This is a genomic window from Neptuniibacter sp. 1_MG-2023 (genome assembly GCF_030547185.1).
In the GTDB taxonomy this organism is placed as follows: Bacteria; Pseudomonadota; Gammaproteobacteria; order Pseudomonadales; family Balneatricaceae; genus Neptuniibacter.
Genome location: NZ_JAUOQR010000006.1, coordinates 57672 through 115342 on the forward strand (window position 1 = coordinate 57672; position 57671 = coordinate 115342).

A 57671-nucleotide genomic window follows, 5' to 3' on the forward strand; every position below is an offset into this window, starting at 1 on the left:
CACCAACCATGCTAATCAGATCATCTGTTTCTAATGGCGAGTTAGCAAAACCCGTAATAGGAATATCAATATTATTTTCAAACAACAGCTGCAAAGAATGTAACTTATCCCGTGATTGTGTAATTGCCGCCGCTGTATTCAAGCAGTAAACACCCATAGAGGCGAATTGGCGCGTTAGTGCACAACCATAAAAAGTCATGCTCGGCCTAATACGTGGAATAACCGCATCTAAATCATCAAGTACTCGTCCACCACGGTAGTGAACTTCTGGCTCTTCAGCATCCATCTTCATATAACAGTGTTTAATATTTAAAAACACCATTTCATGACCAAGCTGCTCGCCCGCTTCAATAATACGACGGTTACTATACAAGTTAGGATTACTTGCCAACAAACCGATCTTCAAACCACCCACTGATGGCTTTTTGGTTTGATAAAGATCTTTAAGCTCAGCATCAGACAAACCACCTAGCAGCATACGCCCTTCAGGATCAACAAGAATTCGACCCGACATAGCTTCACGACCAAGCAGCATGCGATAACCCATTGCGTCGCGATTTGTTAAAGTAACCTCAACTTCCCAACTAGAATCAGCGATACCTAGTGTTGTCTTGATCACATATCGGGTTTCAGAAGTACCGCTTGAGCTTTTAACTTTTCGGCGATCGTAAACCGGTGCCTCACAAGAAACCAGTGTTTTACGGTTATCTTGTATAGGACAGATATTAAAACGAACCCATGGCACTCCACCCCGTTTAAAAGGTTGAATATTAAATGCATGTAATGACGATGTTTTTGCACCGGAGTCAACACGCGCCTTTACTGCCGGCAACGCCAAGTCGGGAAAACGACACCACTCTTCAGCACCAACTAATAGTTTACTAAGTCCCATACTAATACCCGAAAAGTACCATAAAAAAATTTGCGCCATTGAAACTTGAACAAGCTCAAGGTGCAAGCAATAAATGCAATATTAAGCAGCCGATTCCCATTCAGGGAGATCATCTTTAAATAAACCTAACAATGTTTGAATCCCCGCCATTTGCGCGGCATCTTTATGCGTCACCAATAACGTAGGCACTTGGCTATATTCAGGTGCTAAAATCTCCATATTCAGATCATTAGCATACCGAGATTCTTCAACCACTTTACGCGGGACTAACGTAAAACCTAAACCAACGGCCACACAGCCTAAAATACCCTCTTGCGTCCCCATACTCATGACTTCAGTATCTATACGGCCATTGTCTTTTAACCAACTAACCGCCCTTTCACGATAAGCACAGCCTTCACGAAAAAGGATCAATGAATCGGAAACATCTATATTTTTCGCTGACACTAATACTAACTCTTCAACCAACACCTGCTTACAGATTAGATGTTGATGCTCAATAGGACCACCTACAAATGCACAATCCAAGCGATAATTGAGAATATCTTGAACAAGCTCACTACTAGTTTCTGTTTTAATCCTAGGTATTAACTTAGGATGAGCTTTGCGAAGCGACTGGAGAAGTCCCGGCATTCTCGTCGCAGCGAAAGACTCCATTGAACCGATTCGAATCTCACCCACCGATTCTCCCACCTGCTTTACCGCCATGCAGGCTTGCTGCTCAAGGTGAAGTAATTTATTAGCATATTCAAGTAAGGTATGGCCTGCAGGCGTTAGCTCTAACCCTCGCCCTTTACGATAAAACAGTTCAGAGCCAAGCTCTTCTTCAAGGCGTTTAATTCTTGCGGTGATATTAGATTGAACAGTATGTAGTAGACGTGAAGCCGCTAACACTCCACCCTGTTCTGCAACAGTTTTAAATGTATTTAATGAGACCAACTCCATTCCAACTTCCACCCTTCTCTAATATTGAATAAAAGATTCTTATTTATTCATTTGTAGTGATAGTTTAAGCGAGTTAATCTCTCTTATACCAGTTATTTATGAACCCAAATTATGACGACTCAATTACAAAAATATAAAGTCCTTATTGCCGGTATTTTTAGCCTAATGCTAATGCTAGGCGTTGCTCGATTCTCCTACACACCGATGCTGCCAATAATGCAAGCTCAGGCTGGCATTGGGGATGCCGTTGGTGGCTGGTTAGCTACTTTTAATTACATGGGCTATATGACCGGTGCTTTTATCGCAGCATCAATAAGTGACTTAGTCTTGAAAGATAAACTCTATAGATGGGGACTCATTGTTGCCATTCTAACAACCGCAGGTATGGCTGTTACTGATAATGTCATCATCTGGGGAATTATGCGCTTTTTTGCAGGGCTAACGAGTGCCGCAGGTCTATTAATAGGTTCAGGTTTAATCTTAAACTGGCTGATTAGACATAACTTCCGCAGTGAACTGGGTATTCATTTTTCAGGCATGGGATTGGGCATTATTTTCTGCTCTGCGGTTGTCGCATTAATGGATATAAAACTTAACTGGCAAGAGCTTTGGTGGTTATTCGCAGGTTTGGGCGTACTCTTAGCAATCCCTGCGTGGGCTTGGCTACCACGTCCAGATACCTCTGGCACCACTATCTCAGGTGCTCAAATGGTGGATAATCCACCCAGCAAGCGCTTTCTCTTCCTTATGCTATCCGCCTACTTTTGCGCGGGATACGGTTATGTTATCAGCGCCACGTTTATTGTTGCTATTGTGGATAGGCAAGAAGCTCTACAAGGGTTAGGCCCCATTGTTTTTCTTATCGTTGGGGTAGCTGCAGCACCGGCCTGTATTATCTGGGATTTAATCGCTCGACAGTTAGGTGTGTTAACCGCTCTATTAATCGCTTATATCATACAAATATTGGGGATTATTCTTCCCGCCCTTACCGATTCAGCCATAGCCGTTATTATAAGCGCTGTACTTTTTGGCGGCACATTTATCGGGATTGTAAGTTTAGTATTAACGATGGCTGGCCGCTTTTACCCGACTAAACCTGCCAAACTCATGGGTAAAATGACCTTAACCTATGGTGTCGCCCAAATCATCGCACCCGCCATTACAGGCAATCTTGCTGAACGATTGGGTGACTACAATTTAGGCTTATGGATAGCAGCAGGTATGGTTTTATTAGGGGCGGTTATCTCAACAATTTTGATGATCACTGAGCGAGATGCTCTATAAAGCAGTTGTCTAGATATTGTTGAAATATCACCCGTCACTTTTAATCGCTTGGAGCTGGGTCGTACCTTTAGGTTCGACTCAGCCCAAGGTTCATAATACTTCCTTTGTGTTAAACCTTCTCTTTTTCGCCCTCATAGATACCGCTCATTGATTTGAGCCCCTATTAATCCATATTAAACGTGGTATTTCTTGAACAACCCCAATTTAGCACTTTATACTGGCGCGATTATCCACCCCATATGCTCTAACACGCTATATAAAACACTCATCCTTAATAACGGTAAGAAGATACTCACCCAATGATTAATCACAAACACGTCATAGTACTGGGCAATATTTTATTATTCACGCTAATGATGGCGTACCTTCCCTTTGAGGAACCCATCGTTAAAGGCCTAAGTATTTTGTTATTTATTGCAATCCTTTGGCTTACAGAAGCACTACACGTCAGTATTACTGCCCTGCTTGTACCTATATTAGCGGTTGTATTTGATGTGTTTAATAGCAGCCAAGCACTGAGTCATTTTGCTAACCCTATAATCTTTTTATTTTTAGGCGGCTTTGCGCTAGCTGCTGCACTTAATGCACAAGGGCTAGATAAAGCGATCGCTAGTAAAGTGTTAGATGTTGCTCAAAACCGATTAAGTGTGGCGGTACTGCTTATCTTTGCCGTAACGGCGCTACTATCAATGTGGATCAGTAATACCGCAACCACCGCTATGATGCTGCCATTAGTGCTTGGAATACTGCGTCAGCTAGACCCTATAAAAGAGCGTCACACTTATGTCTTTGTTTTACTCGGTGTTGCTTACTGTGCCAGCATCGGTGGTATAGCTACCTTAGTAGGTAGCCCTCCAAATGCCATTGCAGCAGCCCAAACTGGACTCAACTTTATTGGCTGGATGAAACTAGCCGCGCCCCTAACTGTCATTTTATTACCCTTGGCGATTGGTATTTTATATTTAGCCCTACGTCCAAACCTTAAACACCGCTTCAGCGTCGAGCATGAACCTTTTGTGTTAACCTCTGCTCGTATAAGAACACTCTGTATTTTTCTGTTTACCGTTTTATGCTGGATCTTTAGTGGGCCACTTAATGCTTTTTTAGGCGGTCTATCTAGCTTTGACAGTTTAGTCGCCATTACTGCGATTATCTTGTTAGCTTTTTTTGGCGTGGTCGAATGGAAGCAGATTGAAAAAACAACAGACTGGAGTGTATTACTGCTCTTCGGTGGCGGCTTATGTTTAAGTGCTGTACTTAAGGCGACAGGAACCAGCGTTTTTCTCGCTCATACAATTGGCGATTTTCTACAAGCCTCCAATGCTGTAATTGCATTATTGAGCGTAGTTGCCTTTGTTGTCATCCTAACTGAATTTGCCAGCAACACTGCAAGTGCAGCCTTACTTATACCTGTCTTTGCTGCTATTGCAGAAAGCTTGGGAATGTCACCTATTATCCTATCAACGGTTATCGCTATTTCGGCCTCTTGCGCCTTTATGCTGCCGGTTGCGACGCCGCCCAATGCCATTGTATTTGGCTCAGGCTTTATCAAACAAAGTGATATGATGCGTGTAGGTATTTGGATCAATCTAGGTTGTATCGCCGTGATCACTTTATACGCAAGAATTTTCTGGTAAAGGTACACAGTCGCTATTCAGCGAACAACGACAGCTGATCTTACAGCCCGCGTCTTGGTTTTATATTTAAACTTTGCCGCGGGCTTTTGTTTTATATCATTAAATATTTAACAAGCTTATGGGTCAAAGGCGACCTAAGCTAAGCGTAAAAATATCAATTGACGTAAAACATCGGCAACAAAGGAAAGTTATGACTTAGGCCTAGCTTTAGCCGTTCTAGATCTTGGCTTACTTTTCCCCGCACTTCTACGTTTACGCTTAAAGTTAGTTGCTTCAGCGGGAGGTAGATGACGTAAAGATTCAGGTACACCCCCCGTTTTTATCTGAGCCACAATTGTTTTAATTCTATGCTCTAACTCATCCATAAAGGGCTGATAGGCTTGATTCCTTTCCGCCATCGCCTGTAATTGATGCTCCCATTGAGCAGTCATATCGGGATATGTAGATTCGCTGGGCAAAGCATGTATCAAACCTCGTGCTGCAGCGGTGCTAAGAATCGACTTGCCGCTTCTTACCAAGAGCTTTCTTTTGAACAGCGTTTCCATAATGCCTGCTCGCGTCGCTTCAGTACCTAGCCCATCGGTTTCTTTTAAAATCTTCTTTAACTCTTTATCCGCTACAAATCGAGCAATCCCCGTCATAGCTTGTAGTAAACTGGCTTCGGTAAAATGCTTAGGCGGTTCTGTTTTTTTATCTTTTATCTGACCTTCACGACAAACTAACTCCGCATTTTCATCCAGCGCAGGAACTGTATTTCCTTCCTCCTCCTTACTGTCCTTACCTATTAATGCTTTCCAACCCGCATCAATAAGAACACGCCCTTTCGCAATAAAGCATCCACCGGCTATATCAAATACCAACTTAGAATCCGCATAAAGCGCAGCGGGATAAAACTGCATAATATATTGTCGTGCTATCTGCTGATAAATATTCCGCTCATAACTTGATAAACCATTTAGAGGTTGTTTTTTAGGTGTCGGAATAATCGCATGATGAGCATCTACTTTTTTGTCATTCCACGCTTTAGATTTAAGGTGTCGATCGGCCTTATTAATAGCGGTACTCAGTGTTTGTTCATTACCCGCTATGGCATCCAGAACAGCGCCTGACTGTTTGTAATGATCATTAGGTAAATAACGGCTATCAGAGCGAGGATAGGTAATTAGCTTGTGTTTTTCATACAGCGACTGACAAGTATCTAAGACCTGTTGAGCACTCATACCAAATCGTTTTGATGCATCGATCTGCAGTGCCGATAAAGAGTAAGGTAATGGCGGCGCTTGTTTGCTTTGCTTTTGCTCTGAAGTAACAACCTGTGCCGGTTGACCCGCAATACGTGAAGCAACATTCTCCACAAGCTTTCGGTTTATAACTCTTCCTTCTTCATCTTGCCAAGGCTGACAAGCCTCACTCGGCTGCCAACGTGCATAAATTTCCAGCAAAGGGTTTTGCTGATAAGGGATAATGGCATCCAGTGTATAAAAATCTTTAGGGATAAAGTTTTCTATTTCTTCATCACGGCGCACAACCAAACCCACCAGAGGCGACTGAACACGGCCAACAGATAAAACCCCTTTATAACCCGCTTTTTGCCCAAGTAGTGTATAGCCTCTAGACATATTCATTCCATACAACCAATCAGCTCTTGAACGTGCTAAGGCTGAAACCGATAGAGGAATAAACTCTTTGTTACTTCGCATTTGCTGTAAAGCGGTTTTCACTGCGGGTAGATTCAAATCATTGATCAATAATCGTTGGATACGTTCTTTTTTAGTTTTACTGACTTTGCAGTAATCAATAACTTCATCCACTAATAACTGCCCCTCTCGATCAGGGTCACCGGCATGTACTATAGAATCAAACTCTTTCAGCAGCTTGCGTATAACAGACAGTTGTTTTACAGCAGATTTACGGGGTTTAAGTCGCCATTGTTGAGGGATAATCGGTAGGTCTTCTAGTGACCAGCGTTTATATTTTTCATCATATGCATCAGGTTCAACCTGCTCAAGCAAATGACCTATACACCAAGTGACAGTATCGCCATTGGCTGCCCGAATACACCCCTCCTCTTTTTTATGGGGTTTTGGCAGTGCATCAGCGATCGCTCGCCCTAAACTGGGTTTTTCGGCTATATATAAAATCATCGGGATAAACTGTATATAAAAACAGTACTTAACGGTATAGGAATTTAAGCCTGTAATCCAGAAAAAACCAACACTAGATCATTTTTAAAGGCGCTTGATCAAGAATGACCATCTGCTCTCTTAACTCTAAGATATGCTCGCCCCAATAGCGGCTAGTATTAAACCAGTTAAAGCTATGTGGAAATGCGGGATCTTCCCAGCGCTTAGCTAGCCAAGCGCTATAGTGCATAATTCTCAAACTCCGTAAGACCTCAATTAAACGAAGCTCTGTAGTTCTAAAATCATTAAATTCATTATACCCATCAACGATTTCGGAGAGTTGTGCCGTTTGCTCATGGCGGTCCCCCGATAACAGCATCCAAATATCCTGCATGGCCGGAGCCATACGCGCGTCATCGAAATCAACAAAATGAGGGGCATCATCTCGCCACAACATATTGCCAGAGTGACAGTCGCCGTGAACACGAATCTTCTTTATCTCGCCACACTGTTGAGTGATCTCATCAATCGCTTGTAACAGGTCAGCAGAGACCGATGTATAAGCCGCTTTAAGATCCAAGGGAATAAAGTGCTCTGAGACAAACGCTACACTCTCATAACCAAAATTTTGCGTAGTAATTTCGGGGCGGTGAGTAAAAGGTTTAACCTCACCAACACGGTGCATTCGGCCCAGCAATCGACCTAATACAAACAGGTTATCCATATTATCAAGTTCAGGCGCATGTCCACCCTTTCGAGGAAAAAGTGAAAACATAAACCCTTGATAATCAAACAGTGTATTACCCTCCTCATTTTTTAAAGGGGTAACAATTGGGAGTTCATGTTCGGCCAATTCAAACGAAAATTCGTGCTCTTCCAAAATCTGCTCTCGGCTCCAACGGTTGGGCCGATAAAACTTCGCAATCAGCGGCTCTTTCTCTTCAATACCTACCTGATAAACACGATTTTCATAGCTATTTAATGGGAAGGTCCGACCATCACACCAAAACCCTTGCGTTTCAACAGCATCCATCAAAAATGAGGGTGTTAAGCGTTCAAAGGGATGGGTCTTATCATGCTCAGGCATTTTATCTTCAGACATTCTATTCCTAGCTATAAATTACAGTATGGCTGAAGATTACGTTTAAGCGTTATCCCCTGCAAGCCATTAAAGGGCTATTTTTTAATACAATTTACAACATTAAAAACGATTAAATGCAGGCGCTATGATCAGTTTTTGATATAGTTTCGCAACATCTATATTTTGTATTAAGAGATTGTTATGGCAGGTTCACTGAAAGATCAATTACTAAACATCGGCCTCGTTGATCAGAAGAAAGCGAAAAAAGCCGATTCAGACAAGAAGAAACAGAAAAAACAGGCGAATAAAGCGCGGAAATCTGGCCAAGCAGTCATCGACGAACAAGCGATTAAACAACAAGCACTCGAGCAGCAGCGTAAAGAGAAACAAGAGCGTGACCGCCTACTCAATCTACAGCGCGATGAGGAGCGCCAGAACCGAGAGATTGAAGCGCAATGCCGACAAATGATCATGCAGCAGCAGATCAATATTCCAGACAATGCTGAGCTCACATACAACTTTGTCTACGATAAAAAAGTTAAAACAATGTACGTTACCAGCGACTTACAGACACAGTTGATACGTGGCCAAGTAGCCATTGCTACACTCGATGAAAAGTTTTACTTAATCCCCGATAAGTTCGCAGAAAAGATTGAACAACGTATACCTGATTACGTTATTCGCGTTAAACCTGAAGAAGAACCGGATGAAGATGACCCTTACGCCGATTATAAGATCCCTGATGATCTGATGTGGTAGTCGAACTAGGAATTGAAAGACCTTTCAGCACGGGCGCTGGCTATAGATACAAGTAGCGCCCTACTGATAGCGATTAAACTCAGGCCAAAGCTTAATCCCTAACAGAACATGAAAGAAATTCTTTACCTTGTCCGTAATCAAATCATTTTATACCGCCTAACAACTAAATGAATAAGGTAAAAACTGTTTTATTATCTGGCCAATAGCTGAAAGTGGGTATAACCATCCCATTGACTAAAGCCAATAAGAACCCTTTTATCTGATGAAAGAATTTCATACATCAGTGTTTACATTAAAGCAAAGTGCATATCTGTCGATAACCCATTTATCGCTATAATATGGAAATGCAAAATCGGGGTCATAAGGATCCTTTTTGTCTGTGGAGGAATTACCCGTGCAAGTTTTATTAAGCAGCCAAGCAGCCTATTCTCAGGTTCGCCAAGAAACATTGGTAACCGGTGGGTTTGCAGATGGTAAAGACAGCAGTGGTCGTTCTGCATCTGCGGCAGATAAGTTAGTCGCCAAACTAGCAGAAAACATTCCTGGAATGAGCTTATCTGAGATGAAAGGTCTCGATGCAAATGATTACTCTCCAGAAAAAGTAGCTTCTCGGATTTCAGATTTTGTTGCCCAAGGGTTAGAGCAAGCTCGTTCTAGAGGTGCATCTGACGCTGATCTTGATCGCATGTACCAAGCAGCTGTATCGGGTGTTGAGAAAGGCTTTAAAGAAGCCACGGAGATACTAGAAAAGCTGAATATGCTCACCGAAGATACATCAGCCACTATAGATCAAACTAAAGACCTCACCTTTGAAGCACTAGCCGCAATTGCACCAACAGCAAGCACTGAAGACGTGGCAGCAACAAGCAGCCAAACATCTATCTCTGCCGCTGAGCGTTATTCCAAAGCAGAATCCTTCTCTATGGAAGTGATGACCCAAGAAGGCGACAAGGTCTCAATCTACTTTGATAGTGAAGCCAGCATTACAGCGTCCCTTGGTGCATATACTGATGGTGAAAGCAGTGCCGTCTCTTATGGTATTGACCGTAACGCCAGCAGTAACTTTAGCTTTAGTGTAGAAGGCGATCTTAATGAAGAAGAGTTAGACGCCCTCACCTCCCTAATTCAAGACATTAATCTGATTGCAGAAGATTTCTACAGCGGTGATGTTCAGGATGCTTTTAACCAAGCGGCCGAATTAGAAATGGACAAATCCCAATTAATGAACTTGAATGTAACTATGACTCAGTCAACGAGCTACTCTGCAGTAGCCGCTTATGAGCAAGTTCAGCAGTATGATAATCCGCTCGGCGATAACGGGCGTCACTTAGGTGGCATGATGCAAAACATGGAGAACTTCATGAATAATCCAGCACTTGGATTCTTAGAAGATAGCTCTTTATTTGGCGCCAGCTTATTAGAAAATTTGATCCAAGAAGATATACGTTACAAAGATGCGGATGAAGAATCCCAGAGTAAACTAGATAATAACGTTGGTTTATTACAAAGCATTATGGCTCAGTTTTCTCAGGAAAATGCAGACGATTAACCCCCCTTCTTAATCGCTGCAATATACGTTAAACCGGCCTTTTAAAGGCCGGTTTTTTTTATGCCGGTCAATCGCTCCCATATAAAGACCAGGGCTGATATGATCAGCCCTATAATTCATCATCATTTGATCTGTATCCATGAGCTCTCCCTTTACACTGCGCCCCTATCAACAAGATGCTGTAGACGCCACTCTACAACACTTCCGTAAAACAGATGATGCAGCCGTCATTGTGCTGCCCACTGGCGCAGGCAAGAGCTTAGTCATAGCAGAACTGGCCAAACTCGCAAAACGAAAAATATTGGTCTTAGCCCATGTAAAAGAACTGGTTGAGCAAAACCACGCGAAGTATGAAAGCTACGGGCTCAAAGGCGGAATATTCTCCGCAGGTTTAAAGCGCAAACAAAATGATTTTCAAGTTACCTTTGCCAGTATCCAGTCCGTATCAGCTAATCTTGACCGTTTCTCAGCAGAATACTCACTGCTGATTATTGATGAATGCCACCGCCTAAATGATGATGACGACAGCCAATACGGCAAGGTTATCAGCCAACTCCGTTCACTCAACCCACAGCTAAAAGTACTCGGGCTAACCGCTACACCTTACCGGCTAGGCATGGGATGGATCTATCAATACCATCACCGTGGTTTTGCTCGTAGTAGTGATCCTAAACCCTTTAAATACTGTATTTACGAACTTCCCTTAAGTTATATGGTTCGTAAAAAATATCTTACTGAGCCTAAATGCGTTGATGCCAGCATTACCCAATATGACTTCTCCGCATTAAAGCAAAACCGTTTTGGCGAATACGCAGAAGCAGAAGTAAACCAATTACTAGGCAAGCATCCCCGCGTAACACAAACGATTATTGAACAAGTCAAAGCATTGTCTCAAACCCGTCAAGGTGTCATGGTATTCGCTGCTACCGTAAAACATGCACAAGAGATCTGCGGCTACCTCCCAGTAGATCAAACCGCCTTAATTACTGGTGCGACTGACAACAAAGAGCGCGATCAACTCATACAAAGTTTTAAGCAGAAAAAACTAAAATTTCTGGTCAATGTCTCTGTACTTACAACAGGTTTTGATGCGCCCCACGTAGATTTTATTGCCATCCTACGCCCAACCCAATCGGTAAGTTTGTATCAGCAAATTGTTGGCCGTGGTCTTCGCCTTGCAGAGGGGAAAACTGACTGTCTGGTCATTGACTATGCCGGCAACCACTTTAACCTGCATCACCCTGAAGTGGGGGAAAAGAAACCCAACCCTGATACTGATCCAGTACAAGTCTTTTGCCCTAGCTGTGGCTTTGCCAATATATTCTGGGGGAAAACGGATGATGAAGGGAACGTGATCGAACATTACGGTCGTCGCTGTCAAGGTTTACTAGATTTCGACCCTACAGATAAGCAAGAGCTAAAACAGCAGCAACCACAACAGTGTGATTACCGTTTTAGATTTAAGGAATGCCCTCACTGTAACGCTGAAAACGACATCGCTGCACGCAACTGCCATAAATGCAAAATGGCAATTATCGATCCCGATGACCAGTTAAAAAACGCCTTAAAACTAAAAGATGCAATGGTTATTCGCTGTTCAGGCATGGAACTCAGCAGCGTACAAGATCGCTTAAAAGTCACCTACTATGGAGAGGATGGCGAAGAACTGAGCGAATCTTTTGATTTTTCTAAACACAGCCAGAAAACTGTATTTAACAATCTATTTGGCAAACGCATCGCTAATGCGCAAGCCCCTAAAACCCTGAACAACATTTCCGAAGTACTCGCCATCAAGTCACTTCTTACGACCCCAGACTTCGTCATCGCCCGTAAGCAAAAGCACTACTGGCGCGTTCAAGAACGGATCTTCGATTACGAAGGCAGACACCGTAAAGCCAATCAGCTCTAAACGAGGAAGGGGCCTTTATCTCGAATGAAGTTTTGGCTAAACGGAGGGCTTAGCAACCAATAAACCTATCTTCAAATACCATGAAAAAAAACGCCTCTCCGCCGATCAAATAAGGTTGACCCTCAGACCTTATGCATCTTGGATAGATAACAATTAACATCCCCTCAAAAAAACAGTAAACGCCTTTTATATTTGAACGATAATTAATTTCTATAGAAAGTTGTTAGATTCATATTTATTGACTATCTTTTAGTAGTGGTAGTGGTAGTTGAATTTTTACTTCATTTGACTAAATCAATAGAAATTTTACCGGTAGTAGTAAATGAAGCACGATTTAACCGTTTTATATATAGAAAGTAATGAACATACCCGCAAAATCCACGTCGACTTTTTCCGTGGGATATTTACAACCGTTCTGGAAGCGTCTAACGGTCGAGAAGGCATATCAAAGTTTGTGACGCATCGTCCCAGCCTAGTTATCACGGAGATTCAGCTTCCCCACATGAATGGGCCTGAATTAATACAAGAGATCCGTAGAACAGATAAAAAAACACCGATCATCGTATTCAGCGCTTATATTCAAGAAGATTTCATATTAGATACTATTAAAGATCAAATTAATGGTTTTATTAGTAAACCCGCAGATAATCAAAAATTAGCACAAGTCATTAATCAGGTTTTATCGCTTGGGAAACATGAAGACTCTGTAGGCAAAACTAAAATACTGGGCGATAGTTTAACTGTACACAATGAATCTGAAGAAGATCTAGCCCAAGCCCCCGATAGCCTTATGGTCGTAGGTATTGGATCAAGTGCTGGGGGGCTCGAAGCACTGACCACCTTGATAAAAGGGCTGCCAGGAAATAACAATACCGCCTATATTGTTGCACAGCATTTAAGCCCTAAACACAACACTATGCTGGTTGAATTACTTTCTAGAGAAAGTACTTTAATGATTAAGGAGGCGGTGCACGGCGAGACGCTTGAACCTGATATTTTCTATATAACCCCCCCTAATAAAAACGTTGAAATCAACAATAATAATCGAATAGTTTTATCGGCCCCAGAAAAACACTCTTTCCTACCGAAACCCTCTGTAAATCAACTCTTTATATCTATTGCCAAATACAAAAAAGAAAAATCTGTCGGCATTATATTATCAGGCACAGGCTCTGATGGTTGCCAAGGTATGCGAGCTATTAACTCGGAGGGGGGGATCACCATAGTACAAGAGCCCAGTACAGCCAAATATGATGGTATGCCAATGGCGGCGATAAATGGCTCTGTTGTTGATATCTTAATCGAAGCAGACAAAATCGGGGAAGAGCTCGTAGCTCTGGCCAACTTCCCAAGAAATAAAGTGCTAAAAAAGCACCAAGTAACACCAGAAAATGACCATATATCAATTATTTTCGCTTTACTCCATAAAATAAAACATGTCGATTTCTCCGTTTACAAAAAAGCAACAATTGGTCGACGAATAGAAAGACGTATGGTCGCTCTGAAGGTCACAACCCTGAGTGAATATGTCGCACTGATTGAAAGAGATGAACAAGAGGTCGAGTTACTTTATAAAGACATTTTAATTGGCGTAACCAGTTTTTTCCGTGATAGAGATGCTTACAACTCACTTGAAAACCTTTTAGATAAATATCTTGATGAAATTCCAGACGCAAAGGAACTCAGAATTTGGATGCCCGGCTCCTCCACCGGTGAAGAAGCCTACTCTGTAGCTATAATTCTGAACGAACTATTAAACGACCGCCAAAATAACCTTGATTTAAAGATATTTGCGACAGATATTGATGAAGATGCCTTAAAAACAGCTCGGCAAGGGATTTATAGCCAAGCCTCAATGACGGAAGTGTCTGACTCCCATATAAAAGACTATTTCAACATTACCAACAATGAATTTGAGGTGAAGAAAAGTTTACGACAAAACATTGTATTCTCTTATCATAACCTTTTGTCCGACCCACCATTTAAAGAGCTCGATCTCATCGTTTGTCGTAACTTGCTTATCTACTTTAATCTTGATGCGCAAAAATGGATCATGCCTGCCTTTCACTATGCACTTAAAACAAATGCGTTACTTTTTCTTGGAAAGTCTGAAAATGCGACTTATTTTGAACATCTTTTCGTACCCGTAGACAAATCTAATAAAATTTTTAAAACCGTGGCCTCCTCCAATAAAAACCTCTCAACAATTACTATAAAAGCTCCTAAATACGTTAAATATCCGGAAGTCGAACAATCTAAAGCATTAGAAACGACTCCTCTTCAAGAAACGATTGTTACTGAAGCCGCAAAGCTTCTCATGCCGAATATAATAGTAACGAACGAACAGCTTGATGTTGTATATAAAAAAGGGAACCTTGATTTTGTTTCCATCCCAGAAGGATATATCTCATATAATCTGTACAAAATAGTCGACTCCCGTTTAGCTATCGATTTAAGAAAATTGTTTAGCAACGTAAAAAAAGGATCCGGAGTTAGCTCAAGTGGTTATATACCTTTACCACAAAAAAATGGAAAAGCTCGATTAATAAAAGTCTACCTTGTGCCAATTTTGAATGGCCGCAACCAGATGTATATCTTTTATTTCCAGAGTATTTCGGTATTAGACCTACCTCTCATTAACACAAATTCCGATGACGTTGTAACCTCCTCCACTCAAGAGCTCGAGTTTGAATTACAACGCATTAAAGAACATATGCAAACCCTCGTTGAAGAGTTAGAAACATCTAACGAGGAATTACAATCAACCAATGAAGAGTTACAAAGTGCTAACGAAGAGTTACAGGCAACCAATGAAGAGATGGAAACCAGTAATGAAGAGCTTCAGTCTACTAACGAAGAGCTTCAAACCGCCTATGCGGAACTCAAAGAGATCTTTAATGAAAATACAGTCATCAAAGAAAAGTACGGCTCTCTCAATCGCCGTTATGAATCCGTTTTAGAAAATATTAATGACGGCGTCATCATCACTAATTTACAAGGTATGATTCTTAAAACCAATCATGCCATGCAAACCTATACAGGATTAACAAGAGAGCAGCTACTCGCTAAAAACTGGTTTGATCTATACCCCATTGAAGACAACACTCGCTTTTTAAATCGGCAGAAAGAGTTAACAGAAAAAGGAACATTTGGCCCTTACATTATCGAATTAAAATCCAAGGGTAATGTCACTACAGTTCTAGATGTAGAAGACTATCTCAGTCGTGACGAATTAGGTAACACTCAAATATGGTCTTTCGCTTCAGATATATCGAAAGAGAGGCACGCACTTGCTGAACTATCATTGAGCCAGCAGAAATACAAAGCCACATTTGATAACGCTAACATAGGTATTGGCCATGTTGCTTTAGATGGAACCTGGATTTCTGTCAACAGCACTTTATCTAAAATGCTCGGCTATACACAAGAAGAACTACTATCACTAACCTTCCAAGATATTACCTATGCCGAAGATCTAAACGAGGATTTAGGCTTAGTACAGCAGCTCATTAATGGGGAGCGAAACTCCTATAAGATGGAAAAACGCTACTATAAAAAAAATGGCGACCTATTCTGGGTAGTACTTTACGTTGCTATTGTTAGGGATAAAAACAAACCCTTATATTTCATCTCTGTAATTGAAGACATTGATAGTCAAAAACAAGTAAGTTTAGAAAGCATACAAGCAAAAACGGTGTTCAATACAACACAAGAAAGCATTGTTATTACTGATAGTGAAACCCGAATAATCAATATTAATCCTGCATTTGAAAATATAACGGGTTATACCTTTAAGGAAGTGGCTGGCAAAAAAATAAATATATTAAAATCTGATCAGCACACCCCAGAGTTCTACAGTGAAATGGAACGTTCCTACAAACAAAGTGGGTTCTGGTCCGGTGAAGTTATCAATAAATCTAAAAACGGTGATATATTCCCTGTTTTTCTTAATATAAATGCGGTTAAAGATGAAAATGGTTATATCATTCAGTATGTTGGTGTAATAACAGATATATCATTAATAAAACAGTCTCAAAATAAAATACAATATCTAGCCAACCATGACTCTCTCACCGGCTTACCTAACCGCACTTTGCTAGCGGATAGACTTGAGCAAGCGCTACAGGAATCTCGCCGTTCTAAAAAGCAACTCGCAATCTTATTTATTGATCTAGATCGCTTTAAAATTGTAAACGATGGTTTAGGACATAATGTGGGGGACGAAGTTCTAATTGAAGTCTCCAAAAGATTATCGAACCTTCTACGTTCAGGCGACACTATTGCCAGAGTGGGCGGCGATGAATTTATTGTTATTATTCAAGATTTAGATACGGCATTACATGCATCAAAAATAGCTCTGAATTTAATTCAAGCAGTTAAAGAAGAGATTGTTGTCGATACGCATAAAATCATAGTAGGCGCTAGCATTGGGATCAGTATCTACCCAAATGATGGGCATTCCGCTGACGAACTCATTCGCCAAGCAGATATTGCGATGTATGATGCAAAGGAAAATGGCAGAAACATGTATCGCTATATCTCCCAAGAGCTATCTTCATTTGCTTTTGAGAAAGCATCAATGGAAAGTTTAATCCGGGAAGGATTAAATAAAGATGAATTCGAGGTCTATTACCAACCGATTATCGAATTAGAGACAATGAAAGTCTCGCACTTAGAAGCGTTAATAAGGTGGAACCATCCCAAACTGGGATTAGTTATGCCTCATAAGTTTATTCCGCTTGCTGAAGAATCCGAGTTAATTACTGAAATAACAAAATATGTTGTTTTTAAGGTAATGACGACCATCAGTAAACTAAATGACATTAATCATTATAAATGCAAAATAGCCATTAACTTTTCATTAAAAGATTTAGAATCTGATTCACTCTTTTACATTTTCAAAAAATATTTACAGCAATTTAAAATTGATGGTAGTTCAATCGCCTTAGAGATTACCGAAAGGAAAGTTATTTTATCTAATGACCAAAATCAAAAACATTTGGAGCGCTATAAAAAGCTAAATGTCTCTTTTTCAATGGATGATTTTGGCACAGGCTATTCAAATTTAGGCTACCTAATTAACAAACCTTTCGACATATTAAAAATTGATCGTTCCTTCATATCTAGAATTGGAGAAGTGGATAAATCAGAAGAAGTTGTGAAAGCCACAATATCTATCGCTAAAGCATTAGGGTTAAAAACGATTGCTGAAGGTGTTGAAACGAAAGAACAATTTGACTTTATCGCCCGCCACAATTGTGACTTTGTTCAGGGCTTTTATTTTCAATCTCCAGAACCTATCGGGGATTTGATCGATTATCTACAAATAGACGATAATAGCGAAGCAAAGGAATAAATTAGCAGTTAATTCCTACTAATTTTGAACCTAGCTAATATCAGAGTTCATCGGTCTAATATGCAATAGATTTAGAGCATGCATCTATCATAGAAGCGGCGATAACATCCGTTCGACTCTGATATCCATACGCAGCAGATCCACTGGATCACCAAACTGGCTATATATCGCCACATCAGCAGCATCTCGACCGTAGGCGATCGCAACACGTCCACCATATCGGCTATTCTGAGTCGGATCGAATGCATACCAGCGCCCTCCGACATAAGCCTCAAACCAAGCATGAAGATCCATAGGTTCAAGCCCTTCAAGATAACCAACAACCATTCGAGCAGGGATCGACAGAGAACGGCAACAGGCTATACCTAGATGGGCCATATCCCGGCAAACCGCCTCTGATTTTTCATTAACTTCACAGGCACTAATGATCTGCTGACCACTTCCAGGAGAGTAGCGCAGTGTTTGGCGAATATAATCAATAATTGCTGTGCACTGATCATATCCAGGCGCGACACCAACAACGAGTGATTGTGCTAATTGAGTGAAACGATCAGACTCACAAAACCGGCTCGGTAACAGAAATGGAAGTGTATCTTCAGGTAAATTTTGCACTTCAATAAACGGTGCCCCCGGCGCTACATCAAAGGCATCTGCACATTCGATATTAACCGATGTGTAAACTGAAAAAGGTCCAGCAGGTGCCACCACCCGTTGACATAAATTACCAAATGGATCGGTGAACTCGACCGCCATAACGCTAGGTGAAAACTCATACTGCTCACGGGCTACCCACTGCTGCTGCCCACTACGAGGGCGAAGCATTAATAAAAATGGCGTAGCTACAGGGATATTGAAGTCAAGAACACAAGAAGCATGTAACCACATAAGAACATCCTGATTAATTTAAGCCAAAGGAATTCTATACTCTAAACTGCTTCACAACGGCACGGCCCTATTAGGTATCGTCCTTCGTTCTTCAAGTACTCAATTAATCTAGCACGTCACCTTAACTGCCGCTAGCACTATGAGTTAGAAGTATGATTAAGCTTAGAACAGATTATATATAAGCTAATAGAGCAGCTGACTATAGAGGGATGAGTAAGTGTTAGTTTAAGCCGAGAAGACTATTGATAACTCCCCTCTTTATTCGGCTCTTACAATGTAAAACCTATATAGAAAAGTAAGGCTCCCATATAGATTGAGAGTGCGGAAACGCCATCTTTGGAGAGATCCCTTGAGACTATATCACCCGTCCCTTTTACTATACCGATAATCACAAGTCCGATCCCGCCCGTAAAGCGATAATTATTTAAATTCACATGGCCTTGCTCATCCGTTATAAAACGTAAGTAACCAAATAACAGTAAAACACTTCCCACTATAAATATAATTACTCGAAAGTTTTCCATCGCTAATCCTGTATCAAAAAAATCATACTCTGCCCTCAATAGTCATCATAGCGATAACAAACTGGATCTATTTACTTCACTTACCCCTCAAGTAGCACCGGCATGTTGCTTATCGTACGCCCACTCTCTTTACCGATGGCTATCAAAAACCGATCCAATCTATCCTGTTGCCAAGCTGATTAAGGCGCATTTCGCTGAGAGGGGTCTATTTTTAAGGGCATCACTATTTTGTGTGGATCGACTACCTCTTTATGCTCACGGGTAGCCTGAGCCCACCAAATAAGTTGATTGAAGGTACGGCTAAAATATTCAAACCAAGACGCCTGATTTTGGCCTGCCTGCACGCTCCCATCTTCAGCAAAGACCTCTTGTGCTTTAGGTACATGAATCATCGCAGAAACAGGTAAACAACCAAGCTCTGAAAGAAACGTCCGCATGCCTACAGCTGCACGCATACCACCCCACTGCCCCGCAGAATAGGTAACAATGGCACTCGGCTTGTAAGAGAATAGAGAGCTACCGAAATGGTTTAACATATCAGCCAACGCAGGACTCATCGAGTGATTATATTCAGGGCTAACCATAATATAGCCATCAGCTGACTCTATCTTGTCTGCCAGCTCATTCAGTTCTGGGGGAACCGTGCGCTGAGAGTACGCAAAATGTGGTTTAAAAACAGGTCCCAAAGGGTAATCTAAAGGATCAATCAGCTCCACTTCATGCTCAGTATAGTGACTCAATAAACATTCAATGCAAGCTTTTGAAACGCGCAAACCAAGACGAGCGGGGCTAGGTGGTGTGCTATCACGAACAGTGCCTAAAAAAACTAAAAACTTCATATTAAAACTCGATATAAGTTAGAAAAAGCCTGCGAGGAAACTAATGAAATAGAAAGCGATCTGGAACTCCTTTGCTCTTTTTGAGCGATTTCTTATACCTAAAAGCACAAAGCGTTCACTGCTTCATTCATCTATGCCAAAGATCGGTCTCTCTTTTATCTTTAGGTTGTAACTTATCACTCCCTTAAACTCAACAGTACCGAGCTAGCTCCTTATCGCCCACTAAATCTTAATTATCGGTTTATAAATTTTAGACTATACTTTGTATATACAAATTACAGTTAAGGTGATTTGATGGTTAATTATTACAAAGTTTTACCGTTGATTTTACTGAGTGTCCTATCTCATAAACTATGGGCCGAAGAGCTAAAAGTGGGAAAAGTATGCCCTGTCACTTATCAAAAGGAACCGATTGGACGACTTATTTTCTCTCAGCCTTGGTACCATAGCAGTCGCTCTGATGCCAAGTATATCCCTGGGGATAATGCTACGGGAATAGGGTTAGAGATCCATCTAAAAAACAACTTTAATGGTAAAACTGATGGCCTGAACTTAGCTGACTGTGATCGTTATCGCTTATTACAGATCCGAAAAACTAATGCTAGACTCCACCAAGGCGAGCGAGGTATACAGATTGATATCCCTAACGAAGCCGAAAACCCTTTCTATGATAATGCCCCACTTGAACATGGTCATGGGCTGCATAAAACACCTAAAGATGATGCAGATAAACCTTGGCAGGGAAGATTCTTCCGCGATGCGTCCGTATCGATCTATGACACGCCTTACGTCTCTGACTCTTACGGTGTAGAAGGAGAAGATTTAGAGGTTAATTTTGAGACCTGCGCGATTTGTGAACGGGATCAGCATTACGACTTAGTGCTGTCATGTGGTACTTGGGGCTATAAACGTGAGTATATGGGAGGTATGACTGGCTGGGCAGAACCTGAATTTAAAGGAGTTCAATGCTCATCATCAGCGAGCCAACTATTTCAAACTACAATCAACAACTCTAATCGCGTTGAATACAGTTATTGGATTCATTGGCGCTAATCATTACTCAGGCAGCCAAACCACTTGATTGCGCCCTTTAGATTTAGCTTTATATAACGCTCTATCTAGCAACTTCCAAATGTTTACTTAACAGCGCTCTTTTAAAAAGCATCTACTTGATACTAGCTTACCTCTGCGTAAGGTGCTGAAAAAACAGCATGAATAGACTAAGGTACTTTTCCATCATTTTAGACAACCCTAGAACTAATTCTTTTCTAATCAAAATATAGGGTTATTTGAAAGAAGCGAGTACAGCTCATAAATAAATGTATTATAAATATATGTTATTGACGGATATCAATTTTAAACTTTTGTTCTCCACATAAGATAGACACTCATGTTCTTTTGGAGCACAAGATAATGACGCATGCTGATACAAAGTTGATTCCTCCGGTCACAGTAGAGTTTATGAATAATGACCATGAGGAAGCAGTCGAAATACTAGATACCATACTCGCTGCTATAGAGAACAGTACTGTAGACGAGGTTACCTCACGGCTCGAAGCGTTCTTCGCTCATAACCAAGTCCACTTTTCCCGTGAAGAGGAACAGATGAGACGCGTTAATTTTCCCCCTTATTCTTGCCATAAAGGGGAGCATGACCGCGTTCTGTTTGAATTAGCTGAAGCAATAGAGCAGTGGAAAGAGAGAAACGACCGAGAGTATATTGCGCACTACCTTAACTGCACTTTGTGGAACTGGTTTATCAACCACATTAAAACAATGGATACAGTCACAGCCATGTTTATCAACCAGCACGCCCACTAAAAACACTTCACTCTAAAAGAAAGTGATCTCAGACTCATCTCGGCTTATGCATTCAGGTATAAGCCAAAACCTCCCCCTGTTTACTTGGTTTTAGTCTTATTTTTATAGTGTGTTCTAGCTTAGGGCTCTATAAAAAACCACATAAGATAACGGTATAAACTCACATAAAAAAACCATATTTAAAATATGTTTGCGTAGAACCCATTTAAGGAGAGGTTATGCTTATCTATATGGGAGCTATAAAAACGAGGAGGAAATAGACACCTAATCCATTAACGTTTGAGATAAATTAAAACGTTGGAAAAAGCTAAAAGGAGATAAAGGCTTAGATACTCGCGGTACCTAGTCAGATCTAAAGCTAACCTATAGAGAATAAGAGCTCTTATAAAAAAGAGCCCCAATCAAAGCGATTAACCACAATAACGGATTTAAGTACTCTGTTTCTGTTTACGCTTTTTAAGAGCCTTATCTAGCTCCAAAGGCGATACCACTAACCCATCTCGGCCCTCAGTCGGACAAACAACAACAGCAAACTCGTCATCCTCCAAACCGGGTGTCCAACGACTATGCCATTTAGACAGAGAGATTGCCTCTGCTTTACAGGCCTCCCACTCGCCCGTAGCCCAAGCTTCAGCCAACTTTTTATATGGCCAAACAGGCACACAGTCTTCATCTTCTGTATTGAGCATTACGCTGCCATATTGATCGGTTAGAATCCAAATTTCATCTGATGAGACTGCTTCGCTAACAAAAAGAGCGTAGAGCTGCTTATCATTTAATTTTTCGATTGCAGCCAAATCATAGCTGTTATCTTGAGCTGACATAAACCTGTATCCGAACTTAGAAAAGGATAGGATAAAGCAATTTGATGATAGATTCTTGAACTATTAGCATTCGATTATCAGACTTATGAAAAAACCACTTTTCTGCTATTCTTCAAGCCAGTTAACAATCTATATCCGCACGGGCAGATCTATAAGCGATTTCCAAACGTGCGCGCCACTACGGATCATATAATGAGCAAATATTGGAGTGATGCAATTAAGCGTCTAACCCCTTATGTCCCCGGCGAACAGCCTAAAGAATCAGGGATCACTAAACTCAATACCAACGAGAATCCTTACCCACCTTCACCTCTTGCTGAAGCCGTTATTAAGGATTTCGATACAAATCGTCTACGTCTCTATTCAGATCCAGATTGCACACTATTAAAAGATGCAATTGCCGATCACTTTTCCGTTGAACGTAAGCATGTATTTGTGGGTAACGGTTCAGACGAGGTACTTGCTCATACCTTCGCAGCATTTTTTCAACAGGATAAACCTCTGTTAATGCCGGAGTTTACGTATAGCTTTTATCCTGTGTACTGTAACCTTTACGATATCAACTACGAGCAAATCCCCCTACGTGACGAATTTGTGCTTAACGTAGATGATTTCGATCAGCCTAATGGCGGTATTATCTTTGCGAATCCAAATGCCCCCACAAGCCGAGCAATTAAGCTAGACGAGATCGAATCATTAGCAAAACGTAACACTGAATCCGTTATTGTTGTCGATGAAGCTTACGTGGATTTTGGTGCAAGTTCGGCTGTTGAGCTTACCCAGAGTTACAACAACATTTTAGTGATACAAACCTTCTCGAAGTCACGCTCTCTTGCAGGAATGCGTGTCGGTTTTGCCATTGGGCATGAAGACCTTATTGACGGTCTTGAGCGGGTAAAAAATAGTTTTAACTCATACCCACTGGATATGTTAGCAATCGAAGCATCCGCTGCAGCGATAAAAGACCAAACTTATTTTGAGGAGACGACTCAAAAAATTATTGGTACTCGGACTTGGACAATTGAGCGTTTAGCTGAATTAGGCTTTGTTAGCCTACCCTCAAAAACCAACTTCCTTTTTACTCGCCACCGCATCTTAGAAGCAGCCGAGTTGATGGGCTACCTTCGTACTAAAAAAATATTGGTCCGCTATTTTAGTAAACCCGGTATAGATAACTACCTGCGTATTAGTATCGGTACGCAAGAAGAGATGCAGCTTTTAGTGGATACACTAGAACAACACCCTGATCTTTTTAAGCTATAACTAAAGCTTTAGTAAACATAGATTAATCAATACAACAGCTCTAATTTATTAGGGCTGTTTTTTTATATTAGAACTCAACTCTTGCACCTGTATCACTAAAATACTGACCCGGCGGTTTACCTAGGGATTTTCTAAACATCGCCACAAAAGCACTCGGGCTGCGATAACCTAGAGCTAATGCCACATCAATCACCGCATCCCCTTTTCCTATTCTATCCACCGCTTCTTGCAGCACTAACTGCTTGCGCCATTGTTGAAACGTCATCCCTGTCTCTTTGCTAAATAACCGAGCAACTGTACGCTCACTGGCACCAACTTTGGCAGCTAACTCATTTAGACTTGTTTCAGCATTGGGTGACTTAATCATTGTTTTCATCACCCTCTGCAAACGTCGATCTGTTGCGCCTGGCAGATGAAGTAAAGAGGGTTTAAGTGCTTGAAGTTCATCTAAAATAACCGCACATACCCGACTAGCGGGACTATTTGGCAAGTACTCTGTACCAAAATCCGCTACTTTCATAATCAGTTCCCGCAGTAGAGGGGAAACTTCGACCACACTACATTGATCAGATAAGTTATGTAGATACGCAGGATCGACAAACAGATGACGCAATTCAGCGCGCACCTCTGCACTTGTTCTATGCACTATATTTCCCGGTATCCAAACGGCTTGGGTTGGAGGAACAACCCAACTGCCTGCATCTGTATATACACGGATAATCCCTTCGCTAGCATAAGCAAGCTGGCCACGTGGATGCTGGTGCGGATCCATATCTACGTTAGCGGCTAAATGCCCCCGTAAACCAACAATAGGTCGCTGCGAATCGATTCTCTGACCAATAGATGAAGGTTGCCGTTTAGAAGTAGAATTTTCCATAGCTTTGTCACTTATGCGATATTTATTGTCATATTATCGATTAAATCACCTTTAATTCCCTGTCACAATAAGCCCATGAGATAATTCATAATGGTGTTGCAATGATCAATCTTCAATTAAGCCGTTCACAATTAATCGCTCTGATACTTATTCCTAGTATATTTTTTGTTGCCTTTTTGAGCCCTCTATCTTTGCCGCTCGATAACAAACAACTTTTATCTGCCTGTTTAATTTTATCGGCTCTCGTTCTCTTAGCCACCAGCGCAATCTCTGAACACCTCAGTATGCTTATCTTTATGACCGCCGCTATGTTGCTAGCTATAGCACCTGCCGAGGTTGTATTTTCTGGCTTTAGCTCAACAGCTTGCTGGCTTATCTTTTCCGGTTTAATTATTGGTATAGCGGTTAATGAAACGGGGCTAGCAAAACGTATAGGCAACACTTTTACTGGCCGATTAGATAAAAGCTACACCCATCTTATTAGCGGTATTGTTTTACTCTCTATTTTGCTTGGTTTTCTTATGCCCTCCTCTATAGGTAGGGCTGTACTTTTAATCCCTATTGCAATGGCGATGGGGACAAGTTGCGGTTTTAAAGAGGGGAGTAATGGTCAAATTGGTGTTGCGCTTGCTGCTGCCTTTGGTTGTCATGTACCTACCTTTGCAGTACTACCCGCCAACGTACCTAATATGGTATTGATCGGCGCCGCTGAAACTATGCATAACTGGACACCTATGTATGCAGAATACTTACTACTGCATTTCCCCGTCTTAGGTTTTATCAAAGCCCTGCTCATTATTGCTGTCATTGTCTGGTTATTTCCCGATACACCTACACGCTCTAGCCGATCTGTAGCTAAAGAACCTGTATCTAAACAGGAATATAAACTGATGGTTATTATGATGGTCACTCTCGGTTTTTGGTTAACCGATTCTCTCCATCATATCTCAGCAGCTTGGATAGGTTTGGCAGCGGTTTGCATACTATTAATGCCTAGGATTGGCGTGGTAAGCCAGCAAAGTTTCCAGAAGAAATTTAATATTAGCTCGCTGGTATTTGTTGTAGGTGTATTAGGTGTTGGTGCTTTAATTAACTATAGTGGTATAGGTGATGTAGTTGGCGAGCAGCTTAATACGTGGTTACCACTTTCAAGCGAACACCCGTTACTGAGCTATCTTTCTCTCTCCCTTACTGCTTTTACTACCGGCATGGTTGCAACACTTCCCGGTGTGCCCGCCATACTAACCCCTTTCGCTGAGCAGATGAGTGATAAAAGTGGTTTCACATTAGAGGCGGTGCTGATGACTCAAGTATTGGGCTTCTCTACCATTCTTTTTCCTTTCCAATCAGCCCCCTTAATGGTGGGAATGCAATTGGCTGGGGTATCGATTAGACATGCCGCTAAACTTTGCTTTGTCTTAACCCCTATTACCATTTTAGTCCTATTTCCCTTAGATTACCTCTGGTGGAAAATACTTGGCTGGTTATAAAGCCCACTATAATAACCATACTTTTTATAATAGAACTAAGAGATGATGTTAGTTAAGCGCAAGAAAAACTACTATCTTTGTTTACTCAAGCTTTTCTTCTTTTTACCTTGAGTCATTGAATGCTCACGCATTCTAATCTTATCCTTTGCAAGATATTGTGGCGTACTTAGGTACGCCTTTTTTTTCTACAATACCCCTTCTATAGCGTGAACAAATCTCACTATCGTTTCACTGAAATAAGCTATAATTGAGAAGATTGTAAGGGAGATATTCTAATGGCTATTACTGTGACAGGCGCTTCGGCTGGCTCACTTAATCAATTTAATCAGATTCAAACCCGTGTTAATCAATATGATCAACAACTTGCCTCGGGTAAACGTATTAATGAATCTGCGGTTGATCCTGCGGGCCTCCAAGTCTTTCTACAATTACAAGGGCAAGAGTTAGGCAATAATACCGCCATTAAAAATAGCTTAGATGGTATATCAGCTCTGCAAATTGCCGAGGGTAGCGTCAACCAAGTCAATGATTCCTTACAGCAGATCAGAGAACTATCCGTTCAAGCTCAAAACGGAACACTTAATAGCAATGATAAAGCGTCATTACAGAAACAAGCCGACGCTTTACTTGAAGGTATTAAAGACAGTCTTTCTCAATCCTCATTTAATGGCCAATCCCTTCTTTCCCAAGACGGCGAGTTAAAACTTCAGACGGGGCCTGGTTCTGAAAACTCTCAAAACATTACAACATACAATCTAGCCGATACATTAGACGAACTAGGCTTATTTTCAATTGATATTACTGAGAGTGCAGCGCTTGATCAGCTAGATAACGCACAAGACTTTTTGACAACCGTATCTAGCGAAATTGGCGCGAACCAAAATAGGCTCGACAGCACAATCAATCAACTGGCTGAAACAAGTCTAAATAGCGCGGAGGCGGCCTCTAGGATTGGAGACACCGATTATGCGAAAGCACTCTCTGAGCGCTCTGCGGCACTGGTCCAGCAAGAGGTTGGAATTGCAATGCAAGCACAAGCAAATGCTAACCGAGGTTTAGTCCTTAACTTATTGGCCAGCTAAATACCTCCCTCTTCAACGATAGTTACAGTCCCTATTTTCGAGTTATTTATGACCTTAGAAAGCGCATTATCATTTTTTGTGGCAGTGTTTATTTTTAGTATTACTCCCGGCCCAGGTATCTTTGCCATTTTAGCCCGCGCTCTAACAAAAGGTGCGCCTGCTTGTCTTATGCTAGCGTTAGGCATGACCATTAGTGATATTTTATACCTAGTTGCAGCCTGTTATGGTTTGGCCGTTATTGCCACCCATTGGAGTGAGCTATTTACCTTTATTCGAATCTTAGGGGCTTGCTACCTTCTCTACTTAGGCTGGAAAATGTGGCATGCCCCGTTAGATTTGACGGAGGCTAATGGTGAGAAACAATCCGAAGGCATAATGGGATTTATTCAAGGCTTTCTCATCTCTGCCTCAAACCCTAAAGTGATTCTGTTTTATATCGCTTTTTTACCTACATTTATGGATCTAACTGCACTCGATAATATGGATATAGCACTCGCCTCCTTTCTAACATTAGTTAGCTTGATGAGTGGTTTAATGCTGATCGCACTTTTTGCGAGTAAAGCACGTCGCTGGTTTAAATCAGAGAAAGCGGTTAACCGTCTGAATAAAAGTGCAGGTTCCATTATGGCCGGAGCAGGCTTATTTCTGATTACTCGACACTGATATTCGAGAATAAAAAAAGGGTATAAATCAGCGATCTATACCCTTTTTAATTCTTGATTATCTAAGGTTCATTTCAAATACTTGGCATGAAACCTAAGATGATCCTCAATAAAGCTAGCCATAAAATAATAGCTATGATCATAACCATTGTGATAACGCAGCTCTAACGGAAAGCCCATATCAACAGCCACTTGGGAAAGCGCTTCTGGCTTCAGTTGCTCCTTCAAGAAATCATCCGATGTTCCTTGATCAACTAACATAGGTAGGGTCGATGTTGCTTGTTTAATAAGCTCACAACTATCGTACGCTTTCCATGTTTCAGTGTTACGACCTAAATAAGCAGTAAACGCCTTTTGCCCCCAAGGACACTTCATTGGGTTAGTGATGGGGCTAAACGCCGATACTGACTGATACTTGTCGATATTTTTTAGCGCAATAGTTAAGGCGCCGTGTCCACCCATTGAATGACCGAAAATTGAACGTTTATCCGTCACCGGAAACATCTCTTCGATCAGTGCCGGTAGCTCTTTAGTGATGTAATCATACATCTGATAATGCTGCTTCCAAGGCTCTTCTGTAGCATTAAGATAGAAACCCGCACCTTGGCCTAAATCATAGTTATCATCATCAGCAACGCCTTCACCCCGAGGGCTAGTATCGGGTGCAACAATCGCAACCCCAAGCTCAGCCGCAACTCTTTGCGCACCAGCTTTTTGAGTGAAGTTTTCATCAGTACAGGTCAAACCAGATAACCAGTAGATAACAGGCACTTTAGCCCCATCATTCACTTGAGGTGGTAAAAAGATGCTAAATCGCATCGTACAATTTAAGACAGATGATTGATGATTATATTGCTTTAACCAACCATCAAAACATTTGTTTTGACTCAGGTTTTCAATACTCATAGGAACTCCTTAACGAGGACACCGAAAAGAGGCTTTGAAATAAAGCCTCTTGATGATGGACCTTATTTATCGAAATGAATAACGCTACGAATACTCTTACCTTCGTGCATTAAATCAAACGCCTCGTTAATCGACTCTAGACCCATTGTATGCGTAATAAAGTCATCAAGCCTAAACTCACCTGACATATAGCGCTCAACGATATCAGGCAGCTCTGAACGGCCTTTTACACCGCCAAACGCACTACCACGCCATACGCGTCCAGTTACTAATTGGAAAGGTCTGGTAGAGATCTCCTGCCCTGCGCCAGCCACACCAATAATAACCGACTCGCCCCAGCCTTTATGACAGCATTCCAAAGCCGAACGCATAATATCCACATTGCCTATACATTCAAATGAGTAATCAACGCCGCCATCCGTTAGTTCAACAATGACCTCTTGGATTGGCTTATCGTAGTCTTTAGGGTTAATACAATCCGTCGCCCCAAGTTTCTTAGCCAATTCAAACTTACTTTCATTAATATCAATCGCGATAATACGGCTCGCTTTAGCCATAGTCGCACCAATAACCGCAGATAGACCAATGCCGCCCATACCAAAGATGGCAACCGTAGCACCCTCTTCAACTTTGGCGGTGTTCATTACTGCGCCCATACCTGTAGTTACACCACAACCAAGTAAGCAGACTTCCTCTAATGGCGCATCTTTATTTACTTTAGCTAAAGAGATTTCAGGAAGAACGGTAAATTCAGAGAAGGTTGAACAACCCATATAATGATAGATAGGCTGACCATCTTTATAGAAACGTGTAGTTCCATCGGGCATCAAGCCTTTGCCTTGAGTCTCACGGATCTTCTGGCATAAGTTTGTTTTACCGGATTTACAAAATTTACACTCACCGCACTCAGGGGTATAAAGAGGAATAACATGATCGCCTACCGCAACACTAGTGACGCCTTCGCCAATGGCTTCAACAACACCACCCCCTTCATGACCTAGAATTGCAGGAAAAATACCCTCTGGGTCTTCACCAGATAGTGTAAAGGCATCAGTATGACATACGCCGGAAGCGATAATACGAACTAATACCTCACCTTTTTGTGGTGGCATTACATCCACTTCTTCAACAGATAGCGGTTGATTTGGACCCCAAGCAATGGCCGCTTTCGACTTAATCATCTTCTCACTCATATCTACCTCTAGCAGTCTTGAATATTTACGATGACTCCATTGTAGTTAATTACCTCAAAGTTATAATCTATGGTTTTAATAAATGTCTTTTACTATATAGTAACAATAAAGTAGAAACGGGAGCGGTAATGTACAGTTGGGAGGGTATTGCAGAATTTGTTGCGGTAGCAGAAACCGAGAGTTTTACTGCGGCCTCACGCCAGCTAAGCATATCCACGGCTCAAGTGAGTCGCCAGATCAGCGCCTTAGAAAAGCGCCTATCGACAAAACTGTTCTATAGAACCACGCGCAAGGTATCCATCACCGAAGCAGGCGGTATCTATTACCAACACTGTCGCCAATTATTAGATGGGCTTGGTGAAGCTGAGCGGGTTCTTACACAATTACAAAACACACCAAAAGGACGGCTGCGCTTAACCGCTCCCACATCCTTTGGTGAGAGTAAGATAGCGCCTATGCTAAATGACTTCTCCCTCCTCTACCCTGAATTAGAGATTGAATGCCTATTTACCAATCAAAAAATAGATCTGGTTGATTCCGGCTTTGATCTAGCCATTAGGCTCGGCAAGCTGGACGACTCAAGCATGATGGCAAAACGGCTAGCCTCAAGACGGTTGTTTGTCTGTGCCTCTCCCACCTATCTATCCAACCATGGAGAGCCACACCTACTTACAGAGCTGGAACAACATAACTGCTTACAAGGAACACTTCAGTTTTGGCGATTTCAGGAAAACGGACAGGAACATAATATTAAGATACATGGGAGCTTAAATTTTAATAGTGGCCCCGCCCTCGTTGATGCGGCGCTTAAAGGCTTGGGCCTTGTGCAACTACCTGATTACTATGTACAGGAACACCTTGATAGCCACCAATTAATCCCCCTGCTGGAAAACTATCAACCCGACGATGAGGGTATCTGGGCGTTATATCCACAGAACAGATATGTATCACCTAAAGTCCGGTTGCTTATCGATTATATGTCTACCCACTTGGCAATGTAGATCTATCCCTTTGCCACTAAACGCCTTTAGTATTTAGAAAGCTGCTGGTCATGCCATTTAGATAAAAGCAGTAAACAACTGATCGCGCCCAATAGTGCACAGCCCATATCTGACTGAGTATCCCAGATATAACCTTGTGTACCTAAGAACGCATCTGCATCTTGACCTATAGCTAAAGCAACCCACCATTCCAACAATTCATAAAAAGCACTCACCGCTAGGCAGATCGAGATAATAAAAAAATTCAGCCACGTAGCACCGTTGACTGCTGCTTTTCTAAGTAATATCTCCCTAGCTAAAAGTGCAGGCACAAAACCTTGAGCAAAATGCCCTACTTTATCGTAGTTATTACGTTCACCACCTAAGCCATCTCTGAGCCAATCAAATAGAGGAACCTCGGCGTAGGTATAGTGACCTCCCACCATTAAAATAATGCAATGTATTAAGATAAACAGATACAAGAGAGGCGTTAATCTAAAGCGATTATAGGTCACTATTAATAAGCCAACACCAAGCAGTGCAGGTAATACCTCTAAAAACCACGTCATCTGCTCTTTCGGATGGATACCTGACCAGACCAGTACTGTAACGAAAACAGCTATCCAGATATATTTTAATACTGTCTCCACTGACACTAACCTCAACGTTGCCATGTACTTAAAACGATTACTCAATATAACCAAAAGCGTCCTAAAAAGCTTAGATAGATCCATTAAATAACTTGGCACCTCCTTTGCTTTTACCTATATGAAACTAAATAAATCAATGTAAATAACTGGCTGTAGTTAGATATCGAAGAACTCGAGCACCAATATTGTGCAATTTACTACCTAACACTTCGATGATCGCCCTTATATACACCAGATTCTCAGTACGCCGTTATTTACGATAGTGAGGAGATTTGAATGGACAAGTTAGCGATGACCGATGCTATAGTCACAGCCAAAATAGAGAAGAAACTAAGCTGGGAAAAAATAGGGACTGATCTCGGCATGTCTCCTGTATGGCTCACATCTGCCTGCCTTGGCATGAACAGCGCCTCCCCAGAGGCCGCTAAGAAAATCACCGATTATTTAGGCTTAGGCCCAGAAGTCACAACTGCTTTAGAAGCTTATCCAACAAAGGTTTGGGATCAGCAAGTGCCAACAGATCCACTTATCTACCGATTATATGAGGTAGTTGGAGTCTATGGAGAAACACTGAAAGAGGTGATCCAAGAAAAATTTGGGGATGGCATTATGAGTGCAATCGACTTTTCCATGGAGGTCGATAAGATTGAAGACCCTAAAGGTGACCGCGTATTACTCACGCTAAATGGTAAATTCCTACCTTATAAAAGCTGGTAAATATAACTAAGTAGTGTGCAGTTTTTGAATACAGAAAAAAACTGCACCTCACTTCAGGAGCAAAATTAGGGATAAGGGATAAGAGTTAGCTGTAATAAATTTTGAGCTTATCAGCAACCCGGTCTAAATCCACCTTAATAGGTTTATCCGATTCCCGCCTGCCAGCGGGGTTTAAACGGTTAGAAAACAGCTGCCGGTCTAAATCTGTACGTTGATTTTTATCTTGACGGCGATCAATCAGAGAGTGACGTCTTTCTGGCCCATCAAACAGTGAGAACAGATAACTTGTCCACCACTCCTCAGCAAGCGGTAGGCTAGGAATATCGGGACTCAGCTTTTGTTCGTCTTTATCTATCCAAAAATAAACAATGCCCGATGAACTTAGATCTTTAACCAATCTCAATGAACCGTCCAACTTATCCATAAGAAACGACAATACTGCTTATGCCGATATCGAATTAAACACTAGCAATCTAACAAGCGTTTGAAATACTACTGTAAAATATAGTACCACTGAGCAATAAGTCAACGAATTAAGCCCGGCGCAGTTTATTCAGTTTCTTTTTAGACAGATCAAAATCGACTTCTACATTAAGGTCTGAGCGACGTCGCCCTTTCGTTAATCCCTTTCGTTTAGAGAAGAAAATCTGTACACCCCGCAAATTTATCTTCTGAGATTCAGAACGACGATCAAGCATCCGACAGCGCCGCTCTCGCCCCGAGTAGGTTTCAAAATGATAATGAATTAACCACTCTTCCGCATACTGCTTTATCGGTAGATTGAGACTGACTTTCTTTCGCTGATTATTAATCCAGTAATAAACAAACTGATAATTATGGAAATCTTTTATAAGTTTCAACATAGCAAGGCGCCACCTTGTTCACATCCTGTTTTATAACAATGCAGTTATCGCTTATTCATTAATAATTGAAACGATAAAATCAGTGTAGACGTCTAAATTGAAAAGCTGAATGAGAATTTTTCATACATAAGGGATTAGAAAATGGAGAGATAATACTAGAAGTAGAGATTGGGGGTGACCCCGCCAGCCACATTCCGGCACATGAATCCATCGCTGTGGCTGCTCCCTTCCGGGCCTGACCAGGTTCACGATTTATCATTGCGGAAGGACCAACAGGGCCACCATCGCGTGGCCTGTAAGCCTTGCCTTAAGGGCGTTTCCGTAAGACAGGCGCGCAGTATACCAGTGAAAAAACAAGATGCAAATGCAATATGCTTAACTTATTGTTTTTTAGTCTTTCTATGTTTCAAAACCACCTAAATAGCTCAACAAAAGTGCTTAATCATCCCCGTAGTGCTTTAATAACTTTCTGACATACCACCATATAACCCCTGCCATAATCGGTACAGAACAACTGAGCACCATTAAGACCTGATCCCGAAGAATATCCGCTGAAACTGTATTTCTAATCGACCGTTCCAACAGATCAAATGCATAATAGGTCACCACGATAATAGTGAAACTTTCCAATTTCGCTTGTAAACGTAACTGTCTTCTTGCTCGATCATTTAGCCCTTCCAATAACTGCTGGTTCTGCCGTTCAATGGAAAGATCTACTTGGGAGCGTATCAACTCTGTTGCTCTAGCAATACGACGTGAAAGTCGCTCTAAACGCTCATTAGCTGCGATACAGGTTCGTTTAGCAGGGTCTAACCGTCTATCCATAAACTGCTGGACCGTCTGTAAACCGACAATTCTCTCCTCCCTTAACTCAGCTATCCGGCTATCAACAACAGCAAAGTAAGCCTGGGAAGCGGAAAAACGGTTCGCGGTTTCGGCAGACAAGGCTTCTACATCAGCCGCCAAGGCCATTAACCTTTTAAGCAGCTCAGGTGCATCAGCATTAGTGGCAATCTCATGGGTTATTTCAGATAAGGATTGATCCATCTCTGTTAATTGAGGCATCAACGCTTGCGCAATGGGATAGGCAAGTAACGCAGTATGACGATAGGTTTCGATCTCACATAAACGTTGTAATAAGCGCCCTGCTTGGAACGTTTTCAAGGCGGTATTATGCACTACCATAGTGACAAACCCCATTTCATCATCAGGATAAAAATCGGTCCAAACCTTTGCTGCACCACCCATCACTTCAGCACCAGACACCTGATGTATACCAAAAAATTCTTTTAAGTTAGGTTTAGCTTGCTGTCCAGAAAAGAAGATTTTAACCCCACACAAAAGCTCACCTGGCAGGGATTCCCATAGCCCGGTTAGTTTTTCCACCTTAGCTGAATCCAGTTGATAAAGCGTTAAGGTATAAAATTCATTATGTGGTTCATAACGAACTCCGTATAAATCATTCTCCACATAGAAGAAGCCATCAACTGTCTCAGGCATTGATACATTAATTTTTGAGAGCAGCTGACTTAAAGCATCACTTAACTCTTGCTCCCCACCCGCACCGTAAAAGGCAGCAATATGCACTAAACCTAAGTTCGATTTAAAGCGCTGAAAAGGTCGAGCATGCACCTCTTGGGTGATCTGATTACGTAACGGATGGTTCTGCATGGGATAACTCTCATAGATCTTCTTTACACATATACTAAAGTCCCATGACTAAAACTTATAGCTTTTCTAAAAAGAATTAACTTTAAATAATAAAACCGGATATGAACGAAGATTCCCAAAAGATAGGGCTATACTGAGACGAGAAAGATCGTAATTTACTGATATTGATCTAATTTTTTTCTGTTTTAGATGGATCAATTATTGCGGCAATATTTATAGGCCCATACACTAACTTAAGTATATGCGTCTTGGAATAATCAAAGGTAAAGCAACATGGATGAACACTTTAATCAATTAGGCCTTTCACGTCAGCCAATCTTCGATCGTAACCTTAACGTTGTTGCTTACGAACTGCTCTACCATTCCGAAAATGGTAATGAGGTAGCAAAATTTTTAAACGGCGATCAGGAAGCTTGCAATGTGCTGATTAATAACTTCACCAGCATCTATGATTCAGGCACTTTAAAATCACTACCCGCTTTTCTCAATGTTACTGAGAGTTTTATAAAAACAGAGAGTTTACCAAGCTTATCCCGCCATAATTTAGTCATTGAGATCCAAATAGATCAGGAGATCACACCAAAACTCCTTAATTCACTTAAAGGTTATGTCGAAGCCGGATACCGTCTAGTCATCGATGACTTTACCTATTCTGAAAAATACAATCCCCTACTTGAGCTTGCCCATGTAGTTAGGGTTGATATCATCAAACATAGTCAGTCTGATATATCGGCCCATTTAAAACAGATTCAACGTTTTAAAGTCACAGCCTTGGCAGAAAATGTTGGAAGTTACGAGGAGTATGAAACCTGCTATAAATTGGGGTTTCGACTATTCCAAGGTAACTTCTTATCGCAACCCACAAAAATCCAAGGGAAGAAGTTAACCTCTAACCAAGCCATTGTGATTCATCTACTGGCGGCCCTTCAAGATGAGGATGTAACCGCAGCGACCCTCTCGGACATTATCTGTCGGGACCCTCAGCTCACTTTTAAGCTTTTACGTATAGTTAACTCTGCACAGTACAATTTACCGAATAAAATAGAAAATTTAACCCAAGCGATTGTTGCTCTAGGTTTAAATGAAATAAACAAATGGGCCACTCTTTTAGCTCTATCGAGCAATAATGATAAGCCAAGTGAACTGATACGGCAGATACTTATCACCGCACGTATGTGTGAATTTATAGCCCAAGCAACTGATGGAATTGCCCCTGAATTAGCTTTTATCACAGGGGTGCTATCCATCTTAGACGCACTACTTGGAGTAGAACAAAGTACGCTTCTCAGCCAATTATCTGTATCAGAAGATATTGTGAGAGCTATTTCCGGTTATGAGGGTAAAGCAGGAAAACTATTACAAACAGTTAATTTCTATATAATCGGTCAATCTAGTTTCACCCTTCCTGAGGAACTACGTAAGCTATATGCTGAAGCTTATTTTGAATCACTACGCTGGAGCAATGAAGCTATGCAGATGATGGAGGGAAGTCACCTGTAGAGGAAAAACTTATTTAAATTAACTTTAGACTGAGCTATTTTCCAATAATTCTTCCAACTCTGAGCGTACCCAACAGCACATAGGGTCATGCTGAAAGCGTTCATGCCAATAAAAATAAAACGTCACATTCGGCAGATCAACCTCTTTTGGCAGTGGTCGAATAACTAAGTCATCATTAAACATTAAATGCTTACCCATAATCTCTGGCAATGTGAAAACCAGATCCGAACCACTACAAAACGCTGAAACAGACATGAAATTAGCTAAACGAAGCATAATTTTTCGCTTATAGCCCATCTCCGTTAATACTTCATCCATGACTCCCAGTCCTTTGCCAGTAATAGAGACTAGACCATGGGGAGCGGCAACATATTGCTCTAGTGTCACCCCTTTAGCTAAAGGGTTATTTTTATCCATCACACAAACATGGTTCGTCTTAACCACCTCCATCCTTCGATACTGGTCCTGCACGGTTTTTGGCTGTAAACCTGTTGCTAAAAAATGCACCTCCCCTTGCTCTAAAAGATCAAAGTGTTCACTCCGCTGTGGCACAATTTCAACACGTAAATTAGGCGCCTTAAGACGTAACATCCTGACAACTGAAGGCATTAACAAAACAAGCTCTAAATCTAAACCCGTTAATTTCAATACACCTTCAGCTTTGCTTGGATCAAAATGTTCGGGCTGCATAATGCCTTCTACATCTAACAAAACCTGCTTAAGCTGCTGGCGAATAGTAACTGCACGAGCGCTCAGATCGTAACCACTGAGCGTTCTAACTAAAATAGGATCATCGAGTGTCTGCCGTAAGCGCTGTAAAGCTCGGCTTACTGCTGGCTGGCTCATTTGCAATTTGTTTGCTGCTTTAGAAACATGCTGCTCATCGAGAAGCACTTGAAGCACAACAAGTAAATTAAGATCGACTGAACGTAAATTCATTTAAGGCATAACCATGATGTTAAATATGCATTGGACGCATTAATAATCGGTCTTTATATTACAAAAAGCAATTAATCGCAGCCAACGGAATAAGTTGATAATGGTTTTTAATCATAAACTCACTAACGATGAAACAAGCTATGGCTGGGGACCTGTCTTCATGCACTGGCTGATGGCATTTGCCATTATTGGGCTCTACCCCCTCGGGTGGTACATAGAGACCTTAGATTATTACGACCCAGCCTATAAGACGGTGCCTGTCTGGCATAAAAGCATTGGTATTCTTGTCGCAATGACTCTGCTTCTACGTATTGTTTGGCGTATTTTTAATAAACCACCTGCTGCGCTGCCGCAACCGGCACCTCTCTTATTCATTGCAAAAATGGCTCATGGCTTATTGTATTTATTGGTACTGTTAACTGTTATCTCCGGTTATTTAATCTCTACCGCAGATGGCCGAGCCATTGAATTATTTAACCTTATTAGTCTTCCTGCACTACCTTTTGAGATCGACAACCAAGAGGATATTGCTGGAGAGATACATTTCATTGTAGCAACCAGTTTAATTTCCATTGCGGCACTACACGCAGCCGCAGCCTTAAAGCATCACTTTATCGACAAAGACACAACTTTGAAGCGCATGCTTGCGCTACGCGAGGAAACAGAATGAAAACAAAACTTATTAAAGGGTTAACACTAGCCACACTGATCTCAGCATCACCTTTGTATGCCGCAGATTATGTCATTGATACCAAAGGCGCTCATGCATCTATTGAGTTTCGTGTTAGCCATTTAGGTATTAGTTGGCTCACAGGCCGTTTTAATACGTTCAATGGCGACTTCTCTTACGATGCAAAAAATCCAGCGGCGTCCTCTATTAATGTAGAGGTTGATGTTACCTCTTTTGACTCTAATCATGCGGAGCGTAATAAGCATATCCGTGGTGACAAATACTTAAATGTAGAGGCACATCCTACAGCATCATTTAAAAGTACATCCTTTACTCCTAATGCTGATGGCGGTGGTGTAATGAAAGGAATGCTGACGCTTTACGGAACCACTAAAGAGGTTGCTATTGATGTGAACAAAGTTGGCGAAGGTGAAGACCCTTGGGGCGGTTACCGAGTTGGTTTTTCTGGCACTCTTGAGCTCACACCTAAAGAGTTTGGTATGAACTATGAACTAGGCCCAGCCGCAGAAACCGTTTATATGGATCTTAATATCGAAGGTATCCGTAAATAAGCTGGGTAGACTAAAACTGGCAGAATAAATCAAACAGATGAATTAATCTTAATTCGTCTGTTTGATATTAGACTCTAATAAGAGCTCAATGGAATTTACGCTCCGTCTATTGGATATCTTTTATTCAAACTCCATTGCTTCAAAAATCCGACCTGCGTTTTTAGCGGCCAAGGCATCAAATGTTTCTAAGTGGGCATAAGGACTTTGGTCAATTTTATAGGCATCTTCAAGCATGCCCCCCTCTTCTATAAGTTCACCCACTTTACCGCGAATATATTCGAGATAACCCCGCGTCCATTGATCTACTGTTTTAAAATCAGTCGCCTCACCATGGCCTGGGATAATAATTTTATCCGCCGCATAAGGTGCAAATTTAGTCTGCCATGTCGCTAACCATTCGGCGGTATCCGTGTCAGGAAAAACGGGCAATAAGCGTTGATGAAAAGCCATATCTCCTGCAATTAATACATTACTGGATGGAATAAAAACAGAAATATCACCCGCAGAGTGAGCAGGGCCAAAATGGATTAATTCGACCTGCAATCCACCTAAATCAAGTGACATTGTGTCTTCAAATGTCTGATCAATCTCAACTAAGGATGTATTTTCAAAGCGCTCTTTAAGAATAAGTTTAAGGCTTTCCAAACCATCCAAGCCTTTTTCCTCAATCTCTTCTAGGGCATCCTCATGAGCAATTATCGTCGCACCCTGCTCCTTCCAATAACTATTACCGAGTGTTGCATGGGATTGACCATTTTCATCAACCACGTACTTTACTGGAAGCGTTGTCTGTTTTTTAATCTCATCATGTAAGGCTTTAGCAAGTTGATAAGAAGCGCCACCATTAACAACTAATACCGCTTCCTCTCCAATCACAAAAGATAAATTATTATTATGCCCGCCATTTTCATAACTGTAATACTGAGTGGCTCCAATAGCAGACCACACATGCTCTGCAATTTTGACAGGATGGCTATAAAGCATTGATTCTGGATATTTATCTGCAGGACTCGCAGCATAAATAGAAGAAGATAGAAGTAAACAGGAAAGGCTCAAGCCTTTAAATCGATGAGTAAAGTTCATAAGCGCCATCTTTATTTTATTTGTATTGTTGATAGTCCCTTACAAATATAAGCTATTGCTTATTTAGCAGCAAGTTGATTATAAAATTTCAAACTCAACTCGCCCATTCGACCCCGTTTTATCTTGAACATAAAGCTTATATTGCTGGCGAGTTTTTAATTGGAGGGTTAATTTTGTACTACGGGAATCCTGTAGCTTGCCATTAAGATACCAATACAGCTCTCCTGCAGCACCTTCCACTTCAGCACTAAGCGTTACCATCTGATGATCTAAAACATAGTAAACTTGCCCCTGATTTATGCCCGTAATACGTAGAGGTGCGCTCTCTTGCGGGATCACGTTGCAGCGAGAATCAAACCGAGGCAGTTGATAAAACATTCTCTGTGAGGGTTTCACCCAAGGCTCTAACGCATTAGGCCAAAGATAAGCGGTTTGCGCGATTGCATCGCTATCACACTCACGTGTAACACGCTGTAAGCTGTCGTGATTAACTAAATAATTCAATTCAGGTGTAAAAAACTGAGGGGACTTCTCTCCCCACTGATAACCAAATGCTAAAGTCCTTGGAGTAGAATCATTAATTACATAAGCCATACGTTTTATATGGCAGTTTTCAGGATCAACAAACGTCTCTTTCCTCCCATCAGGCCAGCACACTTTTTGCTCTGAAACCGATGCGGGCTGTTCAATCTCCTCTCCTCTGGTATTTAATTGATTGAACAAACTAAATAGCAAAGGACCTGCCAATACGCTACCCATAGTCTTTTCCATAGGTTTACCATCGGGTCTACCCAACCACACCCCTAAGGTATATTCCTTTGACACCCCCACCGCCCAAACATCACGATAATTCCAGCTAGTACCCGTTTTCCAACCGATTGCTGGCAAATTCTGACGTGATACACCGTAACGTAGATTACGTGGCAACTTGACTCCGTTCAAAACTTTCCATGTAATCCAAGCCGCCTCGGGGGTCATTAATTGACGACTCTTTTCCTCAGCCGTAGCTGGCGTATACCTAAGTGGATAAACACTCCCCTTATTAGCTAATGCACTATAGATCGTCACTAATTTCTCCAAAGTAAATCCAGTGCCACCTAAGATAATAGCGGGGTTTGCATCATCATCTGGGATCGTTAACTCTGTGCCTACATGATGTAATTTATTAACAAAATTTTGTGCTCCATAAGCTTCAATAAGCTGTACGAATGGGAGATTCAAGGAACGGGTCAATGCTTCAGAAGCCGACACCGGCCCCGAGAACCCTTGACTAAAATTTCCAGGCCGATAATTATTCGCCACTCTGGGCACATCCGCCAACAAAGATTCACTATGAATTAGGTTTTCATCTAAAGCTAAGGCAAATAGAAAAGGTTTAAGTGTTGAGCCTGGTGAGCGAACAGCGGTTGTCATATCAACATGACCCGCTCGCTTATTATCAAAGAAATCAGCAGAACCTACATAGGCTAATACTTGATGTGAACGGTTATCCACTAACAGAGCCGCAGCGGATAGTTCCCCCTGTAAGGGTGAGACGTAACTTTTGACTCTATCTGCAAACTGCTGCTGTAAACTTAGATCTACTGTACTACTAATCACTCGCTCTGCGGCATACTGCCGATGTAATCGACGACTTAACAAAGGCGCATCAACCGGTGTTGCTAATGGCCACACAGCTACATGCTCTTGTTTAGCAGACGTTACAACAGCGTCACTCCAAAGCCGTTGACTGAGCATACGCTCCAGCACTTTATTCCGTGCCCGCTCTGCTCGCTGTGGATGTCTATCAGGTCTCAACCGCGATGGCGCTTGAGGCAATACCGCTAACAAGGCGGCCTCAGAATATCTCAATGAAGAAGCCGGCTTATGTAAATATTGTAAACTGGCGGCTTGGACGCCCTCTAAAGTTCCACCAAAAGGGGCGTAGTTTAGATAAAGCTCCAGTATCTCCTGTTTACTAAGGTGCCACTCTAGCTGTAATGCCCGCAGTAATTGCTGACATTTCCCAGCAAAGGTTCTCGGATGTGGATATAAGATACGGGCCACTTGCATTGTAAGCGTTGAGCCGCCCGAAATAATCTTACCCTCTTTTAGATACTGCCAACCGGCCCGCACCAAACTGAAAGGGTTTATGCCCCAATGGGAATAGAAATAGCGGTCTTCATAACCTATCAGCGCTTCAAGATAATAAGGGGATACATCCGCTAAGCTGACTTCGTAGCGCCATACCCCCTTACTGTCTGCAAATGAACGTAGAGGCTCTCCCTGCCTGTCTAATACGATACTGGCAAAGTTTTGATCATGTTGCGGCTGCTTTAAGGGATAAAAAATATCTGCTAGCAGTAGTCCACTTAAAACAAAGCAGACCACCACCAGCAAACCTAACGCATATTTAAACCGACCCATCACAAGTTATGGCATCACCGAAATCGACTTAATACTATTGCTAATACCTCGTATCGATGGTTTATACATCGATTCAACCATCGCAGGCGGCACAGCATAAGAGCCTGGAGTTACCGCTCTTGATAAGAAATACAAAGTTTGTTCTCGCTTAGCAGGAAGATTGACAGCAGCTACATAGCGATCATCTTTATAAGCCTGATAAACAATGCTTGCTTCCTGCTGAATAGCCTTACCGTAAAGCTGAATACTATCTAGTTTTAATGCATTCTGTAGATTCTGATTTTCTAGTTCCACACCGGCAGGAATTAAGTTCACAAGTAGCCCATCAGGTACAGGTTTCTCACTGTATAAACGAACCCGTGTTAATACAACTTCGCCTATTTTAAGCACCTGATCTTTCTTAAGTTCGACAGCCTTTTCATTAACCACTTTGAAGTGATCAACTCGAACACGCACCCCTTCATCCAATGAAGATGGCATCTCTATAGGTAGCCCTGTCCAGCTAAAACTAGCAAATACAGGCTTATCTCCTTTATTGATAAAGTGTGTCTCATGTAGAGATTCCTTATCAATATTTTTACCTAACGCCCCTGATGCTGAAACCAGTTCAGCAATTTGGCCTTGTACCAGATCACCGGTCCAGTTCCCATCTTTATCCAACTGATATAGTTCAGACGCTAAACGTAACAAAGCGGCTTTTTCCTGAGTACTCAGCCATCGTTGCTGTTTCAACTCCACAAGGAGCTCGGGTAACTGTTGCAGTGCCTGCAGAGTCAATCCCTCAGACGCAGATTTAGCAGCGATAATAGTATACATCGCCATCGATTGATCACGGACAACCGAACCATAATCGCCTAAATATCCCTCTGCTCTTTTTACAGAAAGCGCATCAGAGACTAATTTCTCACCCTCTTCAACACTACCTGTTTCGATCATCGCTAATCCTAAATGAACCCCTGGCAACACGCCCCGTGCATCATCTAGTTGTTTTTCTGCCATCTCCCGTAAAGGGCCTAATGTGACGCGCCCCTCTTGAGCTAAAAGGTAAGCAGCATAAGCTCTGTATGAGATCTCATAATGGGATGGAATGTCTGTCCACACTTTTACAGTCTGAGCGGTACGTTTATGCACATAAGTGTTTAAACGATTTCGAGCATTATTTAACAGTGGCTCAGGTACAGAAACGCCTGACTGTTTAAGTTGCAACAAAAAGTCAGTTGCATACGCTGTCAACCAATGTTCCTCTGGTGAAAACTTATCCCACAAACCAAATGAACCATTCGCTTTTTGTAATTCAGTGTAACGAGCCAACGCGTTATTAACCCGTTGTTCAATCTCTCTATTACTCACTTCTTGAGCAAATTCGGGTAGTTCCTCATGTTCGAAAAGCACTGCAATAGGTTGGGACTTACTCGTGGTTTGCTCTAAGCAAGCATAGGGATAACGCATCAAACTTTTAAAGTGATTAGCAGCACCTAAATCGGGTGTATCTGCCACTCTTAACTGAGCTTTAAGCGTATCACCGGCGAGCGTTTGCAAGGCATCCGTAGGGAAGCTAATTTTCTCGCCCTTCTTCAAGTACTCACTGATCTGGCCGTAGGTTGCAGGATAAGCAGCACGCACACCTATAGACCACTCACGGTGAAGTTTAATAACCTTACCTTTGTCATCCGTTAGTGTAATTTCAGCAGTGATATCACCTTCGCCTATAGCACTCGCTTTAACAGGTAGGTGAATGATCTGCTTTTGCCCATCATCCAGCTGAACACGATGTTGTTTAGCATCAAACACAACCGAACCTTGGACATCAATAGAGATCTCAACGTCTTGAGTTAAGCCGCTTACATTAGCTAGATCCAACGCTAAAACCGCTTCATCCCCTATAGCTAAAAACCTTGGCATAGAGAGTTGCGCCACCACCGGTGAAGCAACCTTAGTTGTCTCCATTTTAGTGCCAAACTGATCACTACCCATAGCGACTGCATTTAAGGTTAACTCACCATCAAAAGCAGGAAGCTCTAGCGGGATAGAAGCCTCACCCTGCTCCACTTTCACGATAGAGCTAAATAAACTAACAATCTGCACATCACTGGGTGGAGCCTCACCTCCTCGTTCTAGCTCGCCATCACCACCCCAACGTACTTCCGCCTGATCACTCAAGACCGGTTCAGCTAAGTCATCATACATATCGGTAATCGATGCATTGTAACGACGTTGACCGTAGAAGAACTGAAACGGATCGGGCTGTTTATAACCGGTTACACTCAAAACACCACTATCGACTGCACTTAACGTGATATAAACATCACCTGTAACGGGGTTACCGTTTTTATCATTAACCCGTACTTTAATATCTGCACGGCTTTCAGGCAGCAATTTGTCAGCCACATCAATTTTGACATCCAGCTCGCGCGCTGAACGATCTAAAGGAAGGTGAGCTATACCAAAGCTACGCTTACTCACTTTCTCTTTCTGATCTGTAGGTGCAATAACAAAAGCAGAAATATAAGCATCATGCCGAGCAAGAAGTTGCGGCAGTTGAATCTCAACTTCCGCCTCGCGGTTATCTAATTTCACCTCAACGGTACTTAGCACTTGGTCTGTTTCAAGCAGAACTAAAGCCCGACCTTCAGTTGGTGAAGCCAATCGAACTTTAACTTTATCGCCCGCTTTATAAGCAGCCTTATCCAGCGCCACTGTAACTTTATCTGGGCGAATTTGATCCGATGCACTATTCCAACGGTTGTACCAGCCTTCCCCTGCTTGGAATCTATAAACAGTCTTACTTTTACCCTCATAGTCATCAAGTTCTAATCGATAACGTCCCCACTCAACAGGTACCTTGAGTGACGGGCGAGTATTATCCGCAAAATTGATCACATCATTAGCGACAGGGTATTCATTCTTCTCTATCTGGTAATGCCAACCTCGCTCGGGGGTATGGCTCCAAAAATATTTCTCTTCAATACGATAGAGGGTTGCTTTAACTTCACCTTTTGCCAGCAGATTACCCTGCCCATCCGCTCGAACAAGATCAAATTCAACATCCTGCTCTGTCTCAGATATATTATTTTTAAACCTTGGTTTGACGCCAATGAAGCTACTACGAGGCCAAAGCAGTACTGATTGAGTTCGGTTAATTGCCCGACCACCACTCTCAAATAAGCTATAACTTAAACGTAGACGTGTAGGTGTAGAGATACGGTTCCAATCAAACTGATTTTTATTCAGCTCGGTTGTCGTTTCGCCCTGACTATTAAGCTCAACCGAATCTAAACTAAATTGATTACGAGCAACGCTCTCAGCCTCTCCAAATCTAAAATCTTTTAATTCATCGAAAGGGGACGCCCATCCGCTGATGATGGCTAGAGTATCTAAACGGTTTCCTGCCGCTGGCGCACCATATAGATACTCACCCACAACCGGTACAGAAATAAGATCATTTTGATTAAAGCTCAGAAGCTTTTGTTGATTAAAAACAAGACGTAGGCGTTCAGGTAAAAACTCTTCTACTTTAAACTTAAAACGTACTTTAGGTTTCGGCTGCGCTGAGCTAAATACATGTGCCTGCCACTCGCCAAGCGGTGCAGAATCAGAAATTGCATGTCGAAATTCATAATAACCAGGCGTTGAGGCACCTACCCGCCACTTTCCTGCACTCTGGCCATCAGGCTTAATCAACTCAATATAGATGGGGCCTCCGATTAACTGACCATCCATATCACGAGTCAATGTGCTTAAAATCAGTTCTTCACCTGGACGATAAATATCCCGAGGCGAGTACACGAAATGCTCAACCTCCCTTACAGCTCGGCCAGATAGATCAAAACTAGAAAGGTCAAAGTCAGGGGTATGATAGGCTAATACAGAAACTTGATTACCTTTGGTTGCCATAATCAAGCGAGGGGATTTTTTTTGCCAAGCATTACTAAGATCCCAAGCACCCTCTTTATCACTGGTACCTGAGCTAATAACTTTATTATTGTAATCTAAGATTTCTAAATCAACACCTTCGAGTAAAGCACCACTCTTAGCATCTTGGGTAATAAAACGGGTATGCTTACCGTAATCACGTGCTTGAATACCTATAGATGAAACCGTAAACCAAGTTGCTTGGAAATCAAAACCACCTGGTGCTCTTACCGTCGCAAGGTATAAACCACCATTATCAATATTGGGCACTAAATTAATCGGAAAACTAGCACGGTTACGTTGATTCTTTTTCTCACTAATTTTCACTCTTGTGCTATACAGGTGATCCACAGTATTAGCTAAACGTGTTTCATCATTATACCAACGGTCCCCTGTTGACAGTGAAGCATATTCATTAAAGAAAGAGACCAGTTGATCCGGTTTAACCTTATAAATAGTGACGTCAGCTTCAGGTACATTGATCGCCAATAGGGCAAGTGAATCAACCTTGCCGGGGATCATAACAACCCCATCGGTTTCAAAAGAAACTAAACTAGAAAGTGCTCGGGTTTTAACTGTTGTTGATAATCCTTTGCTAATACGGGTTCCATTTTCAGCCACTAAGCCAGAAGCAACATGGATATCATATTCAGTAACGGGAGAGATACCGGTAAAGTGGAGAGTTCTTCCATCTTTACTTAACACAGGTTTCCCTAATTCAGGCTCGATTTTGATAAAAGATGTAAAGGCCTGATCCGGCTTTATCGGTGTATTAAACAGAAGCGATATTGCATTTACATCACCAAACTCTCGTTCAGATATATCTAATACCGTTAATTTTTGAGTATTTTTCTGGACGGTAGTTTGAGTATTACTTTGGACAGAAATGGATTCTGGAGCAGAAGCGCTTTCAGCTATCCCTTTACTATCATTTGGATCTTCAGAGCAGCCTGCCAAAAATAGCGCCATTAACAACCCAAAACCCAATACTTTGTTACTCAACATTCAGAAACTCCCTAACCGAATTGATATCTGCACAGCTTAATCTATACAGACTTAGATAAAAATGGCCTTATAGGTTTATACCACTATTTCGTTATAAATCTGGCTTGCAAAATACCGAGTAGCAAGCGAGACTCAGCTCCGGCATATATCAGAAATAGACAATAGTATAGAGGTTTATTCGTGGATACAGAGCAGTCTGATTACACATGGGATAAAGCGTTTTTCGAGAAGAGATCTACCCTACTTAGTAATTTCCAAATGGGTTTCATTGGCGCGGCGTTAATGCTGATGATGATGGATCTTTCTAAAATCTATCTATTAGCGCCCTTAGTCGTGGGATTGATTCTATCTAGTTGGTACAAACACAACCTAGATAACATTAAAGATGAAATGAAAGGATGCACTTTGACATTTTCACCTAAATCGATCCTTATCTCCTTTCCTCAGCTAGAAACAGAATCCCGTATAACGTTTAGAGAGATAGATGAAGTAGAGGCTCACAAAGAAAACTTTGTGCACATCATCAGCCTATATCTAAAACAAGATGGTAAGAAGGTTCAACTTAAAGGAATGAAAGACACTGAGCAGCTTATCCAACAACTCAAAACTGCGATAAAAACGGTTAATGAACAACAAGAGTAACTTAACAGGAAGCACCGTTAATCTTGAGTCAGAGGGTATCTTTCCTTAAATAACCTCTGACAATACCAACGAATTGAAACCCCTACCTAGCTCATTTCACGCACTTTCTCACGGGTCTGAGCAAAAGAATGAGCTTCACACTTTTCCAATAGCTCAACCAACATCTTACGATAATCAGCCCAATAGTTTTTTAAACTCACAAGATCTTCAGCTAAAAAATGCCGAGTAACTAAGCCGATCTGTAAAGAAGAGATCATCTGCACAATACCGTGCAACTCTATATGAGAAACATTTGGCGAAACCTTTTTCAATTGCTCTAAACGGATTAATGAAACCTCATCTATAAATCGACGAATCATACACTGTCTTGTTTTATTGTGAGCTGACGCTGAGATAAAACCAAACAACGCTCTGACATATAAATTATCTACAGCAAAACATCTCAATAACTGACTTTCCATCAATTCAAAAAAGTCATCTTTAGACTCTGGAGATGGATACTCTCTAATATCCATCAACAAACTCTGAGTTAACAACTCTAAAACTTCAGTTTCTACCGCTTCCATGGTTCTGAAATGATGATACAAACCGCCCTTACTTATGGAAGCCTGTTCGATTAACCGACCAGCAGTTAGGGCATCCAATCCACTGTGGCTGATTATTTCAACAGCCGCCCGCAATATTGAGCGGCGTGTAAGATTGGAATTACTATTAGCACACATAGCTCTGACCTTCTGTAACAATGAACTACACAGGACTTACAAACTTATCTAGCCCCTCCACCCTTATGCTACGCCTTACAGAAAGAGGGTTACATTGATAGATATAGATTTACTGATTTAGATCAAGCCTGCATGAGACGGAGAGATAAAGCCGGTTGGCAGTAGATGAAAAGGGGAATTTCTGAGATATTTAAATAAAAAAACCAGGGTAAAAAATACCCTGGCTGAAAGAGATAAAGACAAAACATTCACGAAGAGTAGGAATGATTCATAGCCATTAAAACACCCCACTCATGAATATTGACTTAACAGAAAACAGCTGAACAAAAAGCAAACACTAGTTAATCAAGAGTCATTCACAAACAATAAAACACTAGGATTAACTCAAGTTCCTCACAATAAGCGTTTACTAACACTTTTACAGTCAACTCTTCTCTGTCATTATCTAAGCTATATGTCTGTCATTATGAATGGTTAGATAACACCGCATACTCAATCATGGATCTTGGATATGGAATTAAGCAGTCTTTATGTCACTGTTATTGAACCTTCAAAAGTTCAACGCCAGATAATTACAGGACACTTAAATAGTTTTGGCATTGAACAGATAGAAGAGTTTGAAGAAGCGCGACCGGCACTTAACCATATGCTCTCCTCGCCGCCAGATCTTGTCCTCTCCTCTATGCATCTTCCTGATATTACCGGTACCGAATTAGTCACCCAGATGCGTGGTTTAAACACCCTTCAAGATATAACCTTTCTACTGGTCTCATCAGAAACTCATTATCGTTATCTCGAACCCATTCGCCAGGCTGGAGCGATCGCTATATTACCAAAACCCTTTAGCCGAGAAGAGATGGGAGTCGCACTAAGAAGCACCTTAGATTATATAACTGATTTTGAGTCAGAAAGTGACAACGATGACTACGAGGCCCTTAACGTATTAATTGTTGATGATAGCTCTCTATCACGTAAATATATTCAGCAAATGCTCAAATCCCTCTCGATCCACTCCATACAAACAGCTAAAGATGGATCAGAAGCACTCGAACTGATCAATCAAGGCAACCTCTTTGACCTCATCATTACCGATTACAATATGCCTAATATTGATGGCAAAGAGTTAACAGAGCATATTAGAACAGCCAGTGAGCAGCCTACAGTGCCAATCCTTATGATGACCAGTGAGCAGAATGAAAGTCGATTAGCGGCCATTCAAAGCGCGGGGGTATCCGCCTTATGCAGCAAACCACTCTCATACGATACAGTTAAACACCTGATTGAACAGCTAGTAACTGAATTTTAACTCGTTGATTTTAAAGCTTAATAAAAAAACGCGGCCTAAGCCGCGTTTTTTATTACCACCGACAGTGAAGCTGCCGGCTTTAGCCTTTATCATCCAAAAGATGATCAGGAATAAAGCCCATAATCAACGCACCCCAATGCTGTCCATTCACATATAAGGGAATTGATAAATCGTTAAGAATTTCACCCGTATCACGAATATATGTCTGCAATAGGAATGGTGCTGTAGACGATGCACGTCGTACTTCTGCACGATTACTTGCGAATATGCGACGGTTACGGCTCTTAAGGTTATCAACCTCAAAATTACCCGTCATACGCTCTGAAACTTTAGTGTGGTGAGCTGCGGCATATCCATTTTTATCTACGGCTATAGCGTAGATAAATTCTGGCCGCTGGGAAATAAATCCATCAAATAATGGACGCATAACCGCATCATACTGGTCAGCGTAACTCGTATCATATTTTTCAGGCAGTTGACCATCGTTGGTACGTTTATAGTTAGTATCGAACAGATTAGCACCTCGTGAAGCCAGCTCTTCCAGTGCCGTTTGGATCTCCAGCCCCCACTGACGCCCCGTTTGAATCATGCCTTCAAAACCACCATAACCAATGATAAAGCGAGATAGAAGCTCTTGAGTCTCTTCCGTAGAGTGTTCTAGCTCTTCAGAATAACGACGCGACTCCTCTATTTCACCATGCATCTCGGTTGATAAAGAGGTAATTTCAGATACAAGCCCATGGGATTCTTTATTTGTATAAGCCAGCTCATCAATCGCTGCGCTGATACTACTTAATTGACCATTCAGATCCTCAAAGTCACTCACTAAGCCATGAAATTGGTTATTAGTGCTTTTAATAAATTCTTCAGTAGACCCAACATACTCAAGAATAGTTACTGAGCTAGAACCCGTTTTATCAACTAAAGAGGACATCTGGCTAATGTTCTGATCAATTTCACTCGTAGCAACACTGACTTTTTGAGATAAGTTTCGTACCTCATCAGCAACTACAGAGAAACCACGCCCCGCTTCACCTGCTCGCGCCGCTTCAATGGAAGCATTAAGTGCAAGCAAATTGGTTTGGTCAGAAAAATCTTTAACCATACCTAGTATTTCAGTGATATTTTTTGAATTCATTTCTAACTGATGCACAGTATCCTGAAAATCAGTTACTTGAGTTCTAATGGCTTCCACTTGCTGCTGCACACGCCCTAACTCGACACTCGATGCTCTAATCTCATCCAAGTTTTGCGAATTGCGTTCAGATATTTGGAGAGTACTGCCTGCAATATTATCAATTGCTTGAGTCGCTTCTTGACTAGACTGGAAGACTTTTTGAGCCTGCTCTTCCTGCTTAGTTGCCGAACTTTGAGCTTCTATAAGTACTTTCTGTAATCGAGTTGAGCTTAAAGCAACACTAACACTTCGACGTCGACTTTCAGCAATCATCGATTTCAAACTTGTCGAGAATGTATTGTAACTCTCAGCCATATCTGAAATTTCATCATAGGTATATTCAGGTAATGTCGCGGAGATATCCCCATCTTTATCTTTAATTGCTTGTAAGACATCGGTCATCTTTTTTATAGGTCGTAAAAATAGATGACGCATGAAGAAGATGGTCAACAGACCCGACACTAAAGCAAAGCTAACCGTCGCTAGCCCATAAAACCAAAATGAATCTAACTCTTGTCTGATTGCCTCTCCAGAAACGTTCCCAGCAGCTAAGCTGGCATCAATTTGACTGAAGTGGTTATACCCGATAAATAACAAGACTATATGAGGTAAAAGTAGAAATACCACATTGCCTGTTATTTTCTTCGTCAACGAATTAAAGCAGGTTTTCTCTACACTCTTATACAAGCTCATTTACGCACTCTTTATTGTTATAGGCTTTTATAATTTTTATAGTTTTTTATAATTGAGTTATAACTTTTTTATCATTCAGTTATAACTCAATATAAACGTATCCATTTGCCAACTTCAAGATTAAACTAAAGTTTCAGCATAACATCCATCAAATTCAAGCCACCCACTACCAAAGTATCCAACTTGTACACTTTTGTAGCTTATCTCTGCATTCTTTCCAATTTTCGCAATATTTTTCAACTAATTGCCAAAACTCAGGACGGTGATTTAAATGCACTAAATGCGCAAGTTCATGGATCAGGACATAATCGATCAACGATTGTTCAGCAAAGATCAGTCGCCAATTCAAAGAGATATCACCTTTACTTGTACAGCTCCCCCATCGCCTTTTATAATTTTTTATAATCAATGAGTTAGACCGTAATCCCATAATATTTTGCCAATACACAATACGCTCAGAAAAATAGCTTTCAGCTTCAGTTTTATACCAGGCTTGTAAGCAGGCTTTCACTCGTTCCTCTACTGCTTTTTTAGAGCGATTGGTGATGCATATATTCAGTTTTTGATCATCTAAACTGACTCTATTTTTTGGACCAATATCCCAAGTAATTGCATAGTACTCCCCCTTGTAGGGGAACATTGCTCCGTCAGCGACCTTTAAACAACCTTCAGCTAATTCACTGCTAAGTTTCTCACTTTTTTGGCGAATCCATACCTCTTTGCTTTGTACCCAATTACGTACCCATAGATCGGACACCCAATGCGGCACTCTAACCTCTACGCCCTTCTCGCTAATTCGGATAGCCGCCGTTTTTCTTTTTCTGCTGCGTATTATCCGGTAACTAGCAGGGTTTATAAGATCATTCATAACAGAGATCACTGCAAAAAATAGTCATTAAAGTCGATGTAAAAAGTCTGTTTGCTAAGTTAAAAACCACTGTAAACGGACTAATAGGTTTTTGTTAACGTCAAGGCAATATCCTATCTCCTGCTTCAGTTGCGTTAATCTATGAGCATCACACACTTGTCCATATTCTATATCTTCATATAAGGTTGAAACTCGAATAAAAGATTCAGCATACTCAGGCTTATATTGTGCGAGGCGATCGCAATAATGGGTAACGGTCTCCCCCGTCCGCCGAGCCATATCTTCTCTTGCGAAGTATGCTGATAGGGCATTAATCATATTATCTGATGGATTTGCAGATCGTTTCTTTTTGTAATTCAAGAGCAACAAGGTCAGTGAGATAACAAGCGAAAAGGGTACTAACAGGAACAGAGCAAGCTTCAGAGGTGACAATGCCCCTAATAAATGTTCTAGCAAGCCCTTTTGTTGGTGGTGATAATTGAGTACCCAGCGATGCCAGCCATAATTCAAGGCCTCAATTCTATGCCGTATCTGCATCAGTATTTGATTATTTGAAATACTCCATGCACTTAACAAATTATCTTGTAAAAATGCATTGTCTTTCGACAAAACATCATCTGCTGGCTTCTCAACTCGATCAGGAGCAACCCAAGCCGTAGGATCCATACGCACCCAACCTTGCTCAGGGAACCAGGCCTCAATCCAAGCATGAGCATCATATTGACGTACTAAGAAATAGTTTTCATAAGGGTTCCACTCACCTCCCTGATAGCCTGTGACCACACGTGCAGGAATACCAACCGATCTTAATAAAAATGCACTTGCACTCGCGAAGTGACCACAAAACCCAGTCTTAGTCTCAAATAAAAACTCTGAAATGCTGTCATCACCTAACGGAGGGGGGGTTAACGAGTAGTTAAAATTTTGGTGATAATACTGCTTCATTTTATCTATAAACGCTTGGGGCGTCGCAGACTCCTGCCACCAGCTGGAAGCTAAGCGCTTCGCCTCATTGTTCCCAAGAGGGATATGCAGTTCCTTTGCAAAATCATCTGCGGTTTTATCTAAACCAAAACCACGATCTAAGCGCGAAGATATTTTATATTGCTCTCGATTTACGATCTTAGTTTTGGAAGCAAGTGTCATGTCAGCATAAGCATTCAGCTCACTTGGCCATGCGGAAAGGTAGTCCAATACAGGAATATAGTTTCTCTGATTCGACTCTAAAATCACTTCGTACTGAAAGGTTCCAGTCTCTTTAATGTCGCGATTTCGTGGCAGTTTAGGCACCTTCTCTTCATCCTTTAACCAGCCCCGTCCATCAAAATCAGACAGTACAATTGAGCGCCAATATAACTGTGTTTGATCTGGAACATCCCCATCAAAACGCACCCGAAAAGCAACCTCTGCTGAACGTGTTAAACGGGTTATATCACCCGGTGTCATCGTGTCAGCTAACCCAGTTTTAGCCGCAGATTTATCTAAACCGACTTCCCACAAAGGGCCTAACCTAGGCATACCAATAAATAACACAACCATAAGAGGGAAAGCGGGGATAAGCATTAAAACAGAGCGTTTCAACGGATATATAAAACCGGTCTCTCGCGATAAATTAGTACTCATCAAAGCACTTGTAACGATAATGATGGCAAGGATCACATAGATCGCTGTTCCCACACTTTGACTAAAAAGAAAGATGGTTGAAGCAACTAAGTAAGCGACATAGAGCACTATTAAGGAATCTCTCCGATGATAGAGTTCGATGACCTTCAGACCAAAACCAACAACAAGCAATGCAACCGTTACACTGATCCCTCCCCCTTCTTTATAACTCGCCAATACACCGACACCTGCGGCTAAGACTAAGCAGGTTTTCAACCACTTAGGAGGCAGTGACCAGCGCCCTAAATAAACCATCAGGCGCCAAACAATGCATAAAATCACAACAAGAGTAATCCAGTAAGGCAGATGCGATATATGGGGTAATGTAACAATAACCACACTCAGTAATTGCCACAATAAAGCGGTGCGCGTTAGCTGCTGATCATTCACTGCAGAGATCCCTCAGCTTTAAATAATGCCAGTTCACCTAATATATTATTTAAATGCTCAGGCCCCGTAGCGGGTTGAATTGATAAGTTAGGAAGGTGCAGTCCATATTCACGATAATGATGTTCACACTCAAGCGCCCAATATGTCATAACAGATAAGCGATCTTCTGTTGATAGTTCAGGCCATTCCCGCCATGACAACCAGATCTCTTTACTCTCTTGGCCAACATAATTTTTAGTTAACAAGCCCCGCCCTTGGGCGTATTGTTTCCAAGCGATGTGCCGTAAGGATGAACCAGGTCGATATTCATCTAACCCTGAGAAATCATCCCCTGCATTCTCTTTCCCTTGCCGACCATCAATACTATCGTCAAAAGACGTCGGTAATCTGCCTTCTTCAGGTTTAGGATAAACAATTGCTGTAAGATCCAGCTCGACCCAACTCCATGCCCGTAACAAGCCAAACGGAAAAACAGTTTCAAGCTTAAGTACCTGTGGGGTAAGGTAGCCTCGCTTTTTTGCCATTACATAAAGAGATAGGTTTTTTTCTCGTGTTTTATCTAGATATATTCGCTGACCGTCCCGCTCCCCACGCCAACACAGAAACACATTTTCATAATTTCTTAGATTATTCGCATAGATTTTGAGCTTAAATTCAGCTAATTCACCTACATGACAATGCCCTGCTTTAACAGCAGAAATACATAAACCCGATAAATTAAAAAAAGTGTAATGGATTGCCAAAACACCTAACGCAATTAATAGAAAAGACACCGCATGGATAAGATTATTCTGATAGTTTGTTGCAACTAAATATAAGACGAAGCAAACCGCTAAATAAGCCCAGCCCGCCAAGGTAGGAAAGATAAAAATACTTCTTTGATTTAACTCGATTAAACGGCCTTTAGGCCTTCTGTTAGCCGCCCAACGTTCAGATAACTCGACAATAGGCTTAAACAACAGACTCAACATAGCTAAGCCAATACATCTACTTGAGTTAATATTTTTTTAATATACCCCTCACCAGCATATTCGCCACTCTCTTTTACCCCTCGCAGCCTATGGGCAAATACAGGCTGTAGCATAGCTTGAACATCCTCAGGCACGACGTAGTCCCTGCCATGTAAAAACGCCCAAGTTTTCGCAGTATTCAATAAGGCTAAACTTCCTCTAGGCGAGACACCGAACTCAAAATGAGTTGCATCACGGGTAAAACGTATAAGACGCTGAATATAATCTAACACGCTACCGGATACGTTAACCTCTGAGCACAAATCCCGCAGCTCGAGCAACTCAGCTGGGGTTAAACAGGGCGTTAAGCTAGGTATTTTTTTTCTTGCATCACCACCGACTAATAGCTCACGTTCAGCCTTCTCACTCGGATACCCCAATTGAATTCGCATAAGAAAACGATCGAGTTGGGATTCAGGAAGTGGAAATGTGCCGTATTGAGAAATCGGGTTTTGAGTTGCTATAACAAAAAAGGGAGTGGGCAAACTATAGGTTTCGCCTTCAACACTGACTTGCCCCTCTTCCATCGCTTCTAGAAGCGCACTTTGCGTTTTAGGCGTTGTCCGATTGATCTCATCAGCTAATAACAGTTGCGTAAAAACAGGTCCTTTATGGTAAACAAACTCCCCACTGTTACCATTGAATATAGATACACCTATAATATCAGCCGGTAACATATCGCTTGTAAACTGAAGTCGTTGGAAGTCCAAACTCATCACTTGTGCTAATGCGTGGGCCAAAGATGTTTTCCCCATCCCTGGTTGGTCTTCAATTAACAGATGCCCCCCGCTGATCAAACAAGTCACCGCTTGTTTGATCTGTTCCTCTTTACCGTAAAGAATTTCCCCCACACTATCGATCAGTTGCTTCAGTTTGTCTCTCATTAACCCCTGACTCCAACAAAAAAAGAAAATTAGTAACATTCTCATTCTAAAAGAAAGCGACTTTTTTAATAGTCGAAAACACACAAATAGGCATCATTCCTAATTGCTAGATCCCCGCTGCCCTGAGACTACAATCAGAAGAAAATCATGTCCTAAGATATATAACAGTACAGCACCCGAACGCATTCTAAAACGTTAAAGGGATCAATTGCCTATGGTAGTTCGCATACTCTGATCGACAAACCTCTTCGTCTGTCTCTATCTGTATCAAATTGGCTGAATGGATGCCCGCTTTTAAACAAACATCATATCCCTCTTTAAGGTGATTGTAGGCAGTGACAATGCCCTCTTCATCCTTAAGTAAGGCTTTAACAACCTCGCCCTGATGTAGATACTCAACCTCAATAACAATGGGTGAATGGCCCGCCTCAATAAAATTTACAGCTTTAATTCTTTGTTGCTCTTTTAACTTTTGTAAGTAATTAATGTCCACCTTCCGCCTCCACAATTAGGTTAAGATCTAATGTAGCTGCAATGAAAAACTGACCGGCATAATTCCAGTTAACCAAGCCTCCTAAGCATAGCTAATAAACGATAAAAACAGGCACACCCTAGTCCATATAATAAAAAAGCCCGGACAACCGGGCTTTATCATCTCATACTCAATATTAGTGATCGTGATTACAACCTTCGTCATGTACATGACCATGAGCTAACTCATCTTCAGTTGCTTCACGCACGTCGGTAACTTCTACACTAAACTGCAAAGTCTGACCGGCAAGGGGATGATTTCCATCAAGAGTAACTTCTTTCTCTTCTACCGCAATTACCGTTACAGGTTGCTGTCCCCAAGGAGCTTCAGCCATAAACTGCATACCGACTTCAATATTATCGATACCTTCAAAATTTGCGCGATCTACTTTTTGAACAAGCTCTTCACGGATATCGCCGTAACCCTCTTCAGGCTTCACGACAACATCTAGTTTATCGCCTACAACTTTCCCTAATAATGCATTTTCAAGACCAGAAACAATGTTGTTAGCTCCACAAACAAAGGATAGTGGCTCTTGACCCGCAGAAGAATCCAGAACTTCTCCCGTTTCATTTTTAAGGGTGTAGTGAATCAGTGCGACCAAATTTTCAGCAATTTGCATAAACAAATCTCTTATAACGGGAACTTGCTGTATTAATTGGCACCATAACCCTACGTCATAGCGGGCCTTAAAAAGCAAAGAGCTACCCAAATGATTAAAAGCTAAATAATACCGTCTGACTGATTTCGCTACCAGTGCCCTTATCACCTTACTGAATATTTTTCATAAACAGTGGGAAAAATAGGAATTTTTCTTAGACTCATTTTAAAAGTTGTGTGCTAGTTTTAATTGGTAGGGGAAAGGAACTCATCGAGGGACGACCAATGGAAAATGCATGCACTCTTTGTTACAACT

At 41.6% G+C, this 57671-nt stretch carries 47 protein-coding genes, 1 other RNA gene and 1 pseudogene (2 of these 49 cut by a window edge); 20 read left to right on the forward strand and 29 right to left on the reverse strand.

Going from position 1 to position 57671, the window contains the following annotated elements:
* The 3 genes and pseudogenes from rimK to Q4492_RS08780 all read right to left on the reverse strand — a co-directional run.
* A protein-coding gene (rimK, locus tag Q4492_RS08770) for a 30S ribosomal protein S6--L-glutamate ligase (protein WP_303417235.1) crosses the window boundary here: on the reverse strand, positions 1-406 show its start. 506 nt of this gene lie to the left of the window's left edge; 406 of the gene's 912 nt are visible here — the first part of the coding sequence; the start codon lies at positions 404-406; its stop codon lies beyond the left edge, outside the window.
* A gap of 87 nt (positions 407-493) precedes the next feature.
* Positions 494-931 (reverse strand): annotated as a pseudogene (locus tag Q4492_RS08775) (ATP-dependent zinc protease); the annotation flags it as partial.
* A 42-nt stretch (positions 932-973) separates the two neighbouring features.
* Complete coding sequence (locus tag Q4492_RS08780) at positions 974-1837, reverse strand: LysR substrate-binding domain-containing protein (RefSeq protein ID WP_303417014.1); 864 nt, start codon at positions 1835-1837, stop codon at positions 974-976.
* Between the two features lie 111 nt (positions 1838-1948).
* Between Q4492_RS08780 and Q4492_RS08785 the strand changes: the two genes are divergently transcribed.
* Together Q4492_RS08785 and Q4492_RS08790 are read left to right on the forward strand one after the other, a co-directional pair.
* On the forward strand, positions 1949-3121 hold the full coding sequence (locus Q4492_RS08785; RefSeq protein ID WP_303417017.1) for a YbfB/YjiJ family MFS transporter: 1173 nt from the start codon (positions 1949-1951) through the stop codon (positions 3119-3121).
* A 299-nt stretch (positions 3122-3420) separates the two neighbouring features.
* Positions 3421-4758, forward strand: a complete 1338-nt coding sequence (locus Q4492_RS08790) for a DASS family sodium-coupled anion symporter (protein ID WP_303417020.1) — start codon at positions 3421-3423, stop codon at positions 4756-4758.
* A 188-nt stretch (positions 4759-4946) separates the two neighbouring features.
* On the opposite strand, the gene Q4492_RS08795 is transcribed toward Q4492_RS08790, so the two are convergent.
* Complete coding sequence (locus Q4492_RS08795) at positions 4947-6902, reverse strand: DNA topoisomerase III (RefSeq protein ID WP_303417022.1); 1956 nt, start codon at positions 6900-6902, stop codon at positions 4947-4949.
* A gap of 73 nt (positions 6903-6975) precedes the next feature.
* The gene (locus Q4492_RS08800) at positions 6976-7983 is read right to left on the reverse strand and encodes a serine/threonine protein kinase (protein WP_303417025.1); all 1008 of its coding nucleotides are present in this window, start codon (positions 7981-7983) and stop codon (positions 6976-6978) included.
* Between the two features lie 180 nt (positions 7984-8163).
* Between Q4492_RS08800 and Q4492_RS08805 the strand changes: the two genes are divergently transcribed.
* From Q4492_RS08805 to Q4492_RS08820, 4 genes are all read left to right on the forward strand, one after another.
* Positions 8164-8721: a DUF2058 domain-containing protein gene (locus Q4492_RS08805; RefSeq protein WP_303417028.1), complete on the forward strand. Its 558-nt coding sequence runs from the start codon at positions 8164-8166 to the stop codon at positions 8719-8721.
* Between the two features lie 394 nt (positions 8722-9115).
* The gene (locus Q4492_RS08810; RefSeq protein WP_303417031.1) at positions 9116-10270 is read left to right on the forward strand and encodes a DUF5610 domain-containing protein; all 1155 of its coding nucleotides are present in this window, start codon (positions 9116-9118) and stop codon (positions 10268-10270) included.
* Between the two features lie 139 nt (positions 10271-10409).
* The gene (locus tag Q4492_RS08815) at positions 10410-12179 is read left to right on the forward strand and encodes a DEAD/DEAH box helicase (protein ID WP_303417034.1); all 1770 of its coding nucleotides are present in this window, start codon (positions 10410-10412) and stop codon (positions 12177-12179) included.
* Between the two features lie 322 nt (positions 12180-12501).
* Positions 12502-17535: an EAL domain-containing protein gene (locus Q4492_RS08820; RefSeq protein WP_303417037.1), complete on the forward strand. Its 5034-nt coding sequence runs from the start codon at positions 12502-12504 to the stop codon at positions 17533-17535.
* A gap of 87 nt (positions 17536-17622) precedes the next feature.
* Here the strand turns inward: Q4492_RS08820 and Q4492_RS08825 are convergent, their stop codons facing one another.
* The 3 genes from Q4492_RS08825 to Q4492_RS08835 form a co-directional block, all read right to left on the reverse strand.
* Entirely contained in the window at positions 17623-18420 is a 798-nt protein-coding gene (locus tag Q4492_RS08825; protein ID WP_303417040.1) for a transglutaminase family protein, read from the reverse strand.
* Positions 18421-18689: 269 nt separating this feature from the next.
* Entirely contained in the window at positions 18690-18944 is a 255-nt protein-coding gene (locus Q4492_RS08830; RefSeq protein ID WP_303417043.1) for a hypothetical protein, read from the reverse strand.
* Positions 18945-19123: 179 nt separating this feature from the next.
* A complete protein-coding gene (locus tag Q4492_RS08835; RefSeq protein ID WP_303417046.1) occupies positions 19124-19783 on the reverse strand; it encodes an NADPH-dependent FMN reductase in 660 nt (219 codons plus the stop codon).
* 294 nt (positions 19784-20077) lie between these two features.
* Here Q4492_RS08835 and Q4492_RS08840 point away from each other — a divergent pair, with 294 nt between their 5' ends.
* Positions 20078-20836: a hypothetical protein gene (locus tag Q4492_RS08840; protein WP_303417049.1), complete on the forward strand. Its 759-nt coding sequence runs from the start codon at positions 20078-20080 to the stop codon at positions 20834-20836.
* A gap of 360 nt (positions 20837-21196) precedes the next feature.
* Positions 21197-21604 carry a bacteriohemerythrin gene (locus Q4492_RS08845; RefSeq protein ID WP_303417051.1) on the forward strand — a complete coding sequence of 136 codons (408 nt, stop codon included), beginning with the start codon at positions 21197-21199 and terminating at the stop codon, positions 21602-21604.
* Between the two features lie 428 nt (positions 21605-22032).
* Here the strand turns inward: Q4492_RS08845 and Q4492_RS08850 are convergent, their stop codons facing one another.
* The gene (locus tag Q4492_RS08850; RefSeq protein ID WP_303417053.1) at positions 22033-22428 is read right to left on the reverse strand and encodes a DUF2750 domain-containing protein; all 396 of its coding nucleotides are present in this window, start codon (positions 22426-22428) and stop codon (positions 22033-22035) included.
* A gap of 192 nt (positions 22429-22620) precedes the next feature.
* Here Q4492_RS08850 and hisC point away from each other — a divergent pair, with 192 nt between their 5' ends.
* A complete protein-coding gene (gene hisC, locus Q4492_RS08855; RefSeq protein WP_303417055.1) occupies positions 22621-23691 on the forward strand; it encodes a histidinol-phosphate transaminase in 1071 nt (356 codons plus the stop codon).
* A gap of 67 nt (positions 23692-23758) precedes the next feature.
* On the opposite strand, the gene Q4492_RS08860 is transcribed toward hisC, so the two are convergent.
* Positions 23759-24568: a helix-turn-helix domain-containing protein gene (locus tag Q4492_RS08860; protein WP_303417057.1), complete on the reverse strand. Its 810-nt coding sequence runs from the start codon at positions 24566-24568 to the stop codon at positions 23759-23761.
* Between the two features lie 101 nt (positions 24569-24669).
* Here Q4492_RS08860 and Q4492_RS08865 point away from each other — a divergent pair, with 101 nt between their 5' ends.
* The 3 genes from Q4492_RS08865 (at position 24670) to Q4492_RS08875 (ending at position 27803) form a co-directional block, all read left to right on the forward strand.
* On the forward strand, positions 24670-26058 hold the full coding sequence (locus Q4492_RS08865; RefSeq protein WP_303417060.1) for an SLC13 family permease: 1389 nt from the start codon (positions 24670-24672) through the stop codon (positions 26056-26058).
* A gap of 275 nt (positions 26059-26333) precedes the next feature.
* Positions 26334-27140, forward strand: a complete 807-nt coding sequence (locus tag Q4492_RS08870) for a flagellin (protein WP_303417062.1) — start codon at positions 26334-26336, stop codon at positions 27138-27140.
* A 48-nt stretch (positions 27141-27188) separates the two neighbouring features.
* The gene (locus Q4492_RS08875; protein ID WP_303417063.1) at positions 27189-27803 is read left to right on the forward strand and encodes a LysE family translocator; all 615 of its coding nucleotides are present in this window, start codon (positions 27189-27191) and stop codon (positions 27801-27803) included.
* Between the two features lie 68 nt (positions 27804-27871).
* Here Q4492_RS08875 and fghA read toward each other — a convergent pair whose 3' ends face one another.
* Both fghA and Q4492_RS08885 read right to left on the reverse strand, forming a co-directional pair.
* On the reverse strand, positions 27872-28708 hold the full coding sequence (fghA, locus tag Q4492_RS08880) for an S-formylglutathione hydrolase (protein WP_303417065.1): 837 nt from the start codon (positions 28706-28708) through the stop codon (positions 27872-27874).
* A gap of 62 nt (positions 28709-28770) precedes the next feature.
* Entirely contained in the window at positions 28771-29889 is a 1119-nt protein-coding gene (locus Q4492_RS08885) for an S-(hydroxymethyl)glutathione dehydrogenase/class III alcohol dehydrogenase (RefSeq protein ID WP_303417236.1), read from the reverse strand.
* 140 nt (positions 29890-30029) lie between these two features.
* Here Q4492_RS08885 and Q4492_RS08890 point away from each other — a divergent pair, with 140 nt between their 5' ends.
* Positions 30030-30902, forward strand: coding sequence for a LysR substrate-binding domain-containing protein (locus Q4492_RS08890; RefSeq protein WP_303417067.1), 873 nt, complete (start codon positions 30030-30032; stop codon positions 30900-30902).
* A gap of 26 nt (positions 30903-30928) precedes the next feature.
* Here the strand turns inward: Q4492_RS08890 and Q4492_RS08895 are convergent, their stop codons facing one another.
* The gene (locus tag Q4492_RS08895; RefSeq protein ID WP_303417068.1) at positions 30929-31531 is read right to left on the reverse strand and encodes a DUF2238 domain-containing protein; all 603 of its coding nucleotides are present in this window, start codon (positions 31529-31531) and stop codon (positions 30929-30931) included.
* Positions 31532-31807: 276 nt separating this feature from the next.
* Here Q4492_RS08895 and cynS point away from each other — a divergent pair, with 276 nt between their 5' ends.
* On the forward strand, positions 31808-32248 hold the full coding sequence (gene cynS / locus Q4492_RS08900) for a cyanase (protein ID WP_303417070.1): 441 nt from the start codon (positions 31808-31810) through the stop codon (positions 32246-32248).
* An 85-nt stretch (positions 32249-32333) separates the two neighbouring features.
* Here the strand turns inward: cynS and Q4492_RS08905 are convergent, their stop codons facing one another.
* The 4 genes from Q4492_RS08905 to Q4492_RS08920 all read right to left on the reverse strand — a co-directional run bounded on the left by Q4492_RS08905 (position 32334) and on the right by Q4492_RS08920 (position 34782).
* Complete coding sequence (locus tag Q4492_RS08905) at positions 32334-32672, reverse strand: hypothetical protein (RefSeq protein ID WP_303417071.1); 339 nt, start codon at positions 32670-32672, stop codon at positions 32334-32336.
* A 109-nt stretch (positions 32673-32781) separates the two neighbouring features.
* The gene (locus tag Q4492_RS08910; protein ID WP_303417073.1) at positions 32782-33111 is read right to left on the reverse strand and encodes a hypothetical protein; all 330 of its coding nucleotides are present in this window, start codon (positions 33109-33111) and stop codon (positions 32782-32784) included.
* 178 nt (positions 33112-33289) lie between these two features.
* An RNA gene (gene ffs, locus Q4492_RS08915) (signal recognition particle sRNA small type) lies at positions 33290-33386 on the reverse strand.
* Between the two features lie 163 nt (positions 33387-33549).
* Complete coding sequence (locus Q4492_RS08920) at positions 33550-34782, reverse strand: DUF3422 family protein (RefSeq protein WP_303417075.1); 1233 nt, start codon at positions 34780-34782, stop codon at positions 33550-33552.
* Between the two features lie 273 nt (positions 34783-35055).
* Here Q4492_RS08920 and Q4492_RS08925 point away from each other — a divergent pair, with 273 nt between their 5' ends.
* Complete coding sequence (locus Q4492_RS08925; RefSeq protein WP_303417076.1) at positions 35056-36282, forward strand: EAL and HDOD domain-containing protein; 1227 nt, start codon at positions 35056-35058, stop codon at positions 36280-36282.
* Between the two features lie 24 nt (positions 36283-36306).
* On the opposite strand, the gene Q4492_RS08930 is transcribed toward Q4492_RS08925, so the two are convergent.
* On the reverse strand, positions 36307-37221 hold the full coding sequence (locus Q4492_RS08930) for a LysR family transcriptional regulator (RefSeq protein ID WP_303417078.1): 915 nt from the start codon (positions 37219-37221) through the stop codon (positions 36307-36309).
* Positions 37222-37321: 100 nt separating this feature from the next.
* On the opposite strand from Q4492_RS08930, the gene Q4492_RS08935 reads away from it, so the two are divergent.
* Complete coding sequence (locus tag Q4492_RS08935; RefSeq protein WP_303417080.1) at positions 37322-37891, forward strand: cytochrome b; 570 nt, start codon at positions 37322-37324, stop codon at positions 37889-37891.
* A complete protein-coding gene (locus Q4492_RS08940; RefSeq protein WP_303417082.1) occupies positions 37888-38463 on the forward strand; it encodes a YceI family protein in 576 nt (191 codons plus the stop codon). Before Q4492_RS08935 ends, Q4492_RS08940 begins: the two co-directional genes overlap by 4 nt.
* A gap of 120 nt (positions 38464-38583) precedes the next feature.
* Here Q4492_RS08940 and Q4492_RS08945 read toward each other — a convergent pair whose 3' ends face one another.
* The 3 genes from Q4492_RS08945 to Q4492_RS08955 all read right to left on the reverse strand — a co-directional run bounded on the left by Q4492_RS08945 (position 38584) and on the right by Q4492_RS08955 (position 46869).
* Positions 38584-39546: an MBL fold metallo-hydrolase gene (locus Q4492_RS08945; protein WP_303417084.1), complete on the reverse strand. Its 963-nt coding sequence runs from the start codon at positions 39544-39546 to the stop codon at positions 38584-38586.
* A gap of 78 nt (positions 39547-39624) precedes the next feature.
* The gene (gene pbpC, locus Q4492_RS08950; protein WP_303417238.1) at positions 39625-41952 is read right to left on the reverse strand and encodes a penicillin-binding protein 1C; all 2328 of its coding nucleotides are present in this window, start codon (positions 41950-41952) and stop codon (positions 39625-39627) included.
* Positions 41953-41958: 6 nt separating this feature from the next.
* Complete coding sequence (locus Q4492_RS08955) at positions 41959-46869, reverse strand: alpha-2-macroglobulin (RefSeq protein ID WP_303417086.1); 4911 nt, start codon at positions 46867-46869, stop codon at positions 41959-41961.
* 180 nt (positions 46870-47049) lie between these two features.
* Here Q4492_RS08955 and Q4492_RS08960 point away from each other — a divergent pair, with 180 nt between their 5' ends.
* Positions 47050-47511, forward strand: a complete 462-nt coding sequence (locus Q4492_RS08960) for a hypothetical protein (protein ID WP_303417088.1) — start codon at positions 47050-47052, stop codon at positions 47509-47511.
* Positions 47512-47597: 86 nt separating this feature from the next.
* Here the strand turns inward: Q4492_RS08960 and Q4492_RS08965 are convergent, their stop codons facing one another.
* Complete coding sequence (locus Q4492_RS08965) at positions 47598-48233, reverse strand: TetR/AcrR family transcriptional regulator (RefSeq protein WP_303417090.1); 636 nt, start codon at positions 48231-48233, stop codon at positions 47598-47600.
* A 511-nt stretch (positions 48234-48744) separates the two neighbouring features.
* On the opposite strand from Q4492_RS08965, the gene Q4492_RS08970 reads away from it, so the two are divergent.
* Positions 48745-49539 (forward strand): response regulator, encoded by a 795-nt coding sequence (locus Q4492_RS08970; protein ID WP_303417092.1) that lies wholly within the window; start codon positions 48745-48747, stop codon positions 49537-49539.
* A gap of 79 nt (positions 49540-49618) precedes the next feature.
* Here Q4492_RS08970 and Q4492_RS08975 read toward each other — a convergent pair whose 3' ends face one another.
* From Q4492_RS08975 to Q4492_RS09005, 7 genes are all read right to left on the reverse strand, one after another.
* Positions 49619-51409, reverse strand: coding sequence for a methyl-accepting chemotaxis protein (locus Q4492_RS08975; RefSeq protein ID WP_303417094.1), 1791 nt, complete (start codon positions 51407-51409; stop codon positions 49619-49621).
* A 166-nt stretch (positions 51410-51575) separates the two neighbouring features.
* Entirely contained in the window at positions 51576-52277 is a 702-nt protein-coding gene (locus tag Q4492_RS08980) for a M48 family metallopeptidase (protein WP_303417096.1), read from the reverse strand.
* A 54-nt stretch (positions 52278-52331) separates the two neighbouring features.
* The gene (locus tag Q4492_RS08985) at positions 52332-54329 is read right to left on the reverse strand and encodes a DUF3488 and transglutaminase-like domain-containing protein (protein WP_303417098.1); all 1998 of its coding nucleotides are present in this window, start codon (positions 54327-54329) and stop codon (positions 52332-52334) included.
* Positions 54326-55300: a DUF58 domain-containing protein gene (locus tag Q4492_RS08990; protein WP_303417100.1), complete on the reverse strand. Its 975-nt coding sequence runs from the start codon at positions 55298-55300 to the stop codon at positions 54326-54328. The genes Q4492_RS08985 and Q4492_RS08990 overlap by 4 nt, the downstream gene beginning before the upstream one ends.
* 2 nt (positions 55301-55302) lie before the next feature.
* A complete protein-coding gene (locus Q4492_RS08995; RefSeq protein ID WP_303417102.1) occupies positions 55303-56223 on the reverse strand; it encodes a MoxR family ATPase in 921 nt (306 codons plus the stop codon).
* A gap of 187 nt (positions 56224-56410) precedes the next feature.
* On the reverse strand, positions 56411-56716 hold the full coding sequence (locus Q4492_RS09000) for a hypothetical protein (RefSeq protein ID WP_303417104.1): 306 nt from the start codon (positions 56714-56716) through the stop codon (positions 56411-56413).
* A 175-nt stretch (positions 56717-56891) separates the two neighbouring features.
* Positions 56892-57377: a peptidylprolyl isomerase gene (locus Q4492_RS09005; protein WP_067867066.1), complete on the reverse strand. Its 486-nt coding sequence runs from the start codon at positions 57375-57377 to the stop codon at positions 56892-56894.
* 263 nt (positions 57378-57640) lie between these two features.
* On the opposite strand from Q4492_RS09005, the gene Q4492_RS09010 reads away from it, so the two are divergent.
* Positions 57641-57671, forward strand: partial view of a hypothetical protein gene (locus Q4492_RS09010; RefSeq protein ID WP_303417107.1) — the 5' end (the start) only. Its footprint extends 230 nt past the window's final position; the window shows 31 of its 261 coding nt (coding positions 1-31); the start codon lies at positions 57641-57643; its stop codon lies off the right edge, out of view.

What these genes read in the sequence shown, in the direction of transcription:
- Q4492_RS08780 (WP_303417014.1), bottom strand. Translation starts at nt 1,837, where the DNA reads ATGGAGTTGGTCTCATTAAATACATTTAAAACTGTTGCAGAACAGGGT.
- Q4492_RS08785 (WP_303417017.1), top strand. Translation starts at nt 1,949, where the DNA reads ATGACGACTCAATTACAAAAATATAAAGTCCTTATTGCCGGTATTTTT.
- Q4492_RS08790 (WP_303417020.1), top strand. Translation starts at nt 3,421, where the DNA reads ATGATTAATCACAAACACGTCATAGTACTGGGCAATATTTTATTATTC.
- Q4492_RS08795 (WP_303417022.1), bottom strand. Translation starts at nt 6,902, where the DNA reads ATGATTTTATATATAGCCGAAAAACCCAGTTTAGGGCGAGCGATCGCT.
- Q4492_RS08800 (WP_303417025.1), bottom strand. Translation starts at nt 7,983, where the DNA reads ATGTCTGAAGATAAAATGCCTGAGCATGATAAGACCCATCCCTTTGAA.
- Q4492_RS08805 (WP_303417028.1), top strand. Translation starts at nt 8,164, where the DNA reads ATGGCAGGTTCACTGAAAGATCAATTACTAAACATCGGCCTCGTTGAT.
- Q4492_RS08815 (WP_303417034.1), top strand. Translation starts at nt 10,410, where the DNA reads ATGAGCTCTCCCTTTACACTGCGCCCCTATCAACAAGATGCTGTAGAC.
- Q4492_RS08820 (WP_303417037.1), top strand. Translation starts at nt 12,502, where the DNA reads ATGAAGCACGATTTAACCGTTTTATATATAGAAAGTAATGAACATACC.
- Q4492_RS08825 (WP_303417040.1), bottom strand. Translation starts at nt 18,420, where the DNA reads ATGTGGTTACATGCTTCTTGTGTTCTTGACTTCAATATCCCTGTAGCT.
- Q4492_RS08830 (WP_303417043.1), bottom strand. Translation starts at nt 18,944, where the DNA reads ATGGAAAACTTTCGAGTAATTATATTTATAGTGGGAAGTGTTTTACTG.
- Q4492_RS08835 (WP_303417046.1), bottom strand. Translation starts at nt 19,783, where the DNA reads ATGAAGTTTTTAGTTTTTTTAGGCACTGTTCGTGATAGCACACCACCT.
- Q4492_RS08840 (WP_303417049.1), top strand. Translation starts at nt 20,078, where the DNA reads ATGGTTAATTATTACAAAGTTTTACCGTTGATTTTACTGAGTGTCCTA.
- Q4492_RS08845 (WP_303417051.1), top strand. Translation starts at nt 21,197, where the DNA reads ATGACGCATGCTGATACAAAGTTGATTCCTCCGGTCACAGTAGAGTTT.
- Q4492_RS08850 (WP_303417053.1), bottom strand. Translation starts at nt 22,428, where the DNA reads ATGTCAGCTCAAGATAACAGCTATGATTTGGCTGCAATCGAAAAATTA.
- hisC (WP_303417055.1), top strand. Translation starts at nt 22,621, where the DNA reads ATGAGCAAATATTGGAGTGATGCAATTAAGCGTCTAACCCCTTATGTC.
- Q4492_RS08860 (WP_303417057.1), bottom strand. Translation starts at nt 24,568, where the DNA reads ATGGAAAATTCTACTTCTAAACGGCAACCTTCATCTATTGGTCAGAGA.
- Q4492_RS08865 (WP_303417060.1), top strand. Translation starts at nt 24,670, where the DNA reads ATGATCAATCTTCAATTAAGCCGTTCACAATTAATCGCTCTGATACTT.
- Q4492_RS08870 (WP_303417062.1), top strand. Translation starts at nt 26,334, where the DNA reads ATGGCTATTACTGTGACAGGCGCTTCGGCTGGCTCACTTAATCAATTT.
- Q4492_RS08875 (WP_303417063.1), top strand. Translation starts at nt 27,189, where the DNA reads ATGACCTTAGAAAGCGCATTATCATTTTTTGTGGCAGTGTTTATTTTT.
- fghA (WP_303417065.1), bottom strand. Translation starts at nt 28,708, where the DNA reads ATGAGTATTGAAAACCTGAGTCAAAACAAATGTTTTGATGGTTGGTTA.
- Q4492_RS08885 (WP_303417236.1), bottom strand. Translation starts at nt 29,889, where the DNA reads ATGATTAAGTCGAAAGCGGCCATTGCTTGGGGTCCAAATCAACCGCTA.
- Q4492_RS08890 (WP_303417067.1), top strand. Translation starts at nt 30,030, where the DNA reads ATGTACAGTTGGGAGGGTATTGCAGAATTTGTTGCGGTAGCAGAAACC.
- cynS (WP_303417070.1), top strand. Translation starts at nt 31,808, where the DNA reads ATGGACAAGTTAGCGATGACCGATGCTATAGTCACAGCCAAAATAGAG.
- Q4492_RS08905 (WP_303417071.1), bottom strand. Translation starts at nt 32,672, where the DNA reads ATGGATAAGTTGGACGGTTCATTGAGATTGGTTAAAGATCTAAGTTCA.
- Q4492_RS08910 (WP_303417073.1), bottom strand. Translation starts at nt 33,111, where the DNA reads ATGTTGAAACTTATAAAAGATTTCCATAATTATCAGTTTGTTTATTAC.
- Q4492_RS08920 (WP_303417075.1), bottom strand. Translation starts at nt 34,782, where the DNA reads ATGCAGAACCATCCGTTACGTAATCAGATCACCCAAGAGGTGCATGCT.
- Q4492_RS08925 (WP_303417076.1), top strand. Translation starts at nt 35,056, where the DNA reads ATGGATGAACACTTTAATCAATTAGGCCTTTCACGTCAGCCAATCTTC.
- Q4492_RS08930 (WP_303417078.1), bottom strand. Translation starts at nt 37,221, where the DNA reads ATGAATTTACGTTCAGTCGATCTTAATTTACTTGTTGTGCTTCAAGTG.
- Q4492_RS08935 (WP_303417080.1), top strand. Translation starts at nt 37,322, where the DNA reads ATGGTTTTTAATCATAAACTCACTAACGATGAAACAAGCTATGGCTGG.
- Q4492_RS08940 (WP_303417082.1), top strand. Translation starts at nt 37,888, where the DNA reads ATGAAAACAAAACTTATTAAAGGGTTAACACTAGCCACACTGATCTCA.
- Q4492_RS08945 (WP_303417084.1), bottom strand. Translation starts at nt 39,546, where the DNA reads ATGAACTTTACTCATCGATTTAAAGGCTTGAGCCTTTCCTGTTTACTT.
- pbpC (WP_303417238.1), bottom strand. Translation starts at nt 41,952, where the DNA reads ATGGGTCGGTTTAAATATGCGTTAGGTTTGCTGGTGGTGGTCTGCTTT.
- Q4492_RS08955 (WP_303417086.1), bottom strand. Translation starts at nt 46,869, where the DNA reads ATGTTGAGTAACAAAGTATTGGGTTTTGGGTTGTTAATGGCGCTATTT.
- Q4492_RS08965 (WP_303417090.1), bottom strand. Translation starts at nt 48,233, where the DNA reads ATGTGTGCTAATAGTAATTCCAATCTTACACGCCGCTCAATATTGCGG.
- Q4492_RS08970 (WP_303417092.1), top strand. Translation starts at nt 48,745, where the DNA reads ATGGAATTAAGCAGTCTTTATGTCACTGTTATTGAACCTTCAAAAGTT.
- Q4492_RS08975 (WP_303417094.1), bottom strand. Translation starts at nt 51,409, where the DNA reads ATGAGCTTGTATAAGAGTGTAGAGAAAACCTGCTTTAATTCGTTGACG.
- Q4492_RS08980 (WP_303417096.1), bottom strand. Translation starts at nt 52,277, where the DNA reads ATGAATGATCTTATAAACCCTGCTAGTTACCGGATAATACGCAGCAGA.
- Q4492_RS08990 (WP_303417100.1), bottom strand. Translation starts at nt 55,300, where the DNA reads ATGTTGAGTCTGTTGTTTAAGCCTATTGTCGAGTTATCTGAACGTTGG.
- Q4492_RS08995 (WP_303417102.1), bottom strand. Translation starts at nt 56,223, where the DNA reads ATGAGAGACAAACTGAAGCAACTGATCGATAGTGTGGGGGAAATTCTT.
- Q4492_RS09005 (WP_067867066.1), bottom strand. Translation starts at nt 57,377, where the DNA reads ATGCAAATTGCTGAAAATTTGGTCGCACTGATTCACTACACCCTTAAA.